Raw genomic sequence first — 55,651 nt, 5'->3', positions numbered from 1 at the left:
CGTTGAAGGATGTTAGGCGTGCTCTCCTAGAAGCTGATGTCAGCTTGCCAGTTGCAAAGGAGTTTGTTGATGAGGTTCGTGAAAAGGCCTTTGGTGTTGAGGTCGTTAGAGGTGTTAGTCCTGATCAAAAATTTATTCAAGTTGTTCATGAGCAGTTAGTTGAGGTTATGGGGGGAGACAATGCTCCTCTTGCGATAGCTGATTCTTCTCCAACGGTTGTTCTTATGGCCGGGTTGCAGGGGGCAGGTAAGACGACCGCTACTGCAAAGTTAGGTCTTTATTTGAGGGATCAAGGTAAAAGAACTTTGATGATTGCGGCAGATGTTTACAGGCCAGCTGCAATTGATCAGTTGAAAACCCTTGGGAAGCAGATAAATGTTGAAGTTTTCTCTTTAGGGGCGGATGCCAGTCCGGAGGATATTGCTGCTGCTGGCCTAGCGAAAGCAAGGGAGGAATCAATTGACACAGTCCTTGTTGACACTGCTGGGCGCCTTCAAATTGACGATGAAATGATGGAGGAGATGGTCCGCATTCGTTCTGCTGTCAACCCCGATGAGGTTTTGTTGGTAGTGGATTCGATGATTGGCCAGGAGGCGGCTGATCTAACAAAGGCTTTTCATGAAAAGGTAGGAATTACTGGTGCTGTTTTAACGAAGCTTGATGGCGACTCGAGAGGTGGAGCAGCCCTTTCTATAAGGAAAATCAGTGGAAAGCCAATCAAGTTCATTGGTACTGGAGAAAAGGTTGAGGCTTTGGAGGCTTTTCATCCACAACGGATGGCAAGTCGGATCCTTGGGATGGGAGATGTACTTACTTTGGTTGAGAAAGCACAGAAGGAGGTTGAGATTGCTGATGTTGAGAAGATGCAAAAGAAGCTGGAAGAGGCAACTTTTGACTTTTCTGATTTTTTAAAACAGATGCGCTTAATAAAAAGGATGGGTTCACTAGGTGGCTTAATGAAAATGATTCCTGGAATGAATAAAATTGATGATGGAATGCTTAAGCAAGGAGAAGAGCAGTTCAAGCGGATAGAGGCAATGATTGGTTCTATGACTCCTAAAGAAAGAGTTCAGCCAGAGCTTTTAGCAGCACAACCATCAAGACGGAGGCGAGTTGCCTTGGGGAGTGGATATGCCCCGGCAGATGTTGACAAAGTCCTAGCTGATTTCCAAAAAATGCGGGGGTTTATGCAGCAAATGTCTCGGGGGCAGGGAATGCCAGGAATGCCAGGAATGCCAGGAATGCCTGGAATGCCTGGAGGTATGGGTGAGATGGCAGGTATGCGAGGCATGCCTAACCCTTCCAGAAGTGGTCAAGGGGGACCATTAAAACGACAACGGCCATTGAAGAAAAAGAAGGGTTTTGGTGATTTGTGAACCGCTACCAGCTATTGTGAATCTTGGTACAGGTTCGAAAAACTCTTGTGCCGATTTTCAATATCTAAAATTAAGAACCAAAATGATCAAGCTCCGCCTCAAGCGGTTTGGGAAGAAACGGGAAGCGAGTTTCCGTTTAGTGTCTTGTAACAGCACGTCTAGGAGAGATGGTCGTCCTCTTGAGGAGTTAGGTTTTTATAACCCTCGAACAAAAGAAACCAGGTTAGATACTGAGGCTTTGAGGACTCGTTTAAGCCAAGGAGCTCAGCCAACAGATGCTGTTAGGGCTTTGCTTGAGAAAGGGGGCCTTTTAGAAAAACGAGTTCGCAAAGCTGAGATAGTTGGTAAGGCTAAGCAAGAACTTGCTAGAAAGATGGCTGCAAATCAGGCCTCTAAAGAAAAGGCTTCTAAACCCTCTGATGAAAAAGTTGAACAGGCAGTTGAAGCTTCAGCCGAAGAAACTAAAGAGTCCTGAAGATATCAATGAAGGGAGCTTCCTCTGAAGGTCGCTTCGTAATCGATCTACCCGATTCTGATGCTGCTCTTGCTTTAGCAGGGGTTGGCAATCAGACGCTCCATTCAATAGAAGCTTTGACAGGTGCTTCTTTAGTAATTAGAGGCCTTGAGTTAGTTGTAGCTGGCTTGCCTACACAATTGGAAAAGGCTGTAGGAGTGCTTGAACTGATAAGGCCGTTGTGGCAAGAAGGTCAGATTATTTCTTCTGTTGATCTTCAGGCGGCATTTAAAGCTTTTGACAAGGGCTACAAGGAGGACCATGCATCTTTAAGTGATCATATTTTAGTAAGGAGCAAACGTGGAATTCACCTCAGGCCGAAGACCATTCGTCAGAAGGCTTATATAAAAGCTATGGAGACTCATGATTTGACATTTGGGATTGGTCCTGCGGGTACAGGTAAGACCTTTTTAGCAGCAGTTTTAGCGGTAAGAATGCTTATGGAAAGGAAGGTAGAACGTTTGGTCCTTACTCGCCCTGCAGTTGAGGCGGGTGAAAGATTGGGCTTTTTGCCAGGGGATTTACAACAGAAGGTAGACCCTTATTTACGTCCTTTATACGACTCCTTTCATACTCTTTTGGGAATGGAAAAAACAAATGCCTTATTAGAAAAAGGTGTGATTGAAGTTGCCCCTCTTGCTTACATGCGTGGTAGGACTCTAGAAAATTCTTTTGTGATACTTGATGAGGCGCAGAACACTACTTCCGCTCAAATGAAAATGTTTCTTACTCGACTTGGAGAAAGGTCTCGAATGGTTGTAACAGGAGATATAACCCAGATTGATCTTCCTGGGGGAGTTTTAAGTGGTTTAGTGGAAGCTTGTGATGTACTTGAGAAAACTGATGGGATAGCAATCTCTAGGCTTACGGCAGAGGATGTTGTAAGGCATAGCATTGTGCAAAAAGTTGTTGATGCATATGCTCGAAAGGACTCATAATAGGGAGATCCGCACAAAACAAAACAAGCAGAAAGTAGTTTTTCCTGCCAAAGTGATTAAGTCATGATATCTGGTGAGTTATGCCAGCAAGCAGTAATTTTCAGCAGGCAATCCGAGAGGCACAATCGAGTGCCCTTGTAGGACCAAATGTAGTTAATAAGGCTCTTCCTTATGTAGGAGGGGGCATGATTATGACTGCCGGTGGAGTGATCGGCGGTCTTTCCTTGCAGGTCAGCAACCCTGGGCTTTTTATGCCTCTATTTTGGGTTGCTTTAATTGGAAATCTAATTCTTTTCTTTGTGGCACAGAATGTTGCCATGAAGGCAAATAACAGTACAGCACTTCCTTTGTTAACAGCTTATAGCTTGATTACTGGATTTACTCTTAGCGGAATTGTTGCTATTGCGATTGGATCTGCAGGTATGGGATCTGTTGGTACTGCAGCACTTGCTACTGGAATCACTTTCGCAATTGCCTCCGTAGTTGGAAGGAAGATGAGTGACAGTGTTGGCCAAGCACTATCTGGGGTTGTTGGTCTTGGTTTGATTGGTTTGATAATTGCAATGTTGGTTCAGATAGTTGGAGGGTTTTTTGCTCCAGGGATGTTTGGTGGAAGTGGATTCGAACTTATGATTGCAGGCTTCGGAACTGTTCTTTTTGTGGGAATGTCTTTTGTAGATTTCTACACAATGCCTCGAACCTATAGGGATGATCAGTATCTTGCAGGTGCTTTAGGAATGTATCTCACCTATATCAATTTATTTATATTTATCTTGCGGTTGATGATTGCCCTTCAAGGAGGCGGACGTAGAGATTAAGACTTTTATTTTTAATTAATTGCTTGCAACTGAATAGATACTTAAAGCGATTGCTTCCTTTTGTTCATTATCGTAGTCCCATTTCTCAAGGAATTTATTGTCTTCTTTTTGCCCTTTCCCTTGAGTAGCTTTCAGAATCTTTTCTAATCGAGACTTGACTTCGTTCGGTTCAAGCAATTTAAGTAGTTCTTTGCATCTGGCAGTTACTCTTTCTGACTTGCTTTGTAATTCCTGGTCAAAATTTCTTTGGTGAACTAAAGCCATTGCACTACTCATTGCAAGATTTTTTACTGTTATGTCTACAACTTTCTCTCCAGAGCTACGAAGTTGTATGACAATTGGTTCTGGGAGCCTATCAAGGAGTGGAGAGTCTATTGAAAGAGCTATAGCAAAGAAACCTCTCATGCCATTATGAGTTTCTATTAGTTCAGCAATCCTGTCCGCAAGAACCTCGTCACTTAATTCGCCTACTTCCCAGGCTTTAATCCAGAGGGCTGAAAATTCAATTGCTTGTTGGAAACTGGGTTTAGATTTGGTCATGGCTTATAGGTATTGTTGTTGGCACGCTATTGATATGAGTATTCCATAAGGCTATGGCCTTTTTTCAATCGACTCCTCCAAATCATCGTTCAGGGTTTGTAGCTCTTATTGGTAGGCCTAACGTCGGTAAGTCAACTTTAGTCAATTGCCTTATAGGCGAGAAGGTTGCGATCACATCACCGGTAGCTCAAACAACTAGGAATCGCCTTAAGGCAATACTCACAACTTCTGACTCACAGATAGTATTTGTAGATACTCCTGGCATACATAAACCACATCACTTATTAGGTGAAAGACTCGTTAAGAGTGCACGTTCAACTATTGGCGAAGTCGATCTTATTGTCCTTATGTTTGATGGCTCCGAACTTCCCGGAAAAGGAGATGCATTCATAGTCGATTTACTTAAAAGACAAAAATTGCCAGTGTTGGCTGTTTTGAATAAGTGGGATCTTGTCTCAGAAAAAGAAAGAAGTAATTTTTTTGATTTCTATCAAAGAATCATGTCAGATACCTCATGGCCTATTTACATTTGCAGTGCAGTTCAAGGAGATGGATGTAAAGAAGTGATAAATGCAATCTCAAAGAAACTTCCTATTGGACCACAGCTTTATCCTCCAGATATGATCTCAGATCAGCCAGAAAATCTTTTGCTTGCAGAACTAATAAGAGAACAGGTCTTACTACACACTAGAGAGGAAATCCCGCATAGTGTTGCAGTGAAGATAGAACGGGTTGAAGATATTCGAAGAAAGAATACTAATAAAGGCAAACCAGAACACACAGGTGTTTTGGCAACGGTTTTTGTTGAGCGCAAAAGCCAGAAGGGCATTTTGATAGGAAAGGGGGGTTCGATGTTGAAAGCTATTGGTAAAGCAGCTAGGTTACAGATGCAGAATCTGATTAATGGACCTGTTTATTTGGAATTATTTGTAAAAATAGTTCCAGCTTGGCGAAGCAAGGCTTCTCTTTTGTCAGAGCTTGGTTACAAGGAGGTTTGATAAGGTATTAATTGCTTCCCATCTTTTAGGGTGATTTGAAACTTGCTACTCTTTTTAATTGTAATTTTAGGCTTAGATTTTTTGTATTATTAGTTTTTCAAAGCTTCATTACTTTGACTATGGAGTCTTAAAGGGTATGCAGCCTTATCGAGTTGATGTGATAAGTCTCTTCCCACAAGCTTTTGATATGTTGAGTGGGCTTGGTGTAATAGGAAGGGCTTTTCAATCAAATCTTGTTGAAATCTTCACTCACAATCCCAGGGATTTCTCAAAAGACAGTTATCGAAAGGTAGATGACGAGCCTTATGGTGGGGGAGTAGGCATGGTTCTTAAACCGGAGCCTATCTACAATGCCTTTGAGTCAATCCCATTAAATACACGATCAAGAAAAATTTTGTTAACTCCCCAAGGGAACAAATTAGTTCATGCCGATTTAAAGCGATGGGCCGATAAATATGAACAGTTGATATTGATATGTGGGAATTATGAGGGCTTTGATGAACGGATTAGAGATCTTGCTGACGAAGAGATTTCGATAGGAGACTTTGTTCTTACAGGTGGGGAGATTCCTGCACTGGTAATTATCAATGGTGTAGTGAGATTACTACCTGGAACTGTTGGTTCGCCGGAATCTTTGTTAGATGAAAGTCATAACGCAGGTTTGTTAGATCATCCGCATTACACAAGGCCTGCAGAATTCCGTGGAAAACGTGTTCCTGATGTTTTAAGAAGTGGGGATCATTCTGCAATTTCTAGTTGGAGACAGAATCAGCGGGAAATAAGGACAAAGATTCGTCGCCCGGAACTTTATAGAGCTTGGAAAGAAAGACAAAACTCTGCTTTTATATCGAGAATGGATTTATCAGGTGTAAAACTTTTGGATTTTCGAGTTGGCAACGGTTACGACATTCATCGGTTAGTTGCTGGACGACCATTAATCCTTGGCGGAGTCTTGCTAGAACATCCAGAAGGCTTAGGTTTAGATGGCCACAGTGATGCAGATGTTCTTGTACATGCAGTAATGGATGCTTTGCTTGGAGCACTAGCCCTTGGTGACATTGGAAAGTATTTCCCCCCTGAGGACCCGATGTGGAAGGGGGCTGACAGTTTGGAGCTTTTAGAAAAGGTTGCAGTGCTTATAGATGAAAGAGGTTGGAAGGTAGTGAATATTGATGCGGTTGTTGTTGCAGAGCGGCCAAAACTTAAGCCTCATATTGACTTTATGAGGCTTAATCTTGCTAAAAGACTTGAGTTAGACATTGGTTCGGTTGGGGTAAAGGCAACTACAAATGAACTCCTTGGCGCAGAGGGACGTGAGGAAGGAATTAGTTCACAGGCAGTAGCCTTACTAGCGCGCAAATGAGATTTAGTTCTGCTATGACAAAAATATTGCCTAAGCTTTTAATCTTGTTTTCTCTTTTACTTAGTGTTTTGATGATTGATTTTTTAAACGTTAGTGAGGCATACGCAAGGATGAATGAGGACGTCATTGTTGAGCATTTGCGGCTTAGCGTTCCTTCGGAGAAACGCGAGGCTTGGTTAAAGGCTGAAAAGGATTCTTGGGAGCCATGGTTAGCGAAAAAGCAAGGTTTCCTTGGACGGCAGTTGTTTTGGGATGATCAGAATGAACAAGCAGTTTTACTAATTAGTTGGGCAAGCCGTGAGGAATGGAAATCAATTCCTAAATCAGAGATAGATCAGATACAGGAAGATTTTGAGGCTTTAGCGAAAGATCTCACAAGAGATTTAAAGGGGAACCCTTTCCCCCTACTTTTTGAAGGTGAACTATTGCCTCAGTGACTTATCAAGAAGCAAGGATTGATTTTGAACGTCTTTCTCGATTGGGAATGATTGAGGCTGTTTGGGGGGAACATAAGACCTCTGATCAGATAGTGGCTATTTTGCGCAGTTTTAAAGCTGAAGGACAAGCAGCTCTTGTCACTCGAGTTGATAGAAATAAGGCTGATATTGTTTTAGAAGCAATTGATTTTAGTGGAGTTCAATTTCACTCAGAAGCCCGTTGCTTAACCTTAGGTTCACCGTATGAAAAGAATTCAACATTCGGCGAGGTAATAGTTTTAAGTGGTGGAACTAGTGATTTGCCTGTAGCTGCTGAAGCGGGGTTGGCATTGCGATGGCATGGCATAAAAACAGAGCTTATTTTGGATGTAGGTGTTGCTTACTTACAAAGACTTCTTTCCCAGCTGGAACGATTAAAGGCCGCTAAAGTTTTGATCGCATGTGCTGGCATGGAAGGTTCTTTGCCAACTGTTTTAGCTGGATTAGTAGCTCAGCCTGTAATAGGAGTTCCAATTTCTGTGGGTTATGGAGTTAGTGCTGGAGGAAGAGCCGCTCTTGAAGGAATGCTTTCAAGTTGCTCACCGGGATTAGTTGTGGTGAATATTGATAATGGATATGGTGCAGCAATGGCAGCTTTGCGTATTTTGCAGTTGGAATAGAGACTAAACCTATTTATTTAGCTGGGTTTAGTTTCGCAATATGCTTGAGTTTTTATTTGATTTAATTTCTAGCAACTGCTCTACCCAAAGCATCATTGATTTGGGTAATCGGCCCTGCTCATACCTCGCCATAGCTTCCATTAATACTGGGGTATTAACCCATTGCAAAACTCTTTGTCTCATTCTGTTCCTTTTTTATTGAACGAAACTTGGTGTAATTATTTCCTTTGCGCAAGGGGGAGCTTAGAGATTTAACTTGTTTCGTTGTATTTGTTGCCAAGTCTTGATAGCTCGTTGCTGTGGTTTTGTGATTCAACGTCTAGGAGTCTATTTACAAGTTCAGAAAGATCACGATGAGCTAACTCACCATTTGACTCCCATTTCATGGAGCGAGGTTCAGTAGGCGAGTAATCAGGCAAGGGAAGCTGTAGGTTTATTGTCATGTCAAGATATCTGTGTTGATGCCAAGATTTTGCTCATGTTGCACAATCTTGGCGAAAGATTTCATTAAGATTTTGGGATGAGGTGGCTTTTGTAGGGCTGATCTACTTCATAAATGCTCGAGATTTGGATAAGAAGTCAATAATTCTTCAGACGTAAGTTTGTCTCCGATTCCTTCGGGTTGCCAAATAACCTCAAGTGCAATTAGGTCAGAGGATGGGGTGGATCCAAGGATTTGTAATGCTTCTTTTAATTTTTCGCTTGAATTTTCTGTTTTGATTTCAGTTGAACTTTTGCAAGCGGCCAAAATTGTTACGACTATGAACTCGTTAGTGGCATCTGCCTCACCTGCTAATTCTTCGGGAGAAATTTCTTTATTGAGTTCACCAGAAAAGTTGGAGGTTATTTCTGCACTTAATTTGCTTCTTTCAGTAAGTGATAAACGGTTAAAGGTATTTTCAGCAGAGTTGTAAGGGACTTTTCCAGTTTCTGTATTTGCATAGACCCATAGATGAGGCTGACGAAGAAGAGAAAGGGTTGTGTTTTGAAGAACTCTTTGCAAGCCATCGGGATTATTAGTATCCGCTTGTTCAGCCAGTGTTCGAAGCTCCTGCTGTAAGTTTTTGGCAGTAGCTAAAAGCCCTACTTGCATTTGAATAATTGTCACTGGAGCAGTGACATTTTGGTTCAGAGAGTTTGTTTGATTAATTGACTGATATGAATTGTTTCCGCCCTTAAGCGCATTAATTAAGACTCCCACAATTGCCATGAGAATAAAAAAACCAAAAAGGCCACCGCCTCCGAAGAAAAATGGAAATATAAATGGGAAGCCAATGCCCCCTCCTCGATAACCTCCTCCATATCCCCCTCCATATCCCCCGCGATAACCTCCACCGCCTCTATAGCCTCCTGTTTGTGGCATGGATGGAGCTCGAAAACTTCCTCCACCAATCCGTCCACCTTTAGCTGCGTTACTTGGTTGAGGATAGATGAGTAAAAGAGCAGTTAGAACAATGGGTATTAGAAAGGCTGAGAGAAGACGTTTGATCATTTTTGCTGATTTGAATTCGGATAATCGATGCAATTCCTTTCTCCTAATTACCAAGACTTTAGGAACCGCCTCCAACTATTGTGACGATTTCAATGACGTCGCCTTCTTTTAGCCCCTGACTTTCCCATTGATCAGATCTAAGGATCGATCCATTTAATTCAACCACTACAGTTCGAGGGTCGTGACCTATTCGGTTAATTAAATTGGAAAGGTTTTCTTGTTGAAGCTGAAGGGACTTTGTTTCACCATTTATCTGTAATTTCATTGAAGGGCTTCTAAAAGTTCCAAGGTTGCCCTTGAGGGGTCGTCTGCGGTCATTATCGCAGCGCAAACGGCTATTCGTTTTGCTCCTACAGTAACCAGCTCTTGAATATTAGTGGTATTAATTCCACCAATTGCAAACCAAGGTAGATGAGCTCTTGAAGAGGCTTCCCTTATAACGTCAATCCCTTGACTGTTTAAACCCGGTTTTGTTTGGCTTTTATTAACAGGCCCCACTCCTAGATAATCGCAACCTGCTTCCTCTGCTAATTGAAGTTCTTTAAGAGAGTGCGTGCTAAGTCCTATTAGCTTTTCATTGCCAAGTAATTGTCTTGCAAACTGAATTGGGATGTCATTTTGCCCTAGGTGTACACCATCAGCCCCTACCGCAAGGGCAATGTCAACTCTGTCATTGACTATAAAAAGAGCGTCATGTTTCCGACAAAGCTTTATTAGCCTTCTTGCTTCAGAAAGTTTTGTCAAATCGTCGGCTTCTTTTGTTCGATATTGAACCATTCTTACTCCTGAATTTAGTCCTTTCTCAATAGTCTCTAATAGGTTTTGGCTGGGAGAGGTGATTAAACAAAGCTTGCATTTGGCTAGTTTCTTGTAACGTTTCTCTTTGTCAGAGCAACTAAAGATTTTTAGTTCAACTTCATAAATTCCGTAACGTATATCACTGGCAACTTTTGACAGTAAAGGGTTTGATGTACGAGTGAACTCTTCAAGAACTCTCATTGCTTCTTGCACTCTTGAACAGTTTGCGGCAACTACTTGTAGAGGTGCCAACCTTTTCTCTTGAGATGGGTGAGTAAGTCCTATTCCTGGATCTGACAAAGGCGAACGAGCCTTTTTATAAGAGTCTTGATGATTTAAACCTAGTTGATGACGCCAATCTCTAAGTTTGACAAGAAGCTCTTTATTCTTCAGTCCAAAACGACACCACTCTTCAATAACTCGCAAACCTTCTCTACCTCTATCAAGGTTAGCGTCTATGAGTTGTTCGATACGTTGATCTACAAGTGGTTCCTTAGACATTGATTTCATGCCAGGCTTGGAAAGAACGATCGCTTGGAAGGTTCATGGAGAACAGTGATTCACAGAGCCTCATAAATTTGTTTATTTGGGGAATAGTTTTGATTGGTGGGATTGGAGCGTTCATTGTTTGGGGATTGGGGAATGCATATCCTTCAGCGGGATGAGCAATTCCCGTTTATATCCTTAAATGTCTAAGAGCCACTTCAGCATCTAGGCCAATTTGTGAACTCAAATCTTCCATGCTTTCAAAGCGTTTTTGATCTCTAAGTTTTTTTATAGGTTGAATTGTTAGGTTTTCTCCTAATAAATCTTTTTTTTGGTTTAAGAGGTGAACTTCCACAGCGGATGGTGAGCAAGGGTCAACAGTAGGTTGAGGACCAAGGTTAATAACAGCAGGCAGTGGCTCTTTGGTTTTGTTGATCCATGCAAAGGCCGCATAAACACCAAGACAGGGGAGGAATTTGCGGCCATCAACTTGCAAGTTTGCAGTTGGCCATCCGATTTTGCTGCCTAAACCACGTCCTTGAACAACTCTTCCAGTCAATTTATATGGCCGACCCATAAGACTTTTTGCTCTCTTTAGATTCCCCTCAGCTAGGGCTTTACGTATGCGACTACTACTCATACGACCTTCTTTATCTTTAAGTATTGGCATTACTAAAATTTCAACTCCAGAGGTCTTGCCAAGTTCCCTAAGTGTATTGACGTCCCCTTCCCGATTGTGACCAAAACGGAAGTTGGCACCGACAGCAATACGACGAGCATTGAGAGTCTGTATAAGCATTTCATGGAAGAAATCTTCAGCTCTCACTGAGGCAAGCCCTAGATTAAAAGGTACAAGAATTAATTGCTTGACACCCAGAGGAGATAAAAGAGAAGTTTTTTCGCTAGGTAAGTCCAATCTCAGTCTTGGTTCTGAATAGAGTATTTCTCTGGGGTGAGGCCAGAAACTCACCACACTAGGTATCCCCGGGGCATCATTTACAACGACTTCTATCACTTTTCGATGACCTGCGTGAAGGCCGTCGAAGCTCCCTAACGCAAGGGACGTTGGGGTTTTTGCTTGTTTGGGAGAGCAGAGAGGTATCACTAGTTGCGTGCAGACTCCTGACATTGATGGCAAGTTTGGACGAGTGTCGTTAAATCCTTCATGGCTGACCGATTGGACTTTCAGCTTCTTTCCCGGGGGTTACGCCGAATGGGCTGGATTCGTTTTTGGGTACAGCTAACCCTTGGTGTAGTTGTTGTGGGTGTTTTGATTTTTAATAACATTGGAGGGCGTTTGGCTCGAAATTCTGAACGGGCATTGGGATTGGGACCTGGTTTGTCCCTTACCACTTTGGCGTTCTTTGTACTTCTTTATAGCCTTTGGCAGGGTTGGTTGATAGTTCGTACAGGAAGAGCACTTGATAGTGGGGTAAGGCCTAGCAGGGGAGAAACTAGTCGCTTATTAAAGCGCGGAGTAATTGTTGATTTACTTGGGTTGGTTTTTTCTTCGATTGGTTATCAGTCTTTAGCAGGAAGTCTTTTTGTACAAGCTTCATTACAGGCTCCTGGTTTTTTTGGTTCGCCGATGGGGGGGAATTCAGGGACCAGTCTTGTGGGATATCCCATCACCTCTATAGAAATGCTTTCTGTCTTAAGCAATACGCAAGTTTTATTTGCGCATCTCATAGGATTAATTCTGTCCCTTTGGCTTTTGCAAAGAATTTATCGAACAGGTTGATTCACTGGTTTTATTTCAGGAAGATCTTCGATCAAGCCTCGCCAAAAAAGGTCTGGTTGGATTGGGGTTAAGGAGGGAGCATTTGCTTCTATTTGAGCTACATCACTAGGCCATTTTTTTGGACCATCGCCGGCAGATTCTAAATCTTTCACGAGTTCTCCAGCGAGCCAGAAATATGTGCTTCCTCTAGGGTCTTGACGTTTACAAAATTGTTCCTCATATCGCCTGATTGATAGTCTTGTCCAACTTAGTGGGCCCATTTTCTCAGGATCACAAGGTGGGACATTTAGATTCAGAAGTAAGCTGCTAGGCCATTTGCTTATTAATGCCTTTTCAGCAATCTCTAAGGCGATTCTTGATGCGCCCCTGAAATCTTGCCATTGATAGCATGCGATGCTTACTGCCATTGATGGCAACCCTTCAAGTGTTCCTTCCATAGCGGCTGCGACAGTTCCTGAGCAAAAAATGTCGGTACCGAGATTCGGCCCATGATTTATTCCCGAGAGAACTAGATCAGGTTTTGTTTTAAGAAGTTCGGAAAGTGCAAGCTTTATACAGTCAGCAGGTGTCCCACTACAACTCCAAGAAACAATTCCATCAGGGAAAAACTCATTAGCTTTTTCCACACGGATTGGGTTTTGTAGAGTTAGGCCATGTCCTGTTGCAGATCTTTCTTTATCAGGTGCTACTACTGTGACCTCATGCCCATTGTTGATTGCTGCAGAGGCAAGTGTTCTGATTCCTAAAGAAGATACCCCGTCATCATTGCTTATTAGAATTTTCATCTGCTTAATTGCATAAAGGAGCTGCTTGTTTCTCGGTAGTTTTCTGATGGGTGTTTAAAGTATTTCATCTTGAGATAGTTGTTTTGAAATTCGAAAATTCCCTTACACAACTTACTGACCAGTTGGAGTTATTGGAGGCAGAAGCTGCATTAGAAATCGATGCTGCAAAAGATTCTGTCTCTCTTGAGAAAATAAGAGTAGGTCTTCTGGGGAAGAAAGGTCGTTTGTCAAGTGTTTTAGGAGCAATGGCAAGTCTGTCTAACCAAGAAAGGCCAATAGTGGGACAAAGAGCAAATTTGTTAAAAAAGCATTTGCAAACCTTGCTCTCTGAACGTCTTGAGCTGTTAAAAGCTCAGGCGATGACTGAAAGGCTTGAATCTGAGACGTTAGATGTAACTGCAACTCCTACTGGCATCCCATTTGGGCATAGACACCCTTTAATAACTACAACTGAAAATATTGTTGATTTATTCTGTGGTTTGGGTTATTCAGTTGCTGAAGGACCTGAAATTGAAACAGATGAGTACAACTTTACTGCTTTAAATATTCCTGAAGATCATCCTGCACGTGATATGCAGGATACATTTTATTTGGGTGCAGAAAGATTATTGAGAACACATACTTCCCCTGTGCAGATTAGATATTTGAAAGAGAATCGGCCGCCAGTGCGGATAGTCGCTCCTGGAAGGGTTTACAGGAGAGATGCTGTTGATGCAACACATTCGCCTGTGTTTCATCAGGTTGAAGTTTTAGCAATTGATGAAGGCTTGGACTTTAGTCATTTGAGAGGAACTGTGATGGCATTTCTAACAGCCTTTTTTGGTGATTTGCCTGTTCGCTTTCGTGCAAGTTATTTCCCTTTTACTGAGCCTTCTGCAGAGGTAGATGTTCAATGGCGGGGTAGATGGTTGGAGGTTATGGGTTGCGGAATGGTTGACCCTGCGGTTTTGGAAGGTCTAGGACTTGACCCAGAAAGGTGGAGTGGTTTTGCAGCTGGTCTTGGTGTTGAACGTTTTTGTATGGTTCGTCATGGTATAGATGACATTCGACGTTTTTATACGAGTGATCTTCGATTCTTAGAGCAGTTTTAGGCCTTGTTGAGGAGACCTAGATAAAGTTGAAAATTTTTTGAATTGTTCTGCTCCAAAAGTGAAGACTTTTTATTAATATGGGCTTGTAGTTTATTTAATGCGATCGGTGCCACGAATTGGACTGATCGTAAATGACAGCAAGGAGATAGCCGCAAAGGTTGCTAATACTATTCAGTCAAGATTTGAAAATGCTGGTCATACAGTCATAAGAGCTAGTAGTGCTGGTGGACTTGTTGGTTTTGCAAATCCAGATCAGCATATGCGAATGCTTGGTTACAACGCTTGTGTTCCAAATGGCTTTGACTCGTCAATGGCTTTGGCAATTGTTCTGGGAGGAGACGGAACTGTCCTTTCGGCAGCCAGACAGACTGCACCTTTGCAAGTTCCAATGCTTACCATAAATACAGGTCATCTTGGGTTCTTAGCTGAAGCATATTTGGCTGATTTAGATAATGCTTTAGATCAAGTCCTAGAAATGAATTGGAGTGTTGAGACTCGTTCAAGTTTAGTTGTAAGTGTTTTTAGGGGTGAGCAAAGGCGTTGGGAAGCGCTTTCTCTAAATGAGATGGCTTTACATAGGGAACCTTTGACCAGTATGTGTCATTTTGAAATAGCTATCGGTCGCCACGCTCCGGTGGATATTTCAGCTGATGGTGTAATCCTTTCTACTCCAACTGGATCAACAGCTTATGCATTAAGTGCAGGGGGACCGGTAATAACGCCTGATTGTCCAGTGCTTCAGTTGGCTCCAATTGCGCCCCACTCTTTGGCTTCTAGGGCACTTGTTTTTAGCGATAAGGAACCAGTGACGATTTTTCCTGCGACTCCAGAAAGGTTAATGATGGTAGTTGATGGAAGTGCAGGTTGTTATGTCTGGCCAGAGGACAGAGTTTTGATACGTAGAAGTGATCATCCAGTTAAATTTGTAAGGCTTGCTGATCATGAGTTTTTCCAAGTCTTAAGAAATAAACTTGGCTGGGGGCTCCCTCATGTGGCAAAGCCAGATAAGCAATGAAGCAAAAAAAAATATACTCCGATAGAATTTTTAAATATGTTTTTCTTTCACTTTTTGTCTTTTTAGGTCTTATTCTTAAAGGAGATTGTCATGAGAATCAACAAATAGATCCTCAATATTTGCCTTTTGAGGCAGAATTATGCACTTTAAAGGGAGAATGTATTTACTTAGAGTTAGCAGACACTTTTGAAGAGCAATATATAGGTTTAATGAAACGAAAGGAATTGCTTAAATTAAGAGGCATGTTTTTTCTATTTAATCCTCCAAGACAAGTGAAATTTTGGATGTATAAAACACTTTTTCCTTTGGATATGATTTTTCTTTCTGATGGAAAGGTTGTTGCACTAGAACATGCTGTTCCTGTGTGCTCTTCTTTGCCTTGCGAAACATATGGACCTGAAAGTGTTGTTGATGGCGTTATAGAACTGGCCTCTGGCGAAGCAAAACGCCTAGATATTCGTATAGGTGACTCCCTTGTTATCAATGCAATTCCGAAATTTTTTGAATTTTAAATAAACAAATTAACGGATTTTTCTTACGCCCTTGATTATAAAGATTGGATTAACTGGAGAAAGTCGAGTGCCTTCTGAAAGGGGTAAGCCTCGATAGGATTGATGTTGACTAATTGCAAACGAATATCCTGATTTCTTGAATAGATTCCTGATTTCATTAATTGGTTCTAGTGTAGCTAATGGAATAACTATAATACCTCCTAAAGTTAGTCTTTCTAAAGCTAACTTTAGGAGGTGAATTCGTTTTTCTCCACCGCCTCCTAAAATAATCCTATTTGGATTTGCAAGACTTTCAGGAAGATTGTCTTCTTTTAGGAAAGAGAACGCTTCTTTTTCTATTATTGCTTTTGGTTCAACTTCCAATCTGAGAGCATTTTGTTTAATAATGTCTGCGCCGCCACCACGCCTCTCAACTAATAGGACTTGCAACTTAGGACTAATTCTTAAGGCCTCTAATCCGATACTACCAACTCCTGCGCATAAGTCCCATAACACTCCTTCAGAAGGTAATTGAAGGTCCGCTAAAAGTTGGATTCGGTTTTCTCTTTTTGTCATTAGTCCAGGCCGGTCTTTATGTTGAAGAAAAAGACCATCTTCTAAACCAAATAAGGGAATTTCGCTGAATCCAGCTTCATATGGTTGTGCTTCTTGAAGAAGCACAACCATATGAAGTGGATGAAGAGGGTCTTTGATTTCATTATTTGGTAATAGTTGCCAAACTTTCTCATTGCTATGGCCTAATTGTTCAAAGATCCAAAAAGCATATGAAAGCTCTAACCCTAATCCTTTTAGAATTTCAAGAACCTCTTTTGCACCACCTTTATTAGGGTCAGTAAGTATGGCAAGGGATTCAGGCCTTTGTTGTAATTTTCTTGCTAAAGCTGTTGGGTCTCTCCCATGGAGGCTTATCCAGTCTGTATTTTCCCATGATTTCCCAATCCTTGAGAATGCAAGTTGTAAGGAGCTTGGTGCAGGATGAAAGACAAGTTGTTTAGATGAGAAATTTTCTACTAGTTTTCTTCCAATGCCAAACCATAACGGATCTCCACTTGCTAGTAGAACAGTTGTAGAGGTTTCTTTTTTTAACCACTTGATCAATTCATTAGTTAGTCCAATATCAAAAAGTTCAGGAATAGGTTTTCCTTCTCCGTTTTCCCCCCACCATTTAGGAAATTCCTTTAGTAAGCGCTTAGAAGCCGCAACTCTTTTTGCTGTTAGCACTAAATCTTGCAAATGAATTGCAAGATGTTCCATACCCTCTGCATCGGTTCCTAGTACATATATAGGGTTTCGTCCCGAAGAATCATTCATGTGTTTATTTTCGTCTTTTATGAGGTAGGTTTTTTGATGGAATTTCAAATCGACACAGCTCTAGCCTTGAAAGGGGATTGTCATTAGTGGAAAATCCAGACAAAAATTTTCATCATGCATTAAATAGAAGAAGGCGTATTCATGAGTTGATGATTGCTCTCATACAACAACAAAAGGATTTGGAGTTGATTGATGACGAGGCGCCTTCGGTTAAGCCTGGCAGGCTTAGCCAGTCTTCTGAGGATCCTGCTCGTTGGTTAGATAGAAACCACCGTGTGCTAAAGCGATATCAAGCCCTTGTTCGAACGGCTATTACTATTGATGCTCTTCTTGATGCTGAGCAAGAATAACCTTTTGAAAATCTCCTCTAATCAAAGCTTAGAAATAGCATTGCAGTTCATGACGTATCAAAAAACATCTCATAGCTCTTCTTCAAAAAGACTTCTTTTGTTAAGCAAAGTCGCATTATTTTTTCTGGTTGTATTTTCCAACCTTTTTGTTTATCCCCATTCAGCTCATGCAAAATTGCAAAGTTTTCAAAGTGACGATGGTGTGAAATTGGTCCGTAGTGTAGAAAGTCTTAGAGATCTTGAATCACAAACATGGCAAATGGTGGCATATAGAGATGGCAATTTAGATTCAAAGAGTACTTTGAGAGTTGTTGGATATCCAGGAACACTTCGTCTCGATCACCCTATGGCGCTTAGGGTTCAGGCAGGATTAAGAACTTGGTTTTTGGAAGACATCACGCTGTTAAATGAAAAGCTAGCAAAAGATCCAAGGGAGGCAGCAGCAGAATTCGATCTCACACCTTTGTTGACTGATTTGAATAACAATAGGCCTCTTAGATTGTGTTTAACAAATGTTTTCACCGAATTACCAGTTCCTCCTTACGTAGTTGGTGAATGGCGATCATTAGATAACCCTGCTAAGTCTTGAAAAAAAGAGTGATTTTGTGAAAAGCCCTTGGGAACCATGGATGCAGCGTGCATTGCAATTAGCTGCTTTGGGCCAAAACAGAACAAGCCCTAATCCATTGGTTGGAGCGGTAGTGATTAATGAAAGCGGTTTTCTTGTCGGGGAAGGCTTTCATGCTCGTGCAGGTCTTCCTCATGCTGAGGTCGGAGCGCTTAATCAGGCTGGTGATCAAGCAAAAGGTGGAACCTTGGTCGTTACCTTGGAGCCTTGTTGCCATCAAGGGAGAACACCTCCATGTACTGATTTGGTTTTGTCTTCAGGTCTGAGGAGGGTAGTAGTTGCCTTGCAAGATCCTGATTCACGTGTGTCAGGTGCAGGGTTAGAGCGTCTAAGGGATGGCGGGTTAGAGGTTATTACTGGTGTATTAGAAGATTTAGCTGTTAGTCAGAACAAGGCTTTTATCCATAGAATTCGCACTGGTCTTCCATTGGGAATAATGAAATGGGCTATGAGTTTTGATGGTCGGACCTCTCTTCCTAATGGTGCTAGTAAATGGATTACAAATGAAAAGTCTCGAGATTGGGTGCATTCTCTAAGAGCAAAGGTTGATGCTGTAATTGTTGGAGGCGAAACTGTTAGAAGAGATGACCCTTTATTGACCTCTAGAGGCAAATCAACGCCAGAACCAATACGAGTAGTTTTTAGTAGAAGCCTTGATTTGCCAGAAAATTCAAGAATTTGGGATACTTCGATTTCTAGAACACTTATCGCTTATGGACCAGAGGTTCCCAAGAAGTTGTTATCCAACCTCCCAAAGGGGCCTGGAAAAATTAAGTTGAGATCTTCCGAACCAATTGATTTGCTTCATTCATTGGCTGAAATGGGATGCAATTCTGTTCTTTGGGAATGTGGCCCAAAACTTGCTTCTATTGCAATTAAACAGGGTTGTGTTCAGGAAATTGCAATGATGCTTGCGCCTAAGCTTCTGGGAGGGGTCCCTGCAGGAACTCCTCTTTCTGAGCTTGGCCTTTATTCAGTTGAAGATGCCTTTACTCTAAAAACCATTTCGAAAAAAACTTTTGGACAAGACTTGCTTGTTAGGGCTTTGCTTGAGTGAGGCTGGTTTACCTTCCTTAAAATTGTGAGTCAAATTGGAATTACAGCGCTGTCTTATAGCTTTCTTGTTTAAGTTTTTTTGCTTTGGGATTCTTTGATTCTTTCCCTTTAAAACCTTTTAGTTCACTTCTTTAACGCTTTTTGCCCCCCCCCAATGGCGTTATCGCTTGAGGTGACGTTCGGTTCTTACACCAGTAAATTACAACGTTTTTATTTTCCTCGGCTTAGCTTGGGTGCCGATGATGAATAGGGCAAATGCCGATACGACAAGATGACAACAGGCCAAATCGTCGCTTTGGCATTATTAACTTGATTTTGATTGGTTTTGGACTCTTGTTGCTTTTAAGCAGCCTTGTACCAAACCCAAGCAACCAGGTACCACGTGTGCCTTATTCATTGTTTATCAATCAGGTTAATGATGGTGGGGTCAAGAGGGCATATATAACCCAGGAGCAAATTCGCTATGAATTATCGGATCCGCAGGATGGAAGTCCATCTGTTCTTGCTACAACCCCGATTTTCGATATGGACTTGCCTCAAAGGCTTGAAAGTAAAGGGGTTGAATTTGCTGCAGCTCCACCTAAGAAACCAAATATTTTTACCACAGTCCTAAGTTGGGTGGTTCCACCTCTGATATTTATTCTTGTTCTTCAGTTCTTCGCGCGTAGAAGCATGGGAGGGGGAGGCGCACAAGGTGCCTTGAGTTTTACTAAGAGCAAAGCAAAGGTTTATGTTCCTGACGAAGAGTCGAGAGTTACTTTCGATGATGTGGCAGGTGTTGATGAAGCAAAAGATGAGTTAACAGAGATTGTTGACTTTTTAAAAACACCTGAGAGATATACAGATATCGGAGCAAGAATTCCTAAGGGCGTTTTGTTGGTTGGCCCTCCAGGAACTGGTAAGACACTTCTTTCCAAGGCAGTTGCAGGTGAGGCGAGTGTTCCCTTTTTTATCATCTCAGGCTCAGAGTTTGTTGAGTTGTTTGTTGGGGCAGGTGCAGCAAGAGTTAGAGACTTGTTTGAACAAGCTAAGAAAAAGGCACCCTGCATTATTTTTATTGATGAACTGGATGCTATTGGTAAGAGTCGTTCGGGTTCCATGGGTGTAGTTGGGGGTAATGACGAAAGAGAGCAAACTCTCAACCAATTACTAACCGAAATGGATGGGTTCTCTGCTACGGATAAGCCAGTAATTGTTCTTGCTGCCACTAATCAACCTGAGGTTCTCGATGCAGCTTTATTGCGACCAGGACGTTTTGATAGACAAGTACTTGTTGACAGACCAGATCTTTCTGGAAGAAAAACAATTTTAGATATATATGTGAAGAAGGTGAAGCTTGCTGATGGAGTAGATCTTGATCGTATAGCTCAAGCTACAAGTGGTTTTGCAGGAGCCGATTTGGCCAATATGGTTAATGAATCAGCCTTGTTGGCCGCACGAGGTAAGCGTAAGAAAGTAGAACAGAAGGACTTAAATGAAGCGATTGAAAGGGTTGTTGCTGGGCTCGAGAAGAAAAGCCGAGTACTGCAAGAAGATGAAAAGAAGGTTGTTGCTTATCACGAGGTGGGTCACGCAATAGTGGGGCATTTGATGCCTGGAGGAAGCAAGGTCGCAAAAATTTCTATTGTTCCTAGAGGTATGAGTGCGCTTGGATATACCTTGCAATTGCCAACAGAGGAGCGTTTCCTTAATTCCAAGCAAGATTTGCAAGGACAGATCGCGACTTTGTTAGGCGGGAGATCTGCTGAGGAGATTGTTTTCGGAAAAATCACCACAGGAGCTGCAAATGATTTGCAACGAGCAACTGATTTAGCTGAACAAATGGTTGGGACCTATGGGATGAGTGAGATCTTGGGCCCTTTGGCTTATGACAAACAAGGTGGGGGGCAGTTCCTTGGAGGCGGAAATAATCCAAGGAGAGTAGTTAGTGATGCAACTGCGCAAGCCATTGATAAGGAGGTAAGGAGTTTGGTTGATGATGGACATGACAATGCGTTGAAGATACTCAGAAATAATCTTTCATTGCTGGAAAATATTGCCCAGAAAATTCTTGAGAAGGAAGTTATAGAGGGAGATGAACTTAAAGAGATGCTTGATGCTAGTAACCTTCCCACAGGTCTTGTTTCTCATTAAGGGTTTTATCGATCAGGGGTTTTAATATCGATTGAAACTTCCTTTATAACGCAAACTCATCATATGGCTGACCGTAATCAAGGGGTTGCTGCAGTACTTTCCTCTCTCAAGGGAAAAGACTTTTTGTCTTCTGGTGACTTAAGTGCTCTTCAAATATCTGCATTACTTGAGTTGGCAATGCAGCTCAAAAATGCTGAAAGAAGAATTGACCTAGGTAATCGTGTTCTTGGTCTCATTTTTACTAAGGCTTCTACAAGGACAAGAGTAAGTTTTCAAGTTGCAATGGCTCGCTTGGGAGGACAAACAGTAGATTTAAATCCACAGGTTACCCAACTGGGGAGAGGAGAGCCTCTTAAAGACACGGCAAGAGTTTTGAGCCGCTTTTGTGACGTACTTGCGGTGAGAACTTTTGAACAAAAGGAATTAATTGATTACGCCCACTGGGCTTCAATACCTGTTCTGAATGCATTGACTGATATAGAACACCCTTGCCAGGCTTTGGCAGACTTCTTGACCGTTAAAGAAACCTTTGGTGAAGTAGAGGGTAAAACTCTTTGTTATATAGGTGATGGGAATAATGTCGCTCATTCTTTGATGATTTGTGGTTCTTTATTAGGTGTAAATATTCGAGTTGCTTCCCCAAAAGGGTTTGAACCACTTTCAGAAATGATGAACAAAGCTCTTGAGCTTTCTCAGGCTAAAGCAAAAATTGAGATCTTTAATAATCCACTTGAGGCTATACGAGGAGCAGAGGCTGTTTATACAGATGTTTGGGCTTCGATGGGTCAAGAAGAAGAGCAATCTGTTCGAGCAAAAGCTTTTGAGGGTTTTTGCCTTGACGAGGAGCTTTTTTCAAAGGCTGATTCAAATGCAATCGTTTTGCACTGTTTACCAGCCCATCGTGGGGAGGAAATTAGTTCTGGCCTTTTTGAATCAGTATCCAGTCGAATTTTTGATCAAGCTGAAAATCGATTGCATGTTCAGCAGGCTCTTTTAGCTGCTGTCCTAGGAGGACTTTGAGTATTGCCAATATTAAATACAGTAGGTACAAATGTATTGACGTACATGTGCACTCCTCGTGACATCTCAAGAAGAAGAGTTGCTGACGCCAGCTCAGAAAGAGCTTTATGACTGGTTAGCTGATTTTATTAGTACTCATCAACACAGCCCCTCAATTAGGCAAATGATGCAAGGGATGGGCTTACGCTCGCCAGCCCCAATTCAAAGTCGGCTAAGACATCTTCAGCAAAAAGGTTGGATTACATGGCAGGAAGGTCAGGCAAGGACTCTTCAGTTGCTTGGAGAAATAACAAGCGGAGTGAATTGTGGAATACCAGTACTTGGCGCAGTTGCTGCAGGCGGATTAGTAGAAACCTTCGATGATGTTCAGGATCGACTTGATCTGACATCAGTACTAGATAAAAAGGGTGTATTTGCGTTAAATGTAAATGGGGATTCTATGGTAGACGCGCATATTGCTGATGGAGATGTGGTCCTTATGGAGCCTGTTCAGGAGCCATCTCGCTTGAGAAATGGCACAGTTGTTAGTGCTCTGGTTTTGGGAAGCGGAACTACCTTGAAGTATTTTTATAGGAGTGGATCCTTGGTGAAATTGGAAGCGGCTAATGCAGCATATGAACCTATCGAATTAAATGCTGATCAAGTTCAAATACAAGGAAAACTGATTGCTGTTTGGAGACATGTTTGACCTTTAGGGCTAGAATTTCTATAGGAACAATTCTCTAAAAACTTCAGAAGGAAAGAATATTTTTTATTTTCGTGTGAAACTTATTTCCTTAGAAAAAATTAAATATTTGATTAAAATCAGAGCTTGAAAGAATTTTAGATTTTTATAGTTCTTTGATTAATTAATGCTATTTATAGCAGCCAAATTAAAATTTTTTAATAGTTCGCAATCTTTTAACCTCTAATTCACAAGCAAACCCTAATTTATTTTTTAGAAAAATTCTTGACATATGCTTTTGTTTCTCTAATTACCACTTCAATTGACTTTCTAAAAGTAAAAAATATAGAGGTGAGTAATTCGTAAACAAATGGTATTGTCGATGAATTAAATTCATTGTCCTTACCTGCTATTCCTATTCCAATAATTGAATGCATTTGCTGGCCTCTGTAACTGGAATTGAAATTATATTTTGTTTTCACTCCATATATTCCAGATTTATTCATAAGCCGAGAAAGGCTTTTCCTGCTGAAATGTGTTACATGATAATGCATGCCAAACTTCTTTCCAAATAATGCTAATAGATTATTATGTCTTTCGTCAGGAACTTCAATGAGAACCAAGCAATTTTTATCTGCAAAATCCAATGCTTGTTTGATTTCTTTTAAAGGTTCATGCGTATGTTCTAATATATGGGAAAAAATGATAAGCTGTACTTTTTTATCAATTTGGTCTAAACTTACTATTCCTTTGTTATTTGCTTGCCAATCCGAATGGTCGTATATATAAGTATTAACTTCTTGATAGAGCATAGATTTTATAAGGTTAGCAAAGATAGAACTTACATAGCCATCGCCTCCACCCCAATCAAGAATTGAGAAATTATCGTAAGTTAAATGGTATCTTAAAGATAGCTGATAAAACATATTCATATAATCCTTGAAACGATTCAGTTCCTTAGAAGAACCTGAAAAAATAGTCTTGCCTTTTCCTATATTAGGATTAAATTTACCGTAGATTTTTCCCGGATGGTAAATTTCATATTGTTTTTTTCGCTCGATATAGCCTGTTTCCTGATCATAAAGTCTAGAGGTATCAAATTTTGGTGTGAGAAAGCTATGAAAACAGCTTAGACAAAATCTTAACTCTACAGTTGCTCTATCTAAATTCGAGAGGTTAAATGTACTGTCACTAATCCAGTCAAACTTTTTGCTACTATTAAATACCTGAGTTCGGGATATTTTAATGGTCGAATTTCCGCAAATCGAACAGGATGTATCTTGGTCATTTAACACTTGATTGTCCACTATAGTGATTCTTGTGAATTTTCATTATTAGGTATTTAATCACAAACATAGGTTATGGGTGCAAAGGGGATAAGCACCGCTGACCCCTAAAGACTGACCAAAGCTCATACAAAGCATAAATACGGTATTTGCACCTCCCTGCAAAGCTATTTTGAGAAAACAAAAATTTTAGTCCCTTATTTATAAGGAAAATATTTTCTCGCTGCTTTTGTTGGTGCTTCCTATTTGATGCTGCTTGATTTCGACTGATGAAGGAAGTCATTTTTATATGCACAGGGTTGTTAACTGCGAGTTCCAACAAGGCTTCTACAAACCTTCAAATTGCTCTTTAGGCCTTTAGCACCCCTATGGAGATTTTGCAAGAGGTATTTCTGCATAATGCATCATTAATTTTGACTGTTCCTCGGTCATGGCCTTGCTTCAAGGGTTCTAAAACTCGATTGTTGTCTGCCTTGAATTACGAGGTGCTTCTCTCCTTTGTTGGCCTTAGAACTCAAGAACTGCTTCAACTAAATTGCTTCAGCTGTCAAAGTATCGATTCGCTGTCTTTTGATATTGCGCTAATAGAACTTCTTTGCATGTGGCAAAGAGAGGTTTGTTGACTCCATCAATCTTTTTGGTTCTGCTGTTGCAGTGATAATCTTAATTTGAGTTCTTGAAGTCGATTCATAGGGCAAGAAGGGTGTAATTCTTGTGTTCTTCATTCCGAGATCATCTTGGTATCGCTAAGTGACCCGAGTTTTTGCCCCCTTTTCTCTCAATGTCTCGTGAAGACCATCCTCCTCCCTTCTTGAGTTTGATCGTCTTTGGCATTACTTTGTGCCATTCGTTCCAAGAACCCATGCGGTGACTAGCAATCCATTGCGTATGTTGTTGCGCATAATCGCTATATCAGCCACTATCAAGCACTATCAAGCAAATCACTTCTTTCTTTGCTTTCCCTGATAATCCTTGATGTCACTGTATTATTTAATTCACGGGGCCATAGCTCAGCTGGTAGAGCACCTGCATGGCATGCAGGGGGTCAGCGGTTCGAGTCCGCTTGGCTCCATTGAAATTTTCGATCTGGACAAAGGATCCCTCGCGAAACGAGAAAAATAGTTGAGTTATATGCCTTAAGAACTTATGATTATTTGATTTTTTGTGGTGCTTTTCCTGGAAGTTAACTATTTTAAGGATAGATGGTAAAGAGGTCCTATTGGTTCAGGAGTAATCTTTTGTTCAGGCAACTAACGGTATTTGAAGTTCATTTTTGATTGGGCGCCAAAATTTACCGGGCAAAAAATAATGAGAGAACTGAACTCTATGCAAACTTGATAAATACCAAGAGAGAAGCTTTTTCATAAAGATATTTCTAAATTTCTTATGAGTTTATATTTTTATGTTTTGTCATCATCCTTCTGCAAAAATTACTTTTCTTGGTTTTTACTACTAGAAATTCAGTAAATTCGCAGAAAAGTTAAGAAAATCTGCTTTCAAACATCTCCGTTAATCTATTTGTTGCTATTAATTTAATTAGAGTTACCAGTTGAACCATGTCTAAAAAACAACTAGAGAATTTATTTACCAAGGCTGAATCCGATAAAGGACTTCAGCGTCAAATAGCTGATTGTGGAGTAAATAATAGTTGTATCGTTGCTCTAGGCAGGAAGCATGGGCATAAGTTTTCTCCTGCGACTGTTAGCCATTGGCAAAGAGAACACGCTTAGGTAATTCAACCCTCTAAACAAGAGAGGTATTAATACTTAGAGGTAGACGTGCTCTAAGTATTAATAATAATGAGTAGAAGTGCCTATGTATAGCTTATTGAGATGGTGATTAGGAGAAGATTGCGATTCGCGCCTTTTCATCCAGGCAAATAACATGGGCTTTAGGGTTTATTTTTCTCATATAATCAAAAAAGTGCCCGATTAATTTCGGCACAGCTGCTTTCCTGTCTTATTGTTTTTGAGTAACCCGTTAGTTCGAACTGTTTCGATTAGCTGCTATATCAAAAAAATCATCTTGATTTCAAATTTTAAAGGTTGAATGTTGTTTACGCTGTTCAAGTGTCTATCTATTGCTAGACATTGCAAAAGTTGAGAACCAGTGCATAATAAATCAGCAAGAAGATCAAACAATGCCCAATATCAGGCTTTATAAAAGGCTGTCTGACTTTAGGAGGTTCAGGGAGGCTCTTCATCCAATAATGAGAAATCTCATGCATGAGGCAAAATGTACTGTTGACAAAAATCCCTCAAGCTCTGAATTATATCTATGGAGTAGAAGCCATTATAGTTAAGTTTTTATGTCTTTGTAACAAAGTAACTCTAATTCAATCCCTAGAAAATCAGTCCGAAATACTGTCTGTTTTCGAATCTTCTTCAAGACTCTCTTTAGAAAATACTTCTCCATAAAGTGAATATGCTCCACCTAGAGCAAGAAGGCCTACTAAGCAGAAGACAATTGTTTCTGCAGAATCACCACTCACATAAGCTCCTGATCGTATTAATCCAATATTTATTATCATCCCTAGGCCTAGTGAAGCAATTATCCAGGCCGTAGCGTAACTTATTCCAAAAAAGATCTTTTTCATTGGAATCACTTCTGTGATAGGGCTATTTGGGAGAGTTATTGATATATCTAATAATACCCACATAATTCTTTTTTCTGCGAAACCTCTTCAAAAGTTATCCTGAATACTTTAAGCAACTTCATTGTTTAGCGTAGATAAGGCTGTGCTAGTAAATCACTCGGTGTTGAAATTTATGATTGCTTCATGATTGAGTAGAGAATTGAACCTTCTTGTTAGCTTTTTATAAGGATCTGATATCTATTTTGACTATGATTTTTACTTAGGGCTAGCCTCTTAAAAGGTTCAGACATGCTCAAGAAATGATTAATTGCCACAAGACGAACTCAACAGAAGATGGATATTGATCTTTTTCTGCTTTTCTCTTAAGTCATGTGAACATGAGGGGTTCATCAAATAATGCTTGAGATTCAACCTACTGCAAATACAAGCATTGGGTTGGCCTTTGTCTTGCTAATTCTTTTGGGTTTTTTATTAGGCCTTGGAAGGAGGCTTGAACCTGCTATTCGTCTAGAGCAAATTGGTATACCAATTGCTCTTGTTGCAGGTCTTTGTGGATTAATCCTTGGTCCATATGGATTTCTTCCTGTTTTACCCCAAGGCGTCACAGATATATGGACTGAATTGCCTTCACCTCTTTTGACACTTGTTTTTGGAACTTTGTTAATAGGCCGACCACTGCCAAAGGGAAAGGGATTAGTTCAGCCTGTAGCTTCGCAAGCTCTTCTTGGCTTACTTCTTGGATTTGGTCAATATCTCGTTGGTGGGCTAGTTGTGATCTTTTTTTTAATTCCATTTCAAGGTGTCGACCCTTTGATGGGGTGTCTTATCGAAGTTGGCTTCGAGGGAGGGCATGGTGCTGCTGCTGTCATGGGTGATAGTTTTCAAAAGCTGGGGTTTTTAGCAGGAAAGGATCTTGGTCTTGCAATGGCAACAGTTGGCTTACTTGCTTCAACGATTATCGGGAGTCTTTTAGTTGTGCTTGGAAGGTTGAAGGGTTGGGGTGTGAATCGACTAGAAACTCTTCCAGCGACATCTTCATTGCTTGAAGAAAGCGACGTAATAAATCTTTCTCACCGATTTCGCCAATTAGCTGTAAATCTCGCACTCCCAGGCTTAGCAGTTGGATTTGCCGTTTTGATGTTGAATTTATTAAGGTCCTTATCTCCTTTTTTTGGTGATATTTATGAGCAAGTTTGGACTACTTTCCCTGTTTTCCCCCTTGCTTTACTTGGTTCGCTTTTGGTGCGTTTTGCTCTAGAAAGGTTGGAACAAACTGAGATTGTGTCGCATGTTGTTCAACGTGAGATTGGAACGTTATGTACTGACCTGTTAATTATTACGGCTATGGCAAGTATTAACTTGCCAATTTTAATCGCTGATTGGGTCCCTATAACTGCTTTGTCATTAGCGGGATTGATTTGGAATCTGACTGTGATGCTTTTTTTCTCAAAATTGATATTTAATATTGAATGGTTTGAGCGATCTCTAACCGAATTTGGAAATGCAACAGGCGTTGCAGCAAGTGGCCTTCTTTTATTAAGACTTGCAGATCCAAGAAGTAATACTAATGCCCTACCTGTTTTTTCCATCAAGCAATTATTTGTCCAGCCACTTCTGTCTGGAGGTGTCATAACTGTACTTGCTCCTATTGGGATAATTAATTTTGGTTTAATGGGCTGGACAGAAATATCAGGGGTGATTACGTTTCTTTTTTTTATAATTGCGATCCTCATTCGGCAATGAAGTTGATTAAGCTTTGATAATTGAAATTATCTAATTTCCTAATAAAATTTCTAGGAGAACCGATGAGTCCCATACACCCTTTATTATGAAACTATGTTTTCCTTTGTAGAACTTGATGGACTACACTCGCAAAAGAGAAGTTTCCAAGCAATTGAGGGAAAAATGGTTTAAGAGCCATTTGCTAGATAGAGAGATTGAGTTGAGAGAGCTATATGAGATGCCCCAACATGAACTGGATTTGCTAATGGCTGAAACTGCTGAGCTTAGAAGTGATTCTGGTAACAGAGAGAGGAACCTAGGTAAATTTTGTACAGCAGGTTATTTCTTAGAATTGGCAAGAATAATTGATAAAAGAAGAGATGAATAGCTTAAAACCTAATACTTTTATTTAAGGTTATTCGTTAAAGGAAGCTAAATCAGCTAATAGATTTTCTCCATGTACATAGGTTAGGAGGTTTCTACCTAGACTTTTTTATCCTTATTGGTGAAGTTAATTTGATTATGTTGATTTTCATCAATAGTGGCTTTTATATGAGTAAAGAGTTTGTTTCATGTACTTTCTATTTTTGGCCAGGTGATAGCTATGTTTTTTGATGATGATGTTGTTGAGTACCTCGGGAAACTTATGGGTTTATGAGTTTTTGACCAAGGTTTTTGTTTAAGCATTAATATTTCAAATAGATTACTTCTCGTGAATTTATTCAACCATTCACGTATTGGTTCCATTTCATGGTTTTCATTTATCCATTTTGAGTCGGTATGCATATATTGCCGAACAAATGGCCATATTCCCCAATCAGCAAGACTTTCATTGTTACCAACAAGCCAGTTACTGCTTGGTGAACTTTTACCTTTTAAGCGAAGGTTCCATTCATAAAGAATTCTCCTTGCAGATTCTTTATGACAATCAGGGTCTTCACCTGGATATCGGCAAGCATATTTAAATTTGTCGAGATGCAGCTTGAATACGTCATCATTTTGCTTTAAGAGCTGATTGATTATTTCTCTACTTTTCTTATCATTTTCTCTAATTATATTTAGCTGGTCTGAATCTTTTTTCAGTGACCAAGTCATTATTTCAAGACTTTCATCGATAACTTCTTGATCTTTAGTTAAAAGTATTGGAACTGTTCCTTTACTTGAAATTTCAAGCATTTCTTTTGGCTTTTCCTTTAAGTTGACTTCTCTTAAAGTAACAACTTGACCAGTTCTTATGATTGCCCAACGAGCTCTCATAGCATAGGGGCATCTTCTAAAGCTATACAAAATATTTTCTCTAGCTGGACCTGTCATGTGAAATTTTCTTGCTTAGACTAGCTTTGATTTTATTGCAATCGAAAACCTCAAGTTTACCCAGCTAAATGAGTCGATGTAAAGACTCCAATGTATATGCAATAGAGGAAAAGGATAAGGCAAATAGAAGCCCCTTAAATCTATTAGACCAAGTTGAAAAGGTTGGAACATCTTCTGCGTCATAACCTCCAAAACTTCCGGTAAGAAATAGCACCCACATAGGTAAGGATGATAATCCAAATCCAATGGCTAATCCACGAGCTAATCCAGAATGAAAGAGTATTGAAAGTAATGTGCCTGAAATCCCCAGCACTAATGCACCTTTGAAGCCGATACTTACTTCCTCTTTGAGGGACAAAGGCTTAGCTGGGTCCGTACTCATTTGATTTATACAGTCTTGCAATTGTTGCTCATCTAGCCTGAAATATTCAGTTTCTGGAATTCTGCAGGACTTAAATCTAGCGATTAACCTTGCTTCAATACTAAAGGGCTCAGTGGTTTCTATTGTTTTAATAATTTCGTCAGGTTTCAGTTTCTTTTTTATTTTCTCCATGTCTTCTGTATGACCAATCTTATATAGATCTCCATTTCGTAATAGATATACAACTCTTGCCATAGTCTTTCTTAGAAGGAGTACTTTTTAGATATTCTATTTATAACTTGTTTTTGAGGCTTTAGGAGGCTATAAGCTCTAAAGCATTTAGAGGGATGTGAAAGGAAATTCAAATTGAAAATTAACTTTTGATGGGAAAGAAAAGGTTTTCACGGGTAAGGACAAGGATTGAACTTTTAAAAGCCTCAGGGAACGGGAAGCTTCTTAAGCATAGAAGCTTATTGCTTTATTAGCCCTTAATGGGGAGCGAGGACATCGTTTGTTTTTGGGTAAGGTGAATTTAATTTATATCAAATTTATTGACTGAAAAAAAAAGCCTCGTCATTTGACGAGGCTTTTAGGAGTTGAAATGCAGAGGGTAGTTACTCTGCCGCAAATTTAAATTTTGCTCCAAGGTCTTTAAAGTTATACCCCATAGCACGAAGTGCATGCCATAGATGTCCCTGAAGAGCAAAGAATCCAGCGATGTAATGGAAGTTGGCTAAATAACAACGTCCTGAATGTCCCAATGGGGCAGTACCAGATAGATCAACTGTATCCACCCAAGCAGGAGCTATGAGGAATACTCGGTCTAATGGCTCACCATAAAATTCTATTGGGTAAACAGTTGTGTTAGTCGCACACCAGAAAGCAACAACAATTGCCGCAAAGCCGATACCTCCTAAGGAGAAAGAGAGAACTGCCTCTGCAGAAAGGAGACCATCTCCTTTGAAACTGGTGTATTCACCAATTTGCTTTGTTGCAATATGGAATGCACCTCCACCGATTTCAAAGAAAGCAAGGAAAGCATGGCCTCCCATTACATCTTCAAGGTTGTCAATAGCAAGGAAGTCAAATTGACGTTGCCAAATCATTGACAAGTCAAGGTTGTAATTGACCTGACGCACTGCACCAATTGCAGGGTCATAAATTCCATGGATTCTGGCCCATTCAACGAACCATATGCAAGCAACACCAAAAAACAGCAAATGGTGACCAAGAATGAAGGTTTGGTTGTCAGGGTTATTCCATTCGAGCTTGAATTTTCGAGCTTGAATGACTTCACTTTCTTGCATGTCTCCTGGGAAAAGAAGTGAGTGCATTAGTGCACCCGCTCCATAGACCATCGAGAAGACCAAGTGAACAACGGCTATGTTGACCACACCGGCCCCAGTCCAGGCACCAAGCTGATCAAAGCCAATCCCTATAGAGGCCAGGTGAGGAAGGCTTACGAAGCCTTGGCTGCCCATGGGCAAGGAGGGGTCAAAGCGGGATAACTCAAAGAGAGTGTTCGCACCAGCTGCGAAGCTAATCAATCCAGTGTGAGCAGCATGAGCTGCAATGAATTTCCCTGAGCGGTTTGTTACCCCAGAATTTCCAGTCCACCACTTGTAGGTGACATTTGGATTTCCATAGGTTTGCATTAATAGTGAACCCGAACGGCAAGCCGTAAGAGGATACCCTTAAGTAACTACATCTAGTAGACCCACTGTCACAAGACTTTTCCAATACGAACATACTGTTGCGCAAAATACCTAAATAATGGCTTAGTTGGCCTTCTTCAGTTTTTGTTGGTTTGTTTAATTTGTTGTTGAGTAGGTAGAAATTTCTTCGGTACCTAAAACTTGCCCCGACTTGGAAATCTTTTCTTGATTTTTTTGCAAATAACTCTCCAATGCTCCTGGGACAGCGACTAAAATCGCCAGTACCTTTGTACTGTCTTCTTTGCTTACTTCTCTAAATAGAGGCTTTAGGCCAGCTTCTTGCTGATTCTCAAGGTCATTGTCAAATGCCTTAGCCCAAAAAGAGAAATCTTTGTTGATCTTAAATGTCATTACATTTGCTACTGGTGAGAGCGGGGCCTCGCTCTCAGTGGGTTTCTTGAAAAGTCGCCATCCTGCGAAACCGCCACCGGCGCATATAAGCGTCCATAAAGATATTTCTAGTAGGGAGGCGACCTCTTTGCCTAGAAGGCTTGATGGAATCACTTCAGAAGTGATTAGAAGAGGGCCGCCAACGCCCCATATAAGAAGACAAATCGCTAGATACCAAATTCGAGTTGGGAACTTATTGGACATTTGTTTTTTTGGCTAAGAAGGCTTGGATTGATTTGGCGTGAAAAACACAGATGGAGGAGTTTTTGATAAAGGATTCCTCTGTATCGATTATCAAAACTAGTTTTCAACAATATTCAAAACCTTCTCAATCAAACTGAATTTGATATTTATTGTTTACAAAATACATGATATTTATACTTAGCAGGATTAGAATATAAAAATAAGTAGATGTAGATTGTCTGCTCAATTTATATTTTATAGAAGATATAAATACTCTCCCACTAAAAAATAGTAGGAGAAAAGGTATTCCTGAGTTTTAATTAAATAGCTTGATAATAGCTTGCTATTCCTAGCAAGGCGTTTCTAAGGTCTTTAGGAACTGTGTAGCTTCGTCTAGGTCGTTGCAGAATTTGCATGACCCTAAATAGCAACCCAGAAATCTCTCGAAGGATCTTTTGCCTCCGCTTAAGGGGTATTTGTGAACGGTGCCGCCTTGCGGAGTGGAATGAACGAGGACTGGTTGGGCCTTCATGCTCTTGGATTATCAGCAGCCTAAAAATGCGACATACAGAGCTCTCTTGCCATAGGTGGAATTACTACAAATTCCCTCTGAACTCCTCATTGCTTTGTCTTGAGTGAATATTGAGAGCCATTTTCGACTAATTTCTTTAATGTAAGAAGCCCTATCTGAAATGCTCAAGCTCTGGGAGGCACTTTTGCCGTTAGTAAAGGATTTGCGAATTAGGTTTGCTTTGGCAATGTTGGCAAATCTATTTATCTTATATTTCCTTGTAACCTATTGGAAGAACTTGATTCCAGAATTACCTTCTTGAATTAAACCTAAATGGATTAAACGAGATGTCTTCATTTTTTTTTCTCAACTTGATTCAAACTTAACTCCCTTATGAAAGGGAATTGATTTTAAGAAGATAAATTTTTCTTTAAATAGAATGGAATCCGAGTGCCATTTGCTTACTTTACAACTTCGGCTCTTTTTTTTTATCAATCTTTAATTACTAGTCTGCGTGCTTTTGGGAAAAGTAGAATACCTATTGCGGTGGAGGCTAGAGCTGTAAGTGTAAAGGTTATTATTTGGCCTAATGATCCTGGTAAGTAAAGGTCAGCATTTAGAAGTGGTAAATCAATAACCGAACCAACTGAGCCCCAAATGACTATCCATATTGATACGTAAAAGATGCCAAACCAATCTTTTTTGCTCATTTAGTAACCTCGGGAAATCATGTCGAATAAGAACCTACTTTAACCATTTAGTTTGTAACATGCGTTAAGTAAGGTGTTTACATCTATAATATGTAAACAAGAAGTTGCAATACATTAGTAATATTGTTACTGCCTGCTTAGCTGGTTTGCATAGGATTTATTTTACCCTGGAGGTTCAAAGAAACCATTCAAACCAAGAAATATCACCATAATCAAAATTGGACCTAAACCAAAGATAGTCAAAAGAACCTTTGCCCTTGTAGGGTTTGTCTCCATATTCGGCTTTATACTCATTGCTATTTGTTTGAAGAAGAAAGAAAGATTTTAATTGATTTCATCGTTTTCTTTTTTCTGGGCGTCACAGGCTAAGTCGCATTCAGTTAGCTCTGGGTTGGTGAGTTGATCAAGTACTCTTGCCATATCAACAGCAGACAACTCACCATTACTGCCCCATTTAAGAGTGGTTTTTCGTTGGAGAGGTGCTTTAACTTGTTTTTTATCTGATCGATTTAGTTCCATGATTTCGCCAGTCGACCTGTAACGGATTAATATTTAAAGGCACTTAAACCTATTTTTGTATAAATCCTTCTCAAACTTAACGTTCTTTATGTTTGTTCTTATCCCCAAAAAGTGACTTTCATTTAATGAATATGAAAATAGCCAATCAATATTTTGATATTCTAGGAATTTTTTATGGTGATAATTTGATTTTTAAAATACATCTTTGAGTGAGTATAGAAGCCAGTCTGTGAAGTTAATAGGGTTAAACATATACAGGAAATCCTTTTGTTTAGATCTTTGAGATATATTCTTACGAATTTTGTTAGAGAAGGATTTAGATAAACTCCCACTCTCTAATTTTGCTTCTTGATTATTCCCCTCTGAAAACTTGATGTATTTTTGTTTTAAAGACGTCTCTTGGAGTGCTATACATTTTATCTCGTTTTCAAAGAACCAGGCTATTGTGTTGTCTTTTAGTTTTACCACAAACCCAATGCTTTGACCATCAGTTAATTTGTAATCCTCTATTGTCCCAGTTTTATTTAAGGATAGTTTTTGAGATAGTTCATCGGACAGACGATCCTTAATTTGTTCAAGCTCCACTTCAACTTCAGTTCCGACCATATAAAAATTTTTGCTTTCATCCATGGTTTTTATTGAGGGAGCCTTTGAGCTTTCTTGTTTTTTCTTCTCTGAGAATACAGGCTTGGCATGCTTTAGAAATAGTCCTCTAGGCTGAAAGTTATTCTTTCCTTTTAAAACCAGGGGCTAATCAAAAAGTTGTGCATTTCCAGTAAACGTTTGCTGATACAGGAAAGTTCTCATTCTAAGAGAGTGTTTTTGCGGCTTGCCTGTATTTGGTTAAGAGATCAGAGCTTAGAGAAGGTTTTAGCCAATAGGCCTCCCCTCAAGAAAGGTAGGTCTCTTTGGGATAGATCTTTAATGCCTCAATTAAGTGATCAGAATTTCCCGAGAGGGGCGAGGGATATTCTCTAGGAGTTAATACTCAGAAAAGATCGCTGAAGGACTTATTGGTATGTTGCAGGAGGCTTGAAGAATAATGAGTTTGTGAGGTTCTTCTTTGAAAATTATCAAGATAGGGATAGAAGCTATTATTAAAATGTCCTCGGAATGAAAATTTATTCATTTAAAGCGTTTAATACCATGCTTTTCCTAGGAAAATTTATAGGCTTACTAGTTTTTTGAAGTCATTTTTAAATGCGAATTTCCTTTATAGGGACTGGCTTTTTGATTCTCCTCTCAATCGCTCCAGTAACTTCCGCGATTGAGACAGATGCCTATAAGCTTTGTCAACGAGCAAAGGACTTTTGGGGATGTGTTAGATCAATGAATGGTACGGATCCACAACTCCGTAAATACGGGCCTCTGCAGGTGGATTGGTCAATCTGGAAGCCTGTTAATGGAAGCTATATAGCTCAAACTTTTAATAGTTCAGGTAAGGGCTTTTACTTGGCAGTAAATTGTTTGAAAGCAAAAATCAATGTTACTGATAGAAAAGGGGTTTGGAAAGGGTGGAATTCACCTGTTAAAGGTTTTGAATATGACCTTCTTGAAGAAATTTGTAAGGAGGTAGGAACCCCTATTGATCTAAAGAGAGAGTGAATCAAATATAGAGCCCCATCCTCTTTGGAAGGTTTTGTTTTTAATTTCTCGAGTAGAAAATAACTCAGTTATTTTGCACATAAAAAAAAAGGGCAGAACATTAAGTCTGCCCTCGTGAGGACTTCTATTAAGAAAGTCTGCTGATCAGGGTCCTTAACTTGGCTGTTTAAGCCTTGAGTACTAAGTAGGAATCAGCGCTGAAATCTTTTGGTTGGATCGTTCTTGTCTCTGGCGTACCAGTGAAACTGAGATACCTGAATGATTGCGATTAGGCCAAAAACTGCTGGGATCAGCTGGAATCCACCTGAAGGTTTTACCAACCCTAGGTCTGATGGGTGTGGTAGTTGAGTGGCGAAGTCAATGATGTGGGTTAGGTGAATCATCAATACCCTTAAAAGCGGTTTATATATAGCCCATCAACCTAGAGCCAGGCGACGCTCTGTTGCATCTTGAAAACTGGCAGTGTGATTAGGTTGGAATTTAGGGCCCTTAGCTTTGTGATCATTTGACTTTCAAAAGCCGTTAAAGAGGTTTCCCTGAGATGATTTGGTGGACTGCAGGAACGGTTCTATAAAGCAGGTAGATAAGCACTATCAAAAGGTTTCCCCCTACTACTAGTGCACCTGTGATTAAGTTCTGCCTCGAGGATGTGTAGTCCCACTTAGGTTGACTATTAGTTGATTCTTGATCAGGCATAGGTTTGGTGTGACCTCTTAGGAATAGCATTGATGCTCATAATGGCCCACCATCTCTCTATCTTTGTGGCTAGCAAAAAAACTCGAGCATTTAGTTTAAATTCCTTGTCCTTTCAGAATGAAGAGAAGCATTTTGTGGCAAAAGCTGTTTTTTCTGGTCTCTGCTGCTCATAAAAGTGAGCTTAAGCTTGCTTTTATGCTTGATTTGACTGGTTTATTGAGTGGGTAAAAATACTTTTCTTTTTTAGAGAGACTTTTTTGGTAAGCATCGAAGTCTCTTGTCCTGTGAAATGTCGTAATTTTTGCTTAAAAAGGTTGCTTCTTCTTTCAAGACGGAAAGTTTCTAATGGCATTCAAAGCTGATTATTCAAAGTGTGGAGCTTTTAAACATGTGAGCACCTCATCCCTGGAGCTTTTTGAACAAAATTCAGACCAAAAGGAATACCCCTAGAGTCCAAATAGGTGTAAACGCTTACTCAAGACTTATATTTAACCAGTGATTAACCTTTAAAAGAGATATCTCTATATCAAATTATGCTCGTAGAGGTATCGGACTTATGCAATGTCAGAGGGAATCGAAGCTTTAGACTTTTTTCGCCAAGAAGGGTTTTTTGAGCGCTTAGAGGCATTAACTCACAAGCTAATGGTGGGGATTCTTGAGGCTGCTCAAGATTTTAACCTTCCAATTGCCGAGAACAGTGCTGCATTAGGTAGTGATGTATGGATTGCTCAGTCAGTTATTGGTGTTATTGGCTTGATAATCGTTGGAGTCACCTTTTTGCCTTTTGGAGCGACAAGCGCTTCAATTAAGGCTTGTCAATTAAATACTGATCAGAAGCTTGTTAAATATGGAGGAGTAGTTATAGCAATAACTACTTCTTTATCCGCAATTCTGTATCTTGAGGTGCTAAGACTTTATGGCATTCTTGAAGCGCTATAGAAGCTTTTTCTTTTGGTCTTCTAGATAGAAGTTCTTTTTAAAGTTTAAGTTTTTTTGAATGTTGGTTAGCTTTTAGGAAAGAAGATTGATACTTCTACAGATTCAGGAATCTGACCTGAAGCAATAATTTTTTCATTATTTATTTTTCGAAATTTTTCAAGAACACCTTTTTTTGCTTGAAAAACTGCAATTACTTTTTTGGGGTCATTTTTACTTACTCCTCTAAATATTGGTGTTATACCAGCTGACTTTTGAGCCTCAAACTCTTCATCAAATATTTTTGACCATTCTGAAAATGTATTACTGATTCTAAAAACCATGAAAGTAGCTTCAATCTTATTATTACTTTGGAGCGTAGAAAACAGAAGAACCCAAAGGGGGAAAGGTCCACTAGTCCCAAGCACAAAGGCGAAAACAATAAATGTAATGAGTGTGCCTATTCCAAGGGTGTAGACATTGGCATTTCTAAAGCTCAAATCAATTGCAGTGCTACCTGCAATCCAACAGAATGTCCATAATGAAAGGTTTTTAAAGCCAAAAGGACTTTTAGCATCATTATTCATGAGGCTTTATGGCGTCGTAAATTCTTCATGTTTGATGAAGATAAGAAAGTAATTAGCATAAAGATAAAATTATTATTTACGTTAATTTAATTCTTGGTTTTTGCATTATTATAATTAATATTTCACTACAAATATTAATTAAGCTATATCTGAGATGCCCTTTAGCAAATTAAATACTTATAGGAGGTTTTGAATTAATATTTATTCAGTTTATTCAAGAAAACACTACTTTGATCTTCTAAGATTTTATAATGATACTTTTCATGGAGTTTTTATTTGAAATATTTGGTGGCACATTCATAACCTGAATTTCTTATGTCTTGCCCTTCATCTACAATTAATTTGAGAGCACAATCACAATATTTTTCTATAGATTCTATAGAAGTTCCTTCTATACTAGTGTTCATGGAGGCACTGGAAATACAGTCCTTGAGTTGTTCTTGAGGATATGCCATAGCTTTTGTTGAAAACATTAATAAAACTGTTAATAACAGAGAGACGATTCTCATCATGATGACTCCGAATACTTTCTTGCATAATACTAAATAGTAGGAAAATGCATTATTTAAAGAATGATTGCCAATAAATAGGCTTAAGCAGTCTACTATAATGAGAAAAAGTTCTATTTTTGATGATTTCTAAACTTGTTTTTCTTTATGATGGAGAGTGCCCATTTTGTGCACACTTTGCAGAGTTGCTTGAATTAAAGAGTGGCTTGCCATCTATTCAAATTAAGAACGCAAGAGAGAACCTATTTGAACTCCCTAAAGGTTATGATATGGATACTAAGGGCGCACTTTTGAAAATAGAAAATGAGACTTTATATGGAGCTGATGCTATCAACTGGATTTGCTGTCAAATAGACAACCCAACAGATTCACTATTAAAAATACTTTCAGTTATCTTTTCATCTGGTAAACGCACTCACTTCTTGTTTCCCCTTCTTTTAAATGCACGTCGCATCACTTTGCTATTAAAGGGAGTTCCAAGAAAAATAATTTATAAGCATGAGTCATCAACAGACTTGTAAAACTAACATCTTCTCAGCTTCTTCTCGAGCTTTAAGCATAAAATCTTTCATCAAATCTTTCTCTAAAATCATCAAAATTAAATATCTTTACTAGTTTAATTAGTGAAAAATTACTAGGCTTGAATAAGAATCAAATAGTCTCGCGATTAATGGTTTCGATTTTTAATGAAATAGTTGAAATATGTTTTTCAATCAAGGAGTGATAATAAACGTATTTAATAGTATCTCTTTCCTTGCTAGATTTTAATACTACCTATTTAGAGTAATTATAGTGAGTTTGCCAGTTTCCATAAAGGCATAAGCATGTCTTGCAATGCATCTTGTTTTTTGGCACTCTATAAAGATGAAGCAAATCAACTGTCCTGAGTGCGGCAAGCTGTTCAAGATCGATGAGACTGGATACGCAAATATTCTTAAACAGGTAAGAGATGATGAATTTGATGATGAGTTGAGTAAGAGGCTTGCACTTGCTGAAAAAGATAAGCTCAAATCTATTGAGATTGCCGAAAATAATTTGAAGATTCAGATGCAGAGGTCTTCTGCGATCAAAGATACAACAATTTTGGAATTGAGATCGAGACTTGACTCTGCAGAGTTTGAGAAAACTCTTGCAGTTACTCAGGCTAAAAGCCTTGCCGACAAAGAGCGTGATGCGCTTGTTTATAAGTTGGAGAAGGTTCAAGCAAATAGTGAAGCTTCTCAAAAGCTTGCGTTAAATAGGGTTGTTGGTGAATTCCAAAAGGAAAGAGATGAACTTAAGCTTAGTCTTGAGAAAGCTGAACTTGTGAAACAACTTGCAGAGAAATCGATGAAAGAAAAGTATGAAATACAGATTAAAGATAGAGACGCTGCTATTGAGAGGTTACGGGATATGAAGATGCGTCTTTCGACTAAGATGATCGGGGAATCTCTAGAACAGCATTGTGAAACAGAATTCAATCGGTTTCGTGCGACAGCTTTTCCAAGGGCTTATTTTGAAAAGGATAACGATGTAAAAATGGGAAGCAAAGGAGATTATATTTTTAGGGATATAGATGAGTCAGGAACGGAAATAGTTTCCATTATGTTTGAGATGAAAAATGAAGTTAATACAACTTCAACAAAACGAAAGAACGAAGATTTTCTTAAGGAGCTTAATAAAGATCGAGTCGAGAAGAAGTGCGAATATGCAGTTTTAATATCATTACTTGAACCTGAAAGTGACTTTTATAATTCTGGCATCGTAGATATGTCTCACCGTTACCCTAAAATGTATGTGGTTAGGCCTCAGTGCTTTCTTCCACTTATTACTCTTCTACGTAATGCTGCAATTAAATCACTTGAATATAAGTCAGAGCTTGCTCGCATAAAAGCACAAAGCATAGACATCACGAATTTTGAAGAAAGCTTGGAAGTCTTTAAGGATTCATTTAGTAAGAACTATAAACTTGCCTCAAGAAGATTCGAAGCAGCTATTCAAGAAATTGATAAATCAATTGATCATTTACAAAAAACCAAAGATGCTTTATTGGGAGCAGATAGAAATTTACGTTTAGCTAATGATAAGGCCCAAGATGTTACTGTAAAGAAACTAACTAGAAATAACCCAACTATGGCTTCAAAGTTTCAGAGCATTAGAAGTAAAGATGCTGCCTAATAAATAACTACCCCTATGAATTAGAGGAGGGGGTACTATTTTTAATGAGACTAGCTGATCTACGTCAAAGGACCTTGCTTTACGATTGGACTAAATATTCTAATAGTCTTTTTAAGACTGATCATGTAGAGGCCAATTTTTCCTGAATCTTGCAATATGCCCTTATTTTGTTAGTTCTGATGTTCTGACAGGATTGGCAAATATAAAAGGAATGCCGATAACTCTCATAAGTTTTACCAATGCAACTCAACTAGTGATATAGGTATTTACCCCCGTCAGGGTATAGACTTTCTTAAGCATTCCTACCTAATCTTCGTGGACTTGAATCCCTATAAGCCTTTCTTTCAGGCTGGAGCTAAGAAAAAAATTGTAGCAATGATTTTTTCATCTTTAGCTACTTTCAATTTCTTTGCCTAAGAGGATTTTGCTTCTTATTACGTCTGACCAGGTAAACGGTAATAAAGGAGCTTACTCCAACTTGAAAATGCATTCCTTAAAGCTCGGCTCCAGGTTTTAGGAGTGTGAGGTGACTTCATTGACCACAATCAACTTTTTAAGTACTAGCTAATCTGGGAATATAAGGAGTTGTTTTTAAACATTTCTGCAATTCTAATAAGTTGGTTTCCTGGCTTTTGCTGAGTTACGTCAGAAAACATGCCTTGTTTTGCGTTATTAATAAATTGACTTGTGGTGAAACGCCTTTCTGATTCTTCTCTAATTGTGTCCTTATAACAGGTTTTTAATGTTTAGAGAGTTGAGGTTCCTGTCTTTCTATTGCCTCCCCACTTAAACCCTTCTTAGGGGTTTTTACTTAATAGAGGGTAGCCTTTGGCGTCGAAATTTTTAACTTTCAATAGGTGGCCCCCTGATCTTTCCTGTTCTGAGATCTACTGCTGATTAGGTTGTCATCTCATTAGTTCAATTACGGTAGGCTCTTTTATGAGATCAGGAAATGTATTTATCCTTTAAATAATTTAGCCAACCAATAAATATTTTATTTCGAATGATTTTTTCGCATCAGATTTGAGTTGAATATCAAAGTCCACAACTAGACCAATTGAAAGCAATAAAAGGTCTAAGTAGATTTGTAAAGTCGATAATTGCTACCCTATACTTGTTTCTGCTGATTGCGAAAACTGACTTAGGAGAGCAACTTTGATCAATTTTTAACAAGGATTTGCTTGCCAAGTGGTTGTAGATTTGGAGTAGATTTGTGTATCACTAACTCAAGTCTCTTTCTCAACTAAAGTTTTAGGCTATCGCAATTATTTGAAGTATTTTTTACCACATTCATTAGCTGAGGGAATGTCTTCCTTACCTTCATCTAATGTAAGCCTCAATGTACAATCACACCAATTTCTTATAGAGGCTTCAGGAACTCCTAATACATTGGGACTCCTTTTTGCACCAAGTACGCATTCGGTGAGTTGAGTTTGAGGATAGGCGATAGCCCTAGTTGAGGAAAAGAAAAAAATTAGGAGAAAAATGACTAAAATCCTCATTTGGTGATCCTCTTTGTTCCTTATATTTATAGGGTAATGATGCTTTGATGTCATTAAGGCTATTTTGTCTGCAAATAGTGTATGTGTGAGCTTTATATCTAGGAAAAGCAAACTGCTGATGCAATACAACTTTAACAAGGGTGAGACGATTATGTTCAATGGGCTTGCCCATTGATGAAAAGGCTCCCTCTACCATTATATGTTTTTTACTCCGCTGGCTAAGATTAGTATTTGCAATGTTGGAGTTATGTTTTGATGATATGGGAAGATATGTTTAGAAAGACATGTATTTGTTCTAGGAGGTTCAATCGTAGGAATTATGTACTAGTATCTTAAGAGTAATCGTTTTGTTTCACTCTTTTAAGATGATTGTTGAAGGAGTAGATCTTCCTTGCCGGGGAAAAGATGATTCGATCTGGATTAGGGAGCCAGTAGGCCATCTTTGATAGAACATACTAACTTCATGTCTTACTTCTCTGTTCCTCTAGTTCTAACTGGTCGTTTGCTTAAGGATTTTCTAGTACATGTCATCCAAATAAAAATTACAGAAATAAAAAACTGATATAGCAATGTACCCTCTTAAAAGTATAAATTTAGTTAAGGAAATTCTAGTAAGTGATGTAGCTGAAGAAAATAGTAGCTTAGCCTATATAGAGGGCAATGATCAGGTCCCTTTCTCTATCAAACGAGTTTTTTATATATACGATGTTAAAGCTAATGAAATCAGAGGAAGACATGCCCATAAACTTTGCAATCAATTTCTTATTTGCTTAGCTGGTGAAGTGGAAGTAATTTGTGATGATGGACTGCAGAAGAAAACATTTACCTTGAAATCTCCTTTGGAAGGTCTGCACATACCTCCTACGATTTGGGCTGAACAAATTTATAAAACTACTGGTTCTATAATGTTGGTTTTGACTGACAGGAAATATGATGAATCTGATTATATTAGAAATTATAAACGTTTCTTGGAATATAGAGAGAGGGATTTCTGAATACACCCCATAAGCCTTCTGTTCTAGGTCAGTTAAAAAGTGACAATTGCAATCTTTAAATTATAAATCAACTAATCCTTAAATATTGTCCACTGCTAATTCACCTACCATTTTTGTACCGAGAAAATGGCAGCCTGGAGCTGGCAATGCTTCCAAAATGCCAGTGTTCTCTTTTTATTACTTGTTTTTGAGTCCATACTTCAGCTTTGCCAATGTCTCCTTAGCAGCGCCTTTATGTCTAAAGATCCTTTGGAGATAAATTTCGTTGGAGCGAGGCTATTTAATTCTTGTTTTCGATTACTCACAAAGGAATTCTTAGCAAGGAGCCTACAAAAGGAATCTTTGGTTACATTGGAAATAAAGCAATAGAGATCCAAATGCCTGCAGCAACACCCGCCAACCCAACTACAGCGAGCAAAGTCAGAATGGTTGGTGCCACGAATAAATCTTTGTACGCATCAACCCAGTCCCGCTTTGCGATAAACAAGGTTATACAGAATTTAGGCTCTGGGAATGATGGAGTGCAATTCTTTTTTGCAAGTGGTTTAAGAACAGCACATGGTAGAGATTGACAGAACAATATGAAATAACCCATAAGAGCAACTGGTCATCGAGCAAAGGACTTTCCCTAAAAAACAATCAGCTCATTGTCTGGAAGAGAGGGCGGGCAGCCCCTTCAGGGATTGCGCTTAATAGCTTCTGCTGTGTGCCTATAGCGAGTATCACAGATAGCACAAAGAAGTTAATCGATTCCTGCAGTAAAAAAAATAGCTCCTGTACGAACAAAAACGAAGGCTTTGTTATCCCCGTCTGTAGTAGTGGATCACATCGTAAATAAGGTAAATCACAAAGGTCACTCCAAGATACAAACCTAGCCTCGGAGCTTTTGACAAAAAATTTAGGGAATTTGATTTTGTTTCTTTCTTTGTTTTGGGAGCCAAGCCCTGCTCTTTTCTCCTTTTAGCTTCTCCCATTTTTGCTTTCTCCTAAGACACTAGACCCAGCTTAGAAAGGAAGTCAAAACTAATGCATCAAAATCAAAGCATAAAGTCCATGTATATGCCTCGAGTATTTATTTGCCTTCCAGGCATTGATAGTCGAACATTGCCTTGCTCTTCTTTTCAAGATTGGTTTGTTCTGCCTTTCTCCATGTCTGCCCCACTTTTTCGCATTGCTCCATATTTTTCATTTCAATTTTCTCTAGTCCACCAGCACCAATGTATTTCCACCGAATAATTAACCAAATGCTTTCCGCGTTAACAGCTTTTGGTAAAGCGAAAATAGAGATTGAGGCAAGGGCTATGAGGTTGATTGATTGCATGTCTGGATTTGTGTTTTTTAATTGCTTTTCCAGACCAAAGGGTAATTACCTCTGGAAATAAAGAAATGGCTCGACCAGATAAGCATGCTCTAGGGAGAAAGCCAAAGATCATCAATTACTACAAGGAGAGTGTTTAAGCTGTTGCTTTAGCTGAAGGAGCTTTTCTTGCTCTTCCTGGCTTAGCCGCTGCAATGGGAGATGCCTTGGGTGGAGTCTTCTTAGCTACTTTCTTAGTCACCGTCTTTTTAGAAGAAATCTTAACTGCTTTTTTGTCTGCAGAACCTTTGCGGTTGCGATGGGCAATGATGAGAGCCCACTCTTCGGGACTTACGCTCGCAGGCTTGTTGCCGTGAACTTCAGACTGCTTTGCTGCTTTCTCAATATCTTTAATTAGGTTCTTCCAAGATGCAGCATAACGTTTGTCAGATTGGGACTTTGCACCACTCTCAACAAGTGTCTCTACTACACCTTGAGCAGTTACTTTCTTACGACGACGATTGAAGATTTCCTTCTGCAATTGAGCGATCATGGCATCTGCCTTAGCGCTCACTTTGATAGTTAATGAAGACATTAGCGCGTTAATTCCTACTATCTACACCTAGCAAACGCAGTAGACCTTGTTCAATTACCAACTAAATGTTGCTGAGATTAAATACCTTTCTGCTAGTGAACGGCTATGCCGTACTGCCTTGCAATATCTATTAAGTCTCTCAGTTTCAGATTTAAAAGTAGCTCTTACTGGCTTGATAAGCGTTGAAGTTATCCAGACTGCGACGATCTTTATACATCGCTCTAGTAATTCGTAGTGCAAGCTCTTTTTTACTCATGCTGCTTCTCCAAATTGTTCATTGATTTGTTTCCAACCGTTTTGAATGAGTTCATCCCATGTCTCTAATGCAGGCTCTAACTCAACTTTTCTACGGTTTTTGAGGGTTTTTGGAGTGCCTTTGTCAGAGGCACTCCACTTGTCCATATAAATCTTTGGCCACTTTCCCGAACAGATTGGGTCTTTATGGAAAAGAAGCAACCAGCGCCTATTCGGATCCATTAACCAGCCTTGTGGATGCATGACTACGTCGCCTCTGGACACCAACTGATTTTTTCCTCTGTACGTCGCATCCAAAGAGGACACCTGCTATTTAGATGTTCTCCATGAGGGATCAGGCGTTCACGGATGCGGCATGTAAGAAGAGTTCTGCAATGTTTGTCGCATGAATAACCAAAGTGCTGGCATGTCATGCAAACACAAGCTGAACGTGATTTCTTGAGAGAACCTTCTTCGAGGTATTCCCAAACCTCTTCTTTTGGATAGCTTTTCTTTTGCAGTACTTTTTGGGTGCGGTACGGAGACATTGGCCTGTTCCTATAGGGTCTGCTATGGAAGAACTCCATGCAGACGCCTGAAATAAGGCATAAGGCGAGGAGGCGGGAGCCATTGATGTATAGCAGTACATATGTACTAGCAAGGATGTAGAGTGTTTGTCAAGTAATTGATTCGTTGACTTTTGAAATAAATATCAGAAGGCTATTAACGAGGTAGGCGTATAAGTTTTGATGACGAGTTGAAAATCCCTAGGTCAAATTAGCAAAAACAAAATGTTCTACTCAAGATTGCCCTTGCGTAGACGCACTCAACCTACGGATGCTTGCCTTGCTTCTCAGGCAAGTAACACTAAGCCAATGACATTTTAAATGAGACTCTTTAGGAGCTATTAATTAATACAAAAAACTGGATTTGAAATCTCATTTAGAAAAAAACTTGATTTAGGAAAATTCAGTTAATGATAAGCGTACCTTCGATAATAGATTTATTGAGAAGAAAAGATGACTGTTCAACAAAGACTTAGAAATTATTTTAATAAAAAATCATATGTTTCTGTACTTTAACCAATCCCAATTACCATTTATTTTATCAATAAATTGATTCAGTGAATCATTGTTCCATATCTCTGTTCTGCTTAAACAGTATTTGTCTTCGCGATTAGAATTTTTATTAAAATCACTCGAGAATGCAATTTTATAACCAGCCTTTTTGACATTTGATTGAATAAATGAGTTGTATTTACCATATGGGTAAGAGAAACTTGTAATTTCTTTGCTTAGGATGTCCTCAAGATATTTCTTACTAGAGTTAATTTCTTTCTTTACCGAATCTGTGCTAATTTCTGTTAGCCTAACGTGATTCATTGAGTGCGAACCTATAGTAACCAATGAACTAGATGCTAATTCCCTTAACATTACTTCGTCAATGTAATTACTTTTTTTCGATTTGATAAAGTTTGTTATTACAAATATTGTGAATGGTATTTTCATTTCTAGTAGAATTGGTGCAGCATTTTCATATATATCTCTTAACCCATCATCAAATGTAATTGCAATCCCTTTACTTATGTCTAAAGACTCTAATGCCGATATTTTTTTTATCTTGATATCTTCTCTCTCTTTAAGATAATTCATATGATCTATGAATAAATTTAGATCCAATTCCCATTGAGAAGTAACTGTTTTCTTTTCTAGCTTTTTAATTGAATGGTACATTAAAGTTCGGAAAGGTTGATCATCGTTTCTGTTGATGTTTCTAAGCTTATAAACTTTTGTTATGAATCTTTTTTGTTTTATGTTCATTGCAATTGACTAGTTTGAGTGGCCTAGAAGCGAAATCCACTATGATTATACATTTTTTCTAATGGAGAGTTCATTTAACCCTAATTATTTACGTAGAATTGTATTATGCCTACAATCGTATTGCATCCATAGTTATGGAATCTTTCATGAATTATTCGAAAATAGCTAAATTAAATCCCAATTATCAACTGGAAGTTCTTCCTAAGATATAAGAGGCTTCTTTAGAAGGAAATTATAAGCTTCGAGCTGAGTAAAAATATAACCATCTTTCTTAACGATCAGCTATTTTGCCTGTATGCTAATATAAGAAGATGCAAATTAATTATCAATGAACGAATTTACAGATTTAATTAATGACATTTGGGACTTCTTAAAAGTAAGAAAAAAATATTGGCTTGCGCCTATCATTGCTACTCTTGTTTTAATGGCAGCGTTGTTAATCGTTACTCAAGGATCTGTCGTTGCACCATTTATATATTCCATTTTCTGACATGAATATAAATATTAAAAATGGCTTTAAAAATATTTTAGCTGCATTTGCTGGCTTAAGTGTTTCTTTTTTGGGCCTGGAAGGTATAACAAGAATTCTACATGCTTCAGCTTCCCTTCCTCTGCAGCTTCCTCTAAATTGTGAGAATATTGAACAATCAGTAAATCTTTCTTGTGTTCTTCGACGGATACCTTATAGATCTGGATTGCTTACAAAAGGAACAATGCCACCACATGAGATTTCTGCTTTTAAAGCTTCAAACGATATAGGAATGTTTTCTAATGTTGATTTTTCAGACTTATCTAATTCTGCGGATAATGTATTAAAGATAATCTCTATCGGAGATTCTTACGTAGAGGCAGTACATGTTCCTAATGAAAAGTCTTTTCATGGTTTGTTAAATCAAAAAAAATATGTTGAAAGAATCAATAAACCAGTATTATCAACTTTGTTGGCTTCAGGTGGAAATGCCGCTGCACAATACTTTACTGACTTTAGATTCGCTGTTTCAAGCCTACAATCAGATAATACAATTTTTGTTTTTTATATTGCTGGTAATGATTTTTATGAATCCTACCCTGAATATAAAGATATTAAGATAGGGACCTATTTTAAGCGAAGTAAATCAGGTTTTGATTTTTACCCTTATACATCTAATTTTAAAATCGCTTTGAGACGATTTGTGCTTCGCAATAGCTCAACCGCTAGGTACCTAGCGTACAACATGCCAATAGCAAGTATGGCTTTAAAATATCCTTTTTGTTTGTTTCTTGGATCAACTTGTACTGAAAATACTATTACAACTCCTTCAGATACTCTAGAAGACTATAATAAAAATAAGGTTTCAGATGCAAAAAAAGGTGTAGATAGATTTCTTGGTGAAATGGTTAGTTTTTCTAAAAACCGAGTAAAAAAGACTAACATCATTTTTCTCGTAGATTCTATAAGAGACTATATTTATCATGATCATCAATACAAGGAATCTCCATACTCTCAACGAAATTACTTTATTAAGCAAGCTAAGAAGTTTGGTTTCAGAGTTCTTGATATGAAGCCTGTATTTGAAAAAGACTATGCCTTAAATAGTGTTTATTTTAATTTTAGACATGACGGCCATTTCAATGAATATGGGCATTCGATTCTTGCTGAAGAGATAACAAGGTTAATATCCGATCCGTAGGCTTTCTATATAAACAAGTAATCATATAATTAAATATGTTATATTAGATAGAGGGAATTCTTTTAACTGTGCCTCACTTTTATGCGTAAAAGCGAGAGCCATTTATTGACCAGATTTTTACCTGTTTTTTTCTTATTAAATCTTTGAAGATGTTATGAAAAATAAATCAATAAATTTTCGAGACAGGATTTCGTCGCTAGCTTTATTGAGTTTTTCAATATTCTCGTGCTTAGGGGTATGTGAGGTCGCCATACGAATTAAAAACTCACCAATGAATAATTACGATGTAGAGATGTGGCGCTATTCAAATACCCTTAAAAAGCGAAGTGACGATGACTTGTTAGATTTCGAACATGAAAGGTCAAAATCAGCGAAATTGCAGAATGTAGATATCAGATTAAATAACTATGGAATGAGAGGAGCCTTTATTGAAGAGCAATTTGATGGACGTAGAATATTATTTTTAGGAGGTTCGATCACTTTGGGTTGGGGTGTTGAGGAAGAATCAACAATGACTCGCCAGTTAGATTTAATGCTTAAACAAGGCAATACAAAAGATGTGCAAGTTTTAAATGCAGGAGTAGGAAACTATAATGCTGCTAGGTATACACGGCGGTTTTTTAAAGATTTAATACCCTTAAAGCCAACCGATATTGTTATAAACTATTTCTTGCGTGATGCTGAGAACCTTTTAGCGACTAAACCAAATCCAATTCTAAGTAATAGCCAATTGGCTCTCACGCTATGGATTTTACAGCAAAGATTATTTAATCAAACTGGAGAAAACTCTTTGGAAGACCATTATAGGAGAGTATATTCAGATGAATCAGTTGGACTTATGAAAATGAAGGCCAGTATAAAGAAGCTTTCTTCTTATGCTAAACAAAATAATATTAGACTTTATTTATTAATGACACCGGATATTCATAATCTAGTTGACTATAAGTTTAGTTATATCCATGATATTATTCGTCAAATGAGCAAGAAGCATTCAATTATATTTGTAGATTCTTTACCTGTATTTAGAGGTATTGAATTTAACAAACTATATGCCATGCAAGGTGATCCTCATCCTAATCGTTTAGGACATAAACTACTTGCTGAAACTATATACCCATTAATCACCTCTTATTAACCTTATTTTCTGCTTCTAGATTTTTTTACTATGCTTTTTAGTTCTTTAACTTTTATATTCTTTTTGATACCTTATGTCTTTCTTCATTATCTTTTACCAGTTAGATACCGTAATCTTCTAATAATAATAGGAAGTTCTATTTTTTATGCTTGGTGGAAACCAGCGCTTATATGGATTCCGTTTTGCTTAATAGCCATAGCATATGCTGGTTATAACGCAATTCAAGTTACTGCCCCTACAAATAAAAAGAAACTTTTATTTCTTGTTATTGCATTATTATGTTTACCATTACTTGTCTACAAATATAGTAATTTTATTCTCCTAGAGATAATTTCACCCCTTCTTGGAACAGATATTCAAACTAACCCATACCCAATTCCTTTAGGAATATCTTTCATCACCTTTACCCTAATTGCCTTTGTAGTAGATTCCTATAATAATCGCATAAAATATAAAGTTAGTTTGACTACATTTGCCTCATATATTCTATTCTTCCCCCAGTTAATTGCAGGCCCAATTTTACGATCAGATCAACTTATTCCTCAGCTTATAAGGAATTCAAAAGCAAGACTAACTTCTAGAAGATTTCAATCTTCACTAGGAATTTTTACATTAGGTTTCATTAAAAAACTGGTCTTTGCTGATCAGATTGCTATTTATGTTGACAAAATATATTCAGCTACTTCTATTCCATCTTTTCAAGATACACTCCTTTGTATATATGGCTTTTCAGTACAAATTTATTGTGATTTTAGTGGTTATATTGACATGGCAGTAGGTGTATCATTGCTTTTAGGTGTAAAATTACCAGTTAACTTTAAGAAGCCATATATATCTTATGATCTAGCTGATTTTTGGCGAAGATGGCACATTACCCTTTCTAATTGGCTTAGAGATTATATTTATATCCCCTTGGGAGGAAATAGAGTTACTAACATAATCCAATCTAGGAATCTTTTGTTTACTATGATAGTAGGTGGAATATGGCATGGAGCAAATTGGACTTTCCTTCTTTGGGGCATATTCCATGGTTTAGGGCTAACAATTACCCATTTATTAAAAATATTCTCACTTAAAAGTTTCAGAATATCTACACCATTAAGGATATTTCTTACCTTCCATATAGTTTCATTTTCCTGGGTATTATTTAGATCAACATCAATACATAATGCAATTAATATCTATTCAGGACTGTTCACTATCTCATCAACGTCATACAACGATCTTACTTTATTTGTTGCTCAGAATTTACCTATTATTATCTTAGTTTTTACTTTCTTTGTTACTCATCATCTAGATGATTGGTCGAAAGCAGTATTCTTTATGCGCAAAACACCCCCTGAAGTCAAATATCCTTTGCTACTTTCTCTTCTCATTCTTTGCCTATCTCTTAGCCATGGTTCTTCTGGTAGATTTATTTACTTTGATTTCTAAATACAGATTGTCTATCACTTACCACATTTAAAACTGTTCAGACTATCCAGAAGAAGACGCCTATCAAATTCAGATGGAAGAGCATTAAAACTTGAACGTTGTTCACACATGAATCCGTGATCTGCAGATTCAATCTCGTTATATTTTAGTCGGCTCCCTTCTGGATCCTCTTTTTTCAATGCTTCTTTGATCGCTCTCCGATCGGACGTTGATATCAGTGGATCCTCGCTACCACATAAACAAGTCAATTCTCCGGAGATAGTTGGCAGTAATTCCAGACTGGGTGGACAACCACCCGGACGACAGCCATTAACTCCTGCGCCATAAAAGTTAAAAGTGGAGCTGACAGCAGGATGTGTTGAAGTAATCAATGCAGCGTGACCACCAAAACAAAAGCCAATGCCCGTGATTTTTGATTGTTGGCTTTTCAGTTTTAACCATTCAATAGCGGCAGACACATCGGTAAGAATTTGCTCGGTGGTAGTGAGTTCTTTGTGTCGTCTTCCTTCCACTAAATCTTCTTCGCTATAGCCAAGTTCCAATTCTTGAGCAGTTCGCGCAGAAAGAGGTATTGCCAATCAATTAAATCCATTTCAGCTAATCAATCGACAACACTTTTTACCCAACTGTTTTTTCCAAAAACCTCTGGGAGAACCAGGACTATCCTGGTCAGGGGTATTCCACCAACAACGCAATGGAACTTGAGCATTTTCGACTAAAACCCAATTCCCTGCCATATATCAAAAAAGGATGGTCCTTAATGCATACTTTAGGTAGGAAAAGAAAAGTCGAATGCGATAAATCTAGATGTTGCAAGATGGAAAAGGCACGCAATACAGTGTAATCAAAAAAGTTTTGGGTCTATGAGCTGGTATCTGGCCAAATGAGGATGGACGAGATGTTTACTTTATAAAGCAAATGAAAGTGGTTAAGGTTTTTGATTGAAAATAAAAAAAGCCAATGAGATCGAAACCAATGAATCTGCAACTACAAAAAGGTTTGCTGTTGGGCTGCCTGGTTCAAAGCCTCCTACCCAAAAGGTGAAACCTGCATGTCCCAAAAGCCACAAAACACACAAACAAACTCCAATGATCCCAATCATTTTTTCTCTTTAGTAAATTACCTAGCCATATAAGCCCTTTGAGCTAACTAAGCTAGTTCATAAACTTACCTGCCTTACCAAGGCTTCCATTAGATATGGTTTGGTCTATGTACCGTCGAATGACAGTAATAGGACAAGTAGTGAATGAGCTTTATCACATAGGTAAAATTTGGCAACCCACTCTAATTTATATAGCATCATCAGACCAACTTTGTAAATCAAAGACTCGCGTTAAAACCTTAAACTCATACATACTTTTTACGGTATATGACATTGAACTTTTATGAGGTATATTAATCTTGGAATTAACTTTTTTTGAAAGCTTGCTTACGAAAAGCCTAAATTTACTGAGCAACGCTTTTACCTCTAAACAATCAGGTTGCCGACTAAGTTGTTTTGCTGACGTGAAAATCTCGACTGGTCGATGCACAAAAAATATTTCACACACAATTCAATTCATATAAAAACGGACAAGCCTTATGCGCTCATTAAGGGTCTTAATCACATTAGGTCTTACCATCTGTAATTATGCAACAATACATGCCAATGAGTTTCACAATTACAGCATATATAAATATCCAGAAGATTTATACAAAAGAAGGAAACTATCAAGTAAAGGTGGTTATCAGTTAAGAACAGATCAAAGAGAAAATAACGAGATTAGAACAAGATTAGAGGCTGCAAAATTTTCACCTACTACAAAAATCAATGGCAACTTAAACTTTGTTTCCGGGGCCGTACGAAATGGGGTTAAAGGTGAAGCCGCTCATTCAACATATGAGTATAAGTTAAAGCTATCATCCAGTATAACTGGCAAGGATTTATTAATTACAAAGCTTGAAGTAGGTAATGCATTAGAAAGTTCATTAGGGTTGGATCTTCAAAGCTCTAGGGGCCAAGAACTGCAGATTACAAGTCTTTACTACACTTTTCCAGTGGATAAAAATATTCGTGTGAGCGTGGGGCCAAAAATGTTTGGTTATGAAGGTCTCGCAGGTACTTCTAGTGCATATAACGAAAGAATAGCAATACTTGATGGTAGTAATTATTCTACAGATGCAGGGAATGGTGCCGCATTTGTCATATCCTATCTATCAGATAATGGATACAATTCGAGCCTTAAACTTACATCAGAAAATGCAAATAACTCTAGTGAGGGGATTCTAACTGAGGAAGGGAAAGACAGCCTTATTTATCAGGTTGGTTATAGTGCAGAAAGTTTTGGCGGGACAGTTACCTTTAACAAGACTGATGAATTTGATGCTTTAGGATTAGGAGTTTATATAAGTCCCGAAAAGCTCCCATCATTAAGTGCATCAATAGAGTTAAAAAATCAGGATAATGGCCAAGAAATTATAAATTGGTTATTAGCCCTCAATAAAACAAATAAGGACTCTACTATTGGGATCGGTTTTGGTACATATGATATTAACGAAAACATTGCGTATGAGGTTTGGTATAACTATAACCTAACGGATACTATCATGATCAACCCTATCCTCTTCGTAAAGAAGGAGGGTAACTCTTTAATAAATAAAGATGAATTCGGGTTTGGTTTAAATGCAAGATTCAAATTTTAACAAGTAATTATAAATTATATTTGGACTAGAATTATATTAGTTAGCATTGGGGAGTAATGTTAAAAGAGTCTATCAATCGGTTGATCTAATTCGTTGAGATCAACTAGCCCAATAGAGCCAGTATCTTCTAGAAACAACAGAATTTTATTTTTATAATTAATCATATCTCGAATACGTTCATTAATTTGTATACGAATACTCTTACTTAAACGATTTTGATCATCGAGCTTGAAAAAGTATAATGATTCATCAACCAATGATGCATGCGCATATATTTTATTTTTGGTGTTCACTGGAATGATCTCTGAAATACCAATACTAGGAATGAAATATTTAAGAGGTTCTATAAATCCATACTTCTTGTGTGATTTGTATAGTGGGTATTTATCATAAGGGTTTGTGCCTTTTGAAGCCCATCGCTTTTCCGTAACTCTATCTCCTTTCCCATAATGCTCACCATATGAAGATATGGCCCAACCATAATTTTGAGTTTCTTCTTTTTCTATATCTAAGTAGCTTAATAGGTTTATTTCGTCTCCACCTTTTGGTCCATGTTCTGTGAAAATTATGATTTGGTTATTCTTATCGTAATATAAACCTTGAGCATTCCTGATTCCGATTGCCACTGCAGAGAATTCATTGCTGTTAAGATTAATTCTTAGTATTTTACCCATAGCACTTTCTTTATCTTGAGCTAGATTTCTACTCCTAAATTCGCCAGTAGAAAAAAGAATTTCATCAGAGTTCAAACCAACTATTCGACCTGCTGATTGATGAGCTGTGAATTTAAAGTTTTTATTTTTAGAGCTTACACATTCATCTGGCATAAATAATGGTTTGAAATTAACCTCTCTTAGGTCTAAATCGGCATAAACTAGACTCGTATTCCAACAGTCCTCTTTGTGTTCGTTAGTGAAAGATATATATATTTTCCCATCAAATACCAATAGATCTTTCATTGAAAAGGTATTCGATTTTTCAATTTGCTTACGTCCAAAATAATCTTCCAGGTTGTTCTTAATTTGTTTAAACCTAAGTTTTGAATCGTTATATTTTGTATATCCTAAAACACCATTTGAGGAAAGCAAAAAGATATTATTTTTATATTGATCTAAGTATGCACTGCCAGGTATGATATTAGAAATTCCTCTCATAAGAGAGATGCTATTAGGTTTGTATTTATACAGGGTTAAGTTATTATCCAAAATTGGTACACCTGATGTCGCCTTTAGGAATTCTAAATCGACTAATGATTCCTTAATTCTTATATCGTTTTCTATTGATGAAGGCTCAAGGATCTTTAATACTTCCTGTGCAACGAGGAGTTTCCGCTCTTGTCTTCGTAAGACGTCTATTTCTCTATAAGGAAGCAAATATTTATTTATCTTTGATATTGTGTCTTCTGGAAGGATTTTTTTAATATCACGTATTAATTGTTCGTTATTTGACCTTTCACTGCTTAAGAAACTTAAAGTAATCTTAGATACATAACCAAGTCCGATGATTAATGTGGGAATAAGGATAATTCGTGAAAAAACCCTTTTCATTGAGTAGAAAAATAAGATTTGTCAAATATAAGCTATTTTAGAGAGATTGAGTGACTTATACAAGTTACTTTAACTTTTGATGGTTCCAATGCCTTTTATGCATGAATTAACACGTTCAAGTTTATCCCAATAAAAAGTCTCCTCTTATTTCGACATGTTCCTTGCAAATTTTTCTAAGCAACTTTTATTATGAGGATTAACAGATCTCTAATTTTTATTAATTTTGTTATTGTTGTGTT

The 55,651-nt window shown here is 38.5% G+C and carries 64 protein-coding genes and 1 tRNA gene (2 of these 65 cut by a window edge); 35 read left to right on the top strand and 30 right to left on the bottom strand.

Annotated features, from left to right (window positions below):
• The 4 genes from ffh to SOI84_RS03210 form a co-directional block, all read left to right on the top strand.
• A protein-coding gene (gene ffh, locus SOI84_RS03225) for a signal recognition particle protein (protein ID WP_320674976.1) crosses the window boundary here: on the top strand, positions 1–1,376 show its 3' portion. Its footprint begins 88 nt before the window's first position; 1,376 of the gene's 1,464 nt are visible here — the last part of the coding sequence; its start codon lies beyond the left edge, outside the window; the stop codon is at positions 1,374–1,376.
• Positions 1,377–1,458: 82 nt separating this feature from the next.
• Positions 1,459–1,851 carry a 30S ribosomal protein S16 gene (gene rpsP, locus SOI84_RS03220; RefSeq protein WP_320674975.1) on the top strand — a complete coding sequence of 131 codons (393 nt, stop codon included), beginning with the start codon at positions 1,459–1,461 and terminating at the stop codon, positions 1,849–1,851.
• Positions 1,852–1,859: 8 nt separating this feature from the next.
• Positions 1,860–2,828 (top strand): PhoH family protein, encoded by a 969-nt coding sequence (locus SOI84_RS03215; RefSeq protein ID WP_320674974.1) that lies wholly within the window; start codon positions 1,860–1,862, stop codon positions 2,826–2,828.
• Positions 2,829–2,908: 80 nt separating this feature from the next.
• The gene (locus SOI84_RS03210) at positions 2,909–3,646 is read left to right on the top strand and encodes a Bax inhibitor-1 family protein (RefSeq protein WP_320674973.1); all 738 of its coding nucleotides are present in this window, start codon (positions 2,909–2,911) and stop codon (positions 3,644–3,646) included.
• 15 nt (positions 3,647–3,661) lie between these two features.
• Here the strand turns inward: SOI84_RS03210 and SOI84_RS03205 are convergent, their stop codons facing one another.
• Entirely contained in the window at positions 3,662–4,186 is a 525-nt protein-coding gene (locus tag SOI84_RS03205; protein WP_320674972.1) for a hypothetical protein, read from the bottom strand.
• A gap of 53 nt (positions 4,187–4,239) precedes the next feature.
• On the opposite strand from SOI84_RS03205, the gene era reads away from it, so the two are divergent.
• The 4 genes from era (at position 4,240) to larB (ending at position 7,643) form a co-directional block, all read left to right on the top strand.
• A complete protein-coding gene (gene era, locus SOI84_RS03200; RefSeq protein WP_320674971.1) occupies positions 4,240–5,184 on the top strand; it encodes a GTPase Era in 945 nt (314 codons plus the stop codon).
• Positions 5,185–5,320: 136 nt separating this feature from the next.
• Positions 5,321–6,547, top strand: coding sequence for a tRNA (guanosine(37)-N1)-methyltransferase TrmD (trmD, locus tag SOI84_RS03195; protein WP_320674970.1), 1,227 nt, complete (start codon positions 5,321–5,323; stop codon positions 6,545–6,547).
• The gene (locus SOI84_RS03190) at positions 6,544–6,984 is read left to right on the top strand and encodes a TIGR03792 family protein (RefSeq protein ID WP_320674969.1); all 441 of its coding nucleotides are present in this window, start codon (positions 6,544–6,546) and stop codon (positions 6,982–6,984) included. The genes trmD and SOI84_RS03190 overlap by 4 nt, the downstream gene beginning before the upstream one ends.
• A complete protein-coding gene (gene larB / locus SOI84_RS03185) occupies positions 6,981–7,643 on the top strand; it encodes a nickel pincer cofactor biosynthesis protein LarB (protein ID WP_320674968.1) in 663 nt (220 codons plus the stop codon). The genes SOI84_RS03190 and larB overlap by 4 nt, the downstream gene beginning before the upstream one ends.
• A gap of 27 nt (positions 7,644–7,670) precedes the next feature.
• Here larB and SOI84_RS03180 read toward each other — a convergent pair whose 3' ends face one another.
• The 6 genes from SOI84_RS03180 to SOI84_RS03155 form a co-directional block, all read right to left on the bottom strand.
• Positions 7,671–7,826 (bottom strand): hypothetical protein, encoded by a 156-nt coding sequence (locus tag SOI84_RS03180; protein ID WP_320674967.1) that lies wholly within the window; start codon positions 7,824–7,826, stop codon positions 7,671–7,673.
• A 68-nt stretch (positions 7,827–7,894) separates the two neighbouring features.
• Positions 7,895–8,086 (bottom strand): hypothetical protein, encoded by a 192-nt coding sequence (locus tag SOI84_RS03175; protein ID WP_320675495.1) that lies wholly within the window; start codon positions 8,084–8,086, stop codon positions 7,895–7,897.
• A 107-nt stretch (positions 8,087–8,193) separates the two neighbouring features.
• A complete protein-coding gene (locus SOI84_RS03170; protein WP_320674966.1) occupies positions 8,194–9,135 on the bottom strand; it encodes a DUF1517 domain-containing protein in 942 nt (313 codons plus the stop codon).
• Positions 9,136–9,193: 58 nt separating this feature from the next.
• Complete coding sequence (thiS, locus tag SOI84_RS03165; protein WP_320674964.1) at positions 9,194–9,400, bottom strand: sulfur carrier protein ThiS; 207 nt, start codon at positions 9,398–9,400, stop codon at positions 9,194–9,196.
• Positions 9,397–10,443: a thiamine phosphate synthase gene (locus SOI84_RS03160; protein WP_320674963.1), complete on the bottom strand. Its 1,047-nt coding sequence runs from the start codon at positions 10,441–10,443 to the stop codon at positions 9,397–9,399. Before SOI84_RS03160 ends, thiS begins: the two co-directional genes overlap by 4 nt.
• A gap of 166 nt (positions 10,444–10,609) precedes the next feature.
• Complete coding sequence (locus SOI84_RS03155; RefSeq protein WP_320675337.1) at positions 10,610–11,548, bottom strand: bifunctional riboflavin kinase/FAD synthetase; 939 nt, start codon at positions 11,546–11,548, stop codon at positions 10,610–10,612.
• Positions 11,549–11,584: 36 nt separating this feature from the next.
• Between SOI84_RS03155 and SOI84_RS03150 the strand changes: the two genes are divergently transcribed.
• On the top strand, positions 11,585–12,160 hold the full coding sequence (locus tag SOI84_RS03150) for a DUF3611 family protein (protein ID WP_320674962.1): 576 nt from the start codon (positions 11,585–11,587) through the stop codon (positions 12,158–12,160).
• Here SOI84_RS03150 and surE read toward each other — a convergent pair.
• A complete protein-coding gene (gene surE, locus SOI84_RS03145) occupies positions 12,145–12,954 on the bottom strand; it encodes a 5'/3'-nucleotidase SurE (RefSeq protein ID WP_320675335.1) in 810 nt (269 codons plus the stop codon). The genes SOI84_RS03150 and surE overlap by 16 nt on opposite strands.
• Positions 12,955–13,028: 74 nt before the next feature.
• Between surE and pheS the strand changes: the two genes are divergently transcribed.
• The 3 genes from pheS (at position 13,029) to SOI84_RS03130 (ending at position 15,563) form a co-directional block, all read left to right on the top strand.
• Positions 13,029–14,036 (top strand): phenylalanine--tRNA ligase subunit alpha, encoded by a 1,008-nt coding sequence (pheS, locus tag SOI84_RS03140; protein WP_320674961.1) that lies wholly within the window; start codon positions 13,029–13,031, stop codon positions 14,034–14,036.
• Between the two features lie 106 nt (positions 14,037–14,142).
• Positions 14,143–15,051 carry an NAD(+) kinase gene (locus SOI84_RS03135; RefSeq protein ID WP_320675334.1) on the top strand — a complete coding sequence of 303 codons (909 nt, stop codon included), beginning with the start codon at positions 14,143–14,145 and terminating at the stop codon, positions 15,049–15,051.
• The gene (locus SOI84_RS03130; protein WP_320674960.1) at positions 15,048–15,563 is read left to right on the top strand and encodes a DUF192 domain-containing protein; all 516 of its coding nucleotides are present in this window, start codon (positions 15,048–15,050) and stop codon (positions 15,561–15,563) included. Before SOI84_RS03135 ends, SOI84_RS03130 begins: the two co-directional genes overlap by 4 nt.
• A gap of 9 nt (positions 15,564–15,572) precedes the next feature.
• On the opposite strand, the gene cbiE is transcribed toward SOI84_RS03130, so the two are convergent.
• Positions 15,573–16,874, bottom strand: coding sequence for a precorrin-6y C5,15-methyltransferase (decarboxylating) subunit CbiE (gene cbiE / locus SOI84_RS03125; RefSeq protein ID WP_320674959.1), 1,302 nt, complete (start codon positions 16,872–16,874; stop codon positions 15,573–15,575).
• A gap of 86 nt (positions 16,875–16,960) precedes the next feature.
• Here cbiE and SOI84_RS03120 point away from each other — a divergent pair, with 86 nt between their 5' ends.
• The 6 genes from SOI84_RS03120 to lexA all read left to right on the top strand — a co-directional run bounded on the left by SOI84_RS03120 (position 16,961) and on the right by lexA (position 22,749).
• Positions 16,961–17,224 carry a hypothetical protein gene (locus tag SOI84_RS03120; protein WP_414153610.1) on the top strand — a complete coding sequence of 88 codons (264 nt, stop codon included), beginning with the start codon at positions 16,961–16,963 and terminating at the stop codon, positions 17,222–17,224.
• A 49-nt stretch (positions 17,225–17,273) separates the two neighbouring features.
• A complete protein-coding gene (locus SOI84_RS03115) occupies positions 17,274–17,813 on the top strand; it encodes a DUF3122 domain-containing protein (RefSeq protein WP_320674958.1) in 540 nt (179 codons plus the stop codon).
• A 40-nt stretch (positions 17,814–17,853) separates the two neighbouring features.
• Entirely contained in the window at positions 17,854–18,909 is a 1,056-nt protein-coding gene (gene ribD, locus SOI84_RS03110) for a bifunctional diaminohydroxyphosphoribosylaminopyrimidine deaminase/5-amino-6-(5-phosphoribosylamino)uracil reductase RibD (RefSeq protein ID WP_320674957.1), read from the top strand.
• A 254-nt stretch (positions 18,910–19,163) separates the two neighbouring features.
• Positions 19,164–21,041, top strand: coding sequence for an ATP-dependent zinc metalloprotease FtsH (ftsH, locus tag SOI84_RS03105; RefSeq protein ID WP_320674956.1), 1,878 nt, complete (start codon positions 19,164–19,166; stop codon positions 21,039–21,041).
• A 63-nt stretch (positions 21,042–21,104) separates the two neighbouring features.
• Positions 21,105–22,061 carry an ornithine carbamoyltransferase gene (gene argF / locus SOI84_RS03100; RefSeq protein WP_320674955.1) on the top strand — a complete coding sequence of 319 codons (957 nt, stop codon included), beginning with the start codon at positions 21,105–21,107 and terminating at the stop codon, positions 22,059–22,061.
• A gap of 58 nt (positions 22,062–22,119) precedes the next feature.
• Complete coding sequence (lexA, locus tag SOI84_RS03095; RefSeq protein WP_320674954.1) at positions 22,120–22,749, top strand: transcriptional repressor LexA; 630 nt, start codon at positions 22,120–22,122, stop codon at positions 22,747–22,749.
• Positions 22,750–22,991: 242 nt separating this feature from the next.
• On the opposite strand, the gene SOI84_RS03090 is transcribed toward lexA, so the two are convergent.
• The gene (locus tag SOI84_RS03090) at positions 22,992–24,032 is read right to left on the bottom strand and encodes a methyltransferase domain-containing protein (RefSeq protein WP_320674953.1); all 1,041 of its coding nucleotides are present in this window, start codon (positions 24,030–24,032) and stop codon (positions 22,992–22,994) included.
• A gap of 978 nt (positions 24,033–25,010) precedes the next feature.
• On the opposite strand from SOI84_RS03090, the gene SOI84_RS03085 reads away from it, so the two are divergent.
• A tRNA-Ala gene (locus tag SOI84_RS03085) sits at positions 25,011–25,083 on the top strand.
• Between the two features lie 484 nt (positions 25,084–25,567).
• Entirely contained in the window at positions 25,568–25,741 is a 174-nt protein-coding gene (locus tag SOI84_RS03080) for a Nif11-like leader peptide family natural product precursor (protein ID WP_320674952.1), read from the top strand.
• Between the two features lie 620 nt (positions 25,742–26,361).
• On the opposite strand, the gene SOI84_RS03075 is transcribed toward SOI84_RS03080, so the two are convergent.
• Positions 26,362–26,670, bottom strand: coding sequence for a hypothetical protein (locus tag SOI84_RS03075; protein WP_320674951.1), 309 nt, complete (start codon positions 26,668–26,670; stop codon positions 26,362–26,364).
• 333 nt (positions 26,671–27,003) lie between these two features.
• On the opposite strand from SOI84_RS03075, the gene SOI84_RS03070 reads away from it, so the two are divergent.
• Complete coding sequence (locus tag SOI84_RS03070) at positions 27,004–28,350, top strand: sodium:solute symporter (protein ID WP_320674950.1); 1,347 nt, start codon at positions 27,004–27,006, stop codon at positions 28,348–28,350.
• A 115-nt stretch (positions 28,351–28,465) separates the two neighbouring features.
• Positions 28,466–28,717, top strand: a complete 252-nt coding sequence (locus SOI84_RS03065) for a hypothetical protein (RefSeq protein WP_320674949.1) — start codon at positions 28,466–28,468, stop codon at positions 28,715–28,717.
• Positions 28,718–28,899: 182 nt separating this feature from the next.
• Here SOI84_RS03065 and SOI84_RS03060 read toward each other — a convergent pair whose 3' ends face one another.
• The 7 genes from SOI84_RS03060 to SOI84_RS03030 all read right to left on the bottom strand — a co-directional run bounded on the left by SOI84_RS03060 (position 28,900) and on the right by SOI84_RS03030 (position 34,662).
• Positions 28,900–29,643, bottom strand: coding sequence for a glutathione S-transferase N-terminal domain-containing protein (locus SOI84_RS03060; RefSeq protein WP_320674948.1), 744 nt, complete (start codon positions 29,641–29,643; stop codon positions 28,900–28,902).
• Between the two features lie 64 nt (positions 29,644–29,707).
• Positions 29,708–30,259: a GIY-YIG nuclease family protein gene (locus SOI84_RS03055; RefSeq protein WP_320674947.1), complete on the bottom strand. Its 552-nt coding sequence runs from the start codon at positions 30,257–30,259 to the stop codon at positions 29,708–29,710.
• A 359-nt stretch (positions 30,260–30,618) separates the two neighbouring features.
• Positions 30,619–31,659, bottom strand: coding sequence for a chlorophyll a/b binding light-harvesting protein (locus tag SOI84_RS03050; protein WP_320674946.1), 1,041 nt, complete (start codon positions 31,657–31,659; stop codon positions 30,619–30,621).
• Positions 31,660–31,815: 156 nt separating this feature from the next.
• The gene (locus SOI84_RS03045; protein WP_320674945.1) at positions 31,816–32,313 is read right to left on the bottom strand and encodes a DUF3764 family protein; all 498 of its coding nucleotides are present in this window, start codon (positions 32,311–32,313) and stop codon (positions 31,816–31,818) included.
• A gap of 981 nt (positions 32,314–33,294) precedes the next feature.
• Positions 33,295–33,513, bottom strand: coding sequence for a hypothetical protein (locus SOI84_RS03040; RefSeq protein ID WP_320674944.1), 219 nt, complete (start codon positions 33,511–33,513; stop codon positions 33,295–33,297).
• 324 nt (positions 33,514–33,837) lie between these two features.
• Positions 33,838–34,032, bottom strand: a complete 195-nt coding sequence (locus SOI84_RS03035) for a hypothetical protein (protein ID WP_320674943.1) — start codon at positions 34,030–34,032, stop codon at positions 33,838–33,840.
• Between the two features lie 192 nt (positions 34,033–34,224).
• Positions 34,225–34,662 (bottom strand): DUF2862 domain-containing protein, encoded by a 438-nt coding sequence (locus SOI84_RS03030; RefSeq protein WP_320674942.1) that lies wholly within the window; start codon positions 34,660–34,662, stop codon positions 34,225–34,227.
• A gap of 570 nt (positions 34,663–35,232) precedes the next feature.
• On the opposite strand from SOI84_RS03030, the gene SOI84_RS03025 reads away from it, so the two are divergent.
• On the top strand, positions 35,233–35,637 hold the full coding sequence (locus SOI84_RS03025) for a hypothetical protein (RefSeq protein ID WP_320674941.1): 405 nt from the start codon (positions 35,233–35,235) through the stop codon (positions 35,635–35,637).
• 191 nt (positions 35,638–35,828) lie between these two features.
• Here the strand turns inward: SOI84_RS03025 and SOI84_RS03020 are convergent, their stop codons facing one another.
• Complete coding sequence (locus SOI84_RS03020; RefSeq protein ID WP_320674940.1) at positions 35,829–36,020, bottom strand: hypothetical protein; 192 nt, start codon at positions 36,018–36,020, stop codon at positions 35,829–35,831.
• Positions 36,021–36,894: 874 nt separating this feature from the next.
• On the opposite strand from SOI84_RS03020, the gene SOI84_RS03015 reads away from it, so the two are divergent.
• Positions 36,895–37,272: a hypothetical protein gene (locus SOI84_RS03015; RefSeq protein WP_320674939.1), complete on the top strand. Its 378-nt coding sequence runs from the start codon at positions 36,895–36,897 to the stop codon at positions 37,270–37,272.
• A gap of 65 nt (positions 37,273–37,337) precedes the next feature.
• On the opposite strand, the gene SOI84_RS03010 is transcribed toward SOI84_RS03015, so the two are convergent.
• Together SOI84_RS03010 and SOI84_RS03005 are read right to left on the bottom strand one after the other, a co-directional pair.
• The gene (locus tag SOI84_RS03010; RefSeq protein ID WP_320674938.1) at positions 37,338–37,835 is read right to left on the bottom strand and encodes a DUF3764 family protein; all 498 of its coding nucleotides are present in this window, start codon (positions 37,833–37,835) and stop codon (positions 37,338–37,340) included.
• Positions 37,836–38,107: 272 nt separating this feature from the next.
• Positions 38,108–38,347: a hypothetical protein gene (locus SOI84_RS03005; RefSeq protein ID WP_320674937.1), complete on the bottom strand. Its 240-nt coding sequence runs from the start codon at positions 38,345–38,347 to the stop codon at positions 38,108–38,110.
• A 119-nt stretch (positions 38,348–38,466) separates the two neighbouring features.
• Here SOI84_RS03005 and SOI84_RS03000 point away from each other — a divergent pair, with 119 nt between their 5' ends.
• From SOI84_RS03000 to SOI84_RS02985, 4 genes are all read left to right on the top strand, one after another.
• A complete protein-coding gene (locus SOI84_RS03000) occupies positions 38,467–38,865 on the top strand; it encodes a hypothetical protein (RefSeq protein ID WP_320674936.1) in 399 nt (132 codons plus the stop codon).
• A 343-nt stretch (positions 38,866–39,208) separates the two neighbouring features.
• Complete coding sequence (locus tag SOI84_RS02995; RefSeq protein ID WP_320675332.1) at positions 39,209–40,501, top strand: DUF2130 domain-containing protein; 1,293 nt, start codon at positions 39,209–39,211, stop codon at positions 40,499–40,501.
• Between the two features lie 2,071 nt (positions 40,502–42,572).
• Positions 42,573–42,998: an FdtA/QdtA family cupin domain-containing protein gene (locus tag SOI84_RS02990; RefSeq protein ID WP_320674935.1), complete on the top strand. Its 426-nt coding sequence runs from the start codon at positions 42,573–42,575 to the stop codon at positions 42,996–42,998.
• Positions 42,999–43,285: 287 nt separating this feature from the next.
• The gene (locus SOI84_RS02985; RefSeq protein ID WP_320674934.1) at positions 43,286–43,570 is read left to right on the top strand and encodes a hypothetical protein; all 285 of its coding nucleotides are present in this window, start codon (positions 43,286–43,288) and stop codon (positions 43,568–43,570) included.
• 500 nt (positions 43,571–44,070) lie between these two features.
• On the opposite strand, the gene SOI84_RS02980 is transcribed toward SOI84_RS02985, so the two are convergent.
• Both SOI84_RS02980 and SOI84_RS02975 read right to left on the bottom strand, forming a co-directional pair.
• Positions 44,071–44,319, bottom strand: coding sequence for a hypothetical protein (locus SOI84_RS02980; protein WP_320674933.1), 249 nt, complete (start codon positions 44,317–44,319; stop codon positions 44,071–44,073).
• Between the two features lie 133 nt (positions 44,320–44,452).
• A complete protein-coding gene (locus tag SOI84_RS02975; protein ID WP_320674932.1) occupies positions 44,453–44,890 on the bottom strand; it encodes a hypothetical protein in 438 nt (145 codons plus the stop codon).
• Positions 44,891–44,936: 46 nt separating this feature from the next.
• Here SOI84_RS02975 and SOI84_RS02970 point away from each other — a divergent pair, with 46 nt between their 5' ends.
• A complete protein-coding gene (locus SOI84_RS02970) occupies positions 44,937–45,125 on the top strand; it encodes a hypothetical protein (RefSeq protein ID WP_320674931.1) in 189 nt (62 codons plus the stop codon).
• Between the two features lie 17 nt (positions 45,126–45,142).
• Here SOI84_RS02970 and SOI84_RS02965 read toward each other — a convergent pair whose 3' ends face one another.
• The 3 genes from SOI84_RS02965 to SOI84_RS02955 all read right to left on the bottom strand — a co-directional run bounded on the left by SOI84_RS02965 (position 45,143) and on the right by SOI84_RS02955 (position 46,944).
• On the bottom strand, positions 45,143–45,409 hold the full coding sequence (locus tag SOI84_RS02965) for a DUF1651 domain-containing protein (protein ID WP_320674930.1): 267 nt from the start codon (positions 45,407–45,409) through the stop codon (positions 45,143–45,145).
• Positions 45,391–45,672 (bottom strand): galactose oxidase, encoded by a 282-nt coding sequence (locus tag SOI84_RS02960; RefSeq protein WP_320674929.1) that lies wholly within the window; start codon positions 45,670–45,672, stop codon positions 45,391–45,393. The genes SOI84_RS02965 and SOI84_RS02960 overlap by 19 nt, the downstream gene beginning before the upstream one ends.
• A 513-nt stretch (positions 45,673–46,185) precedes the next feature.
• Positions 46,186–46,944 (bottom strand): polysaccharide deacetylase family protein, encoded by a 759-nt coding sequence (locus SOI84_RS02955; protein WP_320674928.1) that lies wholly within the window; start codon positions 46,942–46,944, stop codon positions 46,186–46,188.
• A 328-nt stretch (positions 46,945–47,272) separates the two neighbouring features.
• On the opposite strand from SOI84_RS02955, the gene SOI84_RS02950 reads away from it, so the two are divergent.
• The 4 genes from SOI84_RS02950 (at position 47,273) to SOI84_RS02935 (ending at position 51,183) form a co-directional block, all read left to right on the top strand.
• Positions 47,273–47,434: a DUF5989 family protein gene (locus SOI84_RS02950; protein ID WP_320674927.1), complete on the top strand. Its 162-nt coding sequence runs from the start codon at positions 47,273–47,275 to the stop codon at positions 47,432–47,434.
• Position 47,435: 1 nt separating this feature from the next.
• Positions 47,436–48,614, top strand: coding sequence for a hypothetical protein (locus tag SOI84_RS02945; RefSeq protein WP_320674926.1), 1,179 nt, complete (start codon positions 47,436–47,438; stop codon positions 48,612–48,614).
• 271 nt (positions 48,615–48,885) lie between these two features.
• Entirely contained in the window at positions 48,886–49,749 is an 864-nt protein-coding gene (locus SOI84_RS02940) for an SGNH/GDSL hydrolase family protein (RefSeq protein ID WP_320674925.1), read from the top strand.
• 30 nt (positions 49,750–49,779) lie between these two features.
• A complete protein-coding gene (locus SOI84_RS02935) occupies positions 49,780–51,183 on the top strand; it encodes an MBOAT family O-acyltransferase (protein ID WP_320674924.1) in 1,404 nt (467 codons plus the stop codon).
• A 14-nt stretch (positions 51,184–51,197) separates the two neighbouring features.
• Here the strand turns inward: SOI84_RS02935 and SOI84_RS02930 are convergent, their stop codons facing one another.
• From SOI84_RS02930 to SOI84_RS02920, 3 genes are all read right to left on the bottom strand, one after another.
• Positions 51,198–51,761, bottom strand: coding sequence for a dienelactone hydrolase family protein (locus SOI84_RS02930; protein WP_320674923.1), 564 nt, complete (start codon positions 51,759–51,761; stop codon positions 51,198–51,200).
• Positions 51,762–51,776: 15 nt separating this feature from the next.
• The gene (locus SOI84_RS02925) at positions 51,777–51,920 is read right to left on the bottom strand and encodes a hypothetical protein (protein ID WP_320674922.1); all 144 of its coding nucleotides are present in this window, start codon (positions 51,918–51,920) and stop codon (positions 51,777–51,779) included.
• Positions 51,921–52,111: 191 nt separating this feature from the next.
• Positions 52,112–52,285: a hypothetical protein gene (locus SOI84_RS02920; RefSeq protein ID WP_320674921.1), complete on the bottom strand. Its 174-nt coding sequence runs from the start codon at positions 52,283–52,285 to the stop codon at positions 52,112–52,114.
• Positions 52,286–52,764: 479 nt separating this feature from the next.
• Between SOI84_RS02920 and SOI84_RS02915 the strand changes: the two genes are divergently transcribed.
• Positions 52,765–53,865 carry a hypothetical protein gene (locus SOI84_RS02915; RefSeq protein WP_320674920.1) on the top strand — a complete coding sequence of 367 codons (1,101 nt, stop codon included), beginning with the start codon at positions 52,765–52,767 and terminating at the stop codon, positions 53,863–53,865.
• Positions 53,866–53,924: 59 nt separating this feature from the next.
• Here the strand turns inward: SOI84_RS02915 and SOI84_RS02910 are convergent, their stop codons facing one another.
• Positions 53,925–55,412, bottom strand: a complete 1,488-nt coding sequence (locus SOI84_RS02910) for a PQQ-dependent sugar dehydrogenase (RefSeq protein ID WP_320674919.1) — start codon at positions 55,410–55,412, stop codon at positions 53,925–53,927.
• A gap of 189 nt (positions 55,413–55,601) precedes the next feature.
• Here SOI84_RS02910 and SOI84_RS02905 point away from each other — a divergent pair, with 189 nt between their 5' ends.
• Positions 55,602–55,651, top strand: partial view of a hypothetical protein gene (locus tag SOI84_RS02905; RefSeq protein WP_320674918.1) — the start only. Its footprint extends 979 nt past the window's final position; only the first 50 of its 1,029 coding nucleotides appear in the window; the start codon lies at positions 55,602–55,604; its stop codon lies beyond the right edge, outside the window.

The sequence above is a fragment of the Prochlorococcus sp. MIT 1341 genome (assembly GCF_034092415.1).
Classification (GTDB): Bacteria; Cyanobacteriota; Cyanobacteriia; order PCC-6307; family Cyanobiaceae; genus AG-363-P08.
Note: the sequence above shows the minus strand (reverse complement) of the source record. Positions and strands in the feature narration are given on the sequence as shown.

Bases quoted from the DNA above. Each gene is read 5' to 3' on its own strand.
- rpsP (WP_320674975.1), top strand. From the start codon at position 1,459: ATGATCAAGCTCCGCCTCAAGCGGTTTGGGAAGAAACGGGAAGCGAGT.
- SOI84_RS03215 (WP_320674974.1), top strand. From the start codon at position 1,860: ATGAAGGGAGCTTCCTCTGAAGGTCGCTTCGTAATCGATCTACCCGAT.
- SOI84_RS03210 (WP_320674973.1), top strand. From the start codon at position 2,909: ATGCCAGCAAGCAGTAATTTTCAGCAGGCAATCCGAGAGGCACAATCG.
- SOI84_RS03205 (WP_320674972.1), bottom strand. From the start codon at position 4,186: ATGACCAAATCTAAACCCAGTTTCCAACAAGCAATTGAATTTTCAGCC.
- era (WP_320674971.1), top strand. From the start codon at position 4,240: ATGGCCTTTTTTCAATCGACTCCTCCAAATCATCGTTCAGGGTTTGTA.
- trmD (WP_320674970.1), top strand. From the start codon at position 5,321: ATGCAGCCTTATCGAGTTGATGTGATAAGTCTCTTCCCACAAGCTTTT.
- SOI84_RS03190 (WP_320674969.1), top strand. From the start codon at position 6,544: ATGAGATTTAGTTCTGCTATGACAAAAATATTGCCTAAGCTTTTAATC.
- SOI84_RS03180 (WP_320674967.1), bottom strand. From the start codon at position 7,826: ATGAGACAAAGAGTTTTGCAATGGGTTAATACCCCAGTATTAATGGAA.
- SOI84_RS03175 (WP_320675495.1), bottom strand. From the start codon at position 8,086: ATGACAATAAACCTACAGCTTCCCTTGCCTGATTACTCGCCTACTGAA.
- SOI84_RS03170 (WP_320674966.1), bottom strand. From the start codon at position 9,135: ATGATCAAACGTCTTCTCTCAGCCTTTCTAATACCCATTGTTCTAACT.
- thiS (WP_320674964.1), bottom strand. From the start codon at position 9,400: ATGAAATTACAGATAAATGGTGAAACAAAGTCCCTTCAGCTTCAACAA.
- SOI84_RS03160 (WP_320674963.1), bottom strand. From the start codon at position 10,443: ATGAAATCAATGTCTAAGGAACCACTTGTAGATCAACGTATCGAACAA.
- SOI84_RS03155 (WP_320675337.1), bottom strand. From the start codon at position 11,548: ATGTCAGGAGTCTGCACGCAACTAGTGATACCTCTCTGCTCTCCCAAA.
- SOI84_RS03150 (WP_320674962.1), top strand. From the start codon at position 11,585: ATGGCTGACCGATTGGACTTTCAGCTTCTTTCCCGGGGGTTACGCCGA.
- SOI84_RS03130 (WP_320674960.1), top strand. From the start codon at position 15,048: ATGAAGCAAAAAAAAATATACTCCGATAGAATTTTTAAATATGTTTTT.
- cbiE (WP_320674959.1), bottom strand. From the start codon at position 16,874: ATGAATGATTCTTCGGGACGAAACCCTATATATGTACTAGGAACCGAT.
- SOI84_RS03115 (WP_320674958.1), top strand. From the start codon at position 17,274: ATGACGTATCAAAAAACATCTCATAGCTCTTCTTCAAAAAGACTTCTT.
- ribD (WP_320674957.1), top strand. From the start codon at position 17,854: ATGCAGCGTGCATTGCAATTAGCTGCTTTGGGCCAAAACAGAACAAGC.
- ftsH (WP_320674956.1), top strand. From the start codon at position 19,164: ATGCCGATACGACAAGATGACAACAGGCCAAATCGTCGCTTTGGCATT.
- argF (WP_320674955.1), top strand. From the start codon at position 21,105: ATGGCTGACCGTAATCAAGGGGTTGCTGCAGTACTTTCCTCTCTCAAG.
- SOI84_RS03080 (WP_320674952.1), top strand. From the start codon at position 25,568: ATGTCTAAAAAACAACTAGAGAATTTATTTACCAAGGCTGAATCCGAT.
- SOI84_RS03075 (WP_320674951.1), bottom strand. From the start codon at position 26,670: ATGTGGGTATTATTAGATATATCAATAACTCTCCCAAATAGCCCTATC.
- SOI84_RS03070 (WP_320674950.1), top strand. From the start codon at position 27,004: ATGCTTGAGATTCAACCTACTGCAAATACAAGCATTGGGTTGGCCTTT.
- SOI84_RS03065 (WP_320674949.1), top strand. From the start codon at position 28,466: ATGGACTACACTCGCAAAAGAGAAGTTTCCAAGCAATTGAGGGAAAAA.
- SOI84_RS03060 (WP_320674948.1), bottom strand. From the start codon at position 29,643: ATGACAGGTCCAGCTAGAGAAAATATTTTGTATAGCTTTAGAAGATGC.
- SOI84_RS03055 (WP_320674947.1), bottom strand. From the start codon at position 30,259: ATGGCAAGAGTTGTATATCTATTACGAAATGGAGATCTATATAAGATT.
- SOI84_RS03050 (WP_320674946.1), bottom strand. From the start codon at position 31,659: ATGCAAACCTATGGAAATCCAAATGTCACCTACAAGTGGTGGACTGGA.
- SOI84_RS03045 (WP_320674945.1), bottom strand. From the start codon at position 32,313: ATGTCCAATAAGTTCCCAACTCGAATTTGGTATCTAGCGATTTGTCTT.
- SOI84_RS03040 (WP_320674944.1), bottom strand. From the start codon at position 33,513: ATGAGCAAAAAAGATTGGTTTGGCATCTTTTACGTATCAATATGGATA.
- SOI84_RS03035 (WP_320674943.1), bottom strand. From the start codon at position 34,032: ATGGAACTAAATCGATCAGATAAAAAACAAGTTAAAGCACCTCTCCAA.
- SOI84_RS03030 (WP_320674942.1), bottom strand. From the start codon at position 34,662: ATGGATGAAAGCAAAAATTTTTATATGGTCGGAACTGAAGTTGAAGTG.
- SOI84_RS03025 (WP_320674941.1), top strand. From the start codon at position 35,233: ATGCGAATTTCCTTTATAGGGACTGGCTTTTTGATTCTCCTCTCAATC.
- SOI84_RS03020 (WP_320674940.1), bottom strand. From the start codon at position 36,020: ATGATTCACCTAACCCACATCATTGACTTCGCCACTCAACTACCACAC.
- SOI84_RS03015 (WP_320674939.1), top strand. From the start codon at position 36,895: ATGTCAGAGGGAATCGAAGCTTTAGACTTTTTTCGCCAAGAAGGGTTT.
- SOI84_RS03010 (WP_320674938.1), bottom strand. From the start codon at position 37,835: ATGAATAATGATGCTAAAAGTCCTTTTGGCTTTAAAAACCTTTCATTA.
- SOI84_RS03005 (WP_320674937.1), bottom strand. From the start codon at position 38,347: ATGATGAGAATCGTCTCTCTGTTATTAACAGTTTTATTAATGTTTTCA.
- SOI84_RS03000 (WP_320674936.1), top strand. From the start codon at position 38,467: ATGATTTCTAAACTTGTTTTTCTTTATGATGGAGAGTGCCCATTTTGT.
- SOI84_RS02995 (WP_320675332.1), top strand. From the start codon at position 39,209: ATGAAGCAAATCAACTGTCCTGAGTGCGGCAAGCTGTTCAAGATCGAT.
- SOI84_RS02990 (WP_320674935.1), top strand. From the start codon at position 42,573: ATGTACCCTCTTAAAAGTATAAATTTAGTTAAGGAAATTCTAGTAAGT.
- SOI84_RS02980 (WP_320674933.1), bottom strand. From the start codon at position 44,319: ATGCAATCAATCAACCTCATAGCCCTTGCCTCAATCTCTATTTTCGCT.
- SOI84_RS02975 (WP_320674932.1), bottom strand. From the start codon at position 44,890: ATGTCTTCATTAACTATCAAAGTGAGCGCTAAGGCAGATGCCATGATC.
- SOI84_RS02960 (WP_320674929.1), bottom strand. From the start codon at position 45,672: ATGTCTCCGTACCGCACCCAAAAAGTACTGCAAAAGAAAAGCTATCCA.
- SOI84_RS02955 (WP_320674928.1), bottom strand. From the start codon at position 46,944: ATGAACATAAAACAAAAAAGATTCATAACAAAAGTTTATAAGCTTAGA.
- SOI84_RS02950 (WP_320674927.1), top strand. From the start codon at position 47,273: ATGAACGAATTTACAGATTTAATTAATGACATTTGGGACTTCTTAAAA.
- SOI84_RS02945 (WP_320674926.1), top strand. From the start codon at position 47,436: ATGAATATAAATATTAAAAATGGCTTTAAAAATATTTTAGCTGCATTT.
- SOI84_RS02940 (WP_320674925.1), top strand. From the start codon at position 48,886: ATGAATAATTACGATGTAGAGATGTGGCGCTATTCAAATACCCTTAAA.
- SOI84_RS02935 (WP_320674924.1), top strand. From the start codon at position 49,780: ATGCTTTTTAGTTCTTTAACTTTTATATTCTTTTTGATACCTTATGTC.
- SOI84_RS02925 (WP_320674922.1), bottom strand. From the start codon at position 51,920: ATGGCAGGGAATTGGGTTTTAGTCGAAAATGCTCAAGTTCCATTGCGT.
- SOI84_RS02920 (WP_320674921.1), bottom strand. From the start codon at position 52,285: ATGATTGGGATCATTGGAGTTTGTTTGTGTGTTTTGTGGCTTTTGGGA.
- SOI84_RS02915 (WP_320674920.1), top strand. From the start codon at position 52,765: ATGCGCTCATTAAGGGTCTTAATCACATTAGGTCTTACCATCTGTAAT.
- SOI84_RS02910 (WP_320674919.1), bottom strand. From the start codon at position 55,412: ATGAAAAGGGTTTTTTCACGAATTATCCTTATTCCCACATTAATCATC.